The following is a 46517-nucleotide window of genomic DNA, read 5'->3' as shown; positions in this document are numbered from 1 at the left end:
TTAAGATTCATTATGGTTGACCATAATATGGCGCGAGACGGAATCGAACCGCCGACACATGGAGCTTCAATCCATTGCTCTACCAACTGAGCTACCGAGCCAAAGTATTTATTAACAATTAAGATACCCTATGAATATCCTAAACGGTCCCGACGGGAATTGAACCCGCGATCTTCGCCGTGACAGGGCGACGTGATAACCGCTACACTACGGGACCTACTGATTTGATGATTGCGGGAGCAGGATTTGAACCTACGACCTTCGGGTTATGAGCCCGACGAGCTACCGAGCTGCTCCATCCCGCGATAATGTTATTTTAGGAACTCGTCGTTTCCTAAAGGAGGATTAGGGATTCGAACCCTAGCACGCTTTTACACGCCTGACGGTTTTCAAGACCGTTCCCTTCAGCCAGACTTGGGTAATCCTCCATAAAAAATAGTCCGTACGGGATTCGAACCCGTGATACCGCCGTGAAAAGGCGGTGTCTTAACCCCTTGACCAACGGACCAGGGTTTGAACTGTTTGAGATGTCTCAATCAGCAACAAAAATAATTATATCTTATTAATTCTATTCCGTCAAGCATTTTTTCAAAAAAAGTTGAAAAATTTTATTATTGCTTTTTTAAATTGACGTCAAACTCTTTTATTATAGGGCCCAATGTGTCATGCCACCATGATTGAAAAGATAAACTGCACCTTCAATTTGTGATTGTACATCACCATCATAACCAGGATAGCTTGGTGCTAATTGGAAAAGACCGTAATACCCAAGTGAATTTTTGATAGTAGGAATCCAACCGCTCTCCCGTGAAATGATATAATCCCATTGACTAGCATCCACTCCTGTACGCGTTTGAAGTTGTGTCAAAACATAGGTACGATCTTCATCTGATAAGCCTCCTGCAGCGACTTTATTCCCGTTGTTGATTGAAACATCTTGTGTTTTGAGGACTTCATCAGTGTCTAAAGACACATTTGTTTCTTCTTTGACAACATAAGATTTCGTAAACGCTAACACTTGACCGACATAAATCGCTTCAGATGACGTCAACTCATTTTGTTGCATAATAGATGTCATACTAATCTGAAATTGATTAGCAATCGTACTGAGCGAATCTCCTTCTTGAACGGTGTAGTTAACCTGGTCACTTACTTCCTTGGACTTAACTGGTTCTACTTGTACAGCATGATCTAAGTTGGAAGTTGCTGGTTTAGAGCTAACATTCGAAGTCACAGCAATCATCTTATTCTGTGACAGATTCTCTGTTTTGGAACTCGTCGTATCTGCTTGGGTAATGCGTTCATTCCCTAGGACGAGAAAAACTGAAATACCGAATGTTAGACCTAACATTCCGATAAGACTTAAAATTGTGAAAATTATTTTATGTGTTTTTTTGAAATTGTTTTTTTTATATTTTCGCATACTAATTAATTCTAACATTAATTCATAGCAAAAAAAGCCTTGTTACAGACTTTTCATATTTTTGTTATCTTTTCGTAACTTTACGGTTTGCCTTTTGATTTGGCAACTTGATTCAAACTTTGAGATAGGAGATTGAGATAGTCTACTGCAACATCTTGTTTACCTGCGAAGTGAATCTTATCGGCCCATAGACGATTACCCTGCGGTTCAATGTAGTTCGCCCAATCTGCTACTGATATCCATTTATAATTATCGGAAAGTGATTTTAGATATGTGTTGAAGTCGTTTAGAGCAACTTTATTTTTTCCATCATATGGGGTGACAAATACTAATCGAGTTCCTTTAGGAGCACTATCAATAATTTTTTGAACATCTGCTGTCATATCATTGGTCATATTCGCACCAGCAGAAATAACAACATATTTGCCAATCGTTCCAGCTTTAACACGTTTTTCAAATGAACGATAGATACTATCCAAATTCAAGCCAACCTGAGCCTCAACATCTGCATCGGGTAAAATTGTTGATAGGTAAGGCACGACACCCACCATCACAGAATCACCCAAAACAGTCTGTGAACTGTTTAAAATCTTATCTGATAATGATGTACTTTGCTTCAGTCGCATATCTGCACTCGTATTAAAACCAGCTGCCGGATTATACCAGCTTGTGTTGGCATTAATATTATTACCGACATCATAGAGATTCTGACTCAATTGACCTTTGTGTTCAAGAGACACCAAGGCTTCACTAATCGCTGCCTCATGAAGACTTTGCTCTGTCTTGGAAAGCGCAGGCGCAGTTAAAACGACACCAAGTCCTACCAAACCTAACACACACAATCCCGCAAAAAACGGCTTACTCATCAACCATGACGCAGGTTGCTTACCATGGAGATAGGGTTCAACACCATAATAGACCGCAATTGATGCTGCAAATGAAATAATAAAACTCAAGAGACCCGCCAACAAAACTTGAGGTACAAAATGAGAAACGATTAACCAAACCGGCCAGTGAAACAGATAAATACTATAAGAAGTGTCCGCAAGTACTGTCAAAATTTTCGGTTCAGGATGGTCTGTCCGTTCATGCAAAATTCTAAATTGAACAATTAAAATAGCTGTTAAAATACTCGTTAGGATCAGATTAGTTCTAATGGTCCAACTGCTCTCAAATTTACCAAATAAACTGAGGGTCAACAAAATGCAGATTGGAATACCTGTCCAGAGTAACATTTTTTTAATCGGGTATACTGCAAAATGCGCTTTTTGTTTCTCACTAATCCGAACGCCAACAATAGTTGCAACTACTACGCCGATAAAAAATGGATAAGCGTGACTGGCAAAAGCAAAATAGCTATAACTTAAATATTTGGGATCAAAAGTCACTTGGAGATAGATAATAGAAGCAACACTTGAAAGTATAGCAAATACAAACACAACAAAACGCGTTTGACTCAACAATTTTTTACCCGTAAAGCCTCGTTTTTTTAACAAAAAAACTAAAACAAACAACAGGGCACCCCAAATCAGATAAAAAAGAAATTCTAAAGAGAGGGTCCATGTATGGATATATAACTGTGGTGTTTGTTGTGCTTCATATGATAAGCCAGACTGAATTTCAAAACGATTGGTCACAAAGCCAATAGCGGCTGCGACTTGCTTAGCTAGATTAGCTCGAAAATCAGACGGCAAAAGTAAGGTGAAAGGCAATGTCGTCAGGATCATGATAACCAACGGGGGGGAAATCCTGATAAACCGGCGTTTATAATAGGTCAATAGTGTAAAGCTATTTGATTTTTCAAGCTCGATGAAAAAGAGAGCGGTAATCAAATATCCTGAAAACACAAAGAAAATATCAACGCCGATAAAGCCACCTGGGAAAGATTTAACAAAAAAGTGATAGCCCAAAACCGTCACAAGACCCAATACTCGAATCAAGGAGAACCATTTAATTTTCATTTTTCAAGTTCCCCCATCTTAAAGATACCAGTGATTGGTTCCCCCACAATTGGTGTGTAGGTCCCCTGACCATCTGGCAAACCATTCTTCCAAGACCCCTCATAGCTCGCACCATTGGCAAAATGCATCTTGCCTTGCCAAATTCCCGCAAACCGCCAAGACCCATCATAGGTAAACACGGTACCATTATACACATATTGGCCTGCTGCTTGACGAACGACTGACTTGTCAGCTAAGGTGATCGTTACTGCGTTATCTTTTTCTGTAACAACATAGCCATTATTTTTGGTATAGGTCATAGGTCCAACCATTTTACCTGACTTGAATTGAGCTTTTAACATGTTTCCAGAACTGTCAGTAATCGTTGCATCGCCTGAAAAACGTCCATTATTCATACCACCTTGGTAAGTAAACTTTTGATCCAAGGATTTTTGAGTCACTTGTCGTGTTAGACTGAAATCACCTAAAGCATAAATTTGAGCAACAATAATGACAAAAAGGCTGACCAAAATTGTCAACGTCATTTTTTTTATTTTAATTTTGGGCGTTTTTCGAGCTGACAACGATGCCTCAACATCATTTTGAGACAAAGGATTCTCTGGAAATTCAGAAGTCTCCAAAATCTCTATCGCATCAGTAACTTCCGAACCACTCGTCATTATTGCTTCTTGCTCAAAACGACGTTTGGCTTCAAGTTCTGCCAATTTTTCTTTGAATGTTTGAGCCAATTTATGCTACTTCCCTCAGTTTATTATCTAATATTATATCATAAATCATAAAAAATCAGGCGATCAGGCCTGATTTTTCATCAATTATCTTGGTTCTCAATTTTGTTTAAATCATCATCTAAATTGTCAACTTTTGGTTCGTTGACTGCTTTTAATGTTTGTTCAAAATCTGCTGGTTCAGTCGCCTCAAATTCAAATACTGTATCAGAAGGCATTTGACCTGTTTCAAATAAAGATTTGATTTGACGTGCATCCAAAGTCTCATGTTCAAGCAAAGCAAGTGCAATCGCCTTATGTTGCTCACGATGGCTTTCAATGATTTGACGTGCAGTTTCATGGGCTTCATTAATGATGCTACGTACTTCTTCATCAATGGCTTGTGCTGTATACTCACTGTAGCCTTTGGTTTGACCGTAGTCACGTCCAATAAAGACAGCTTGTGAATTACCTTCAAGTGTTACTGTACCGAGTCGTTCAGACATACCATACTGTGTCACCATGCCACGCGCCAATTGTGTCGCTTGCTCAAAGTCATTCGAAGCACCTGTTGTAATCGCGTTAAAAATGATTTCTTCAGCAGTTCGACCACCCATAAGACCAGCCAGACGTTCTTGCATATCTTCTTTAGAAAGTAAGAATTGGTCTTCTTTTGGCAAGGAAATCATGTACCCACCAGCACGACCACGTGGTACGATTGTTACCTTGTGGACAAAGCTGGCGTTTGAGAGAACAAGACCAACGATTGTATGTCCCGCTTCGTGGTAAGCCACCATTTCACGTTCACGCTCAGAAATCCGTTTGTCTTTCTTAGCTGGACCTGCAATCACGCGATCTTCTGCCTCATCAATATCAGAGGCATCAATCACAGACTTGTTACGTCTTGCAGCAACGAGCGCTGCTTCATTAAGGACATTTTCCAAATCCGCACCAACGAAACCAGGTGTTTGTTGGGCAACAACTTTCAAATCAACGTCAGCAGCCAAAGGTTTATTTTTAGCATGGACTTTCAGTACCGCTTCACGACCTTTAACATCCGGTGCCCCAACGAGCACTTTACGGTCAAAACGACCTGGACGTAACAAGGCTGGATCGAGCACATCAGAACGGTTAGTCGCCGCAATGACAATCACAGCATCGTTACTTTCGTTAAACCCATCCATCTCGACTAGGAGTTGGTTAAGAGTTTGTTCCCGTTCATCATTACCACCACCCATGCCGGCGCCACGTTGGCGACCGACAGCATCAATCTCATCGATAAAGACGATAGCTGGGGCGTTCTTTTTAGCATTTTCAAAGAGGTCACGAACACGTGAGGCACCGACACCGACAAACATTTCCACAAAATCTGAACCAGAAATTGAGAAAAATGGTACCGCAGCTTCACCAGCAACAGCTTTGGCAAGCAAGGTTTTACCAGTTCCTGGAGGGCCTTCAAGAAGGACACCAGCCGGAATACGTGCGCCTAAATCATGATACTTCTTAGGGTTTTTCAGGAAATCAACAACTTCAACAAGTTCTTGTTTCTCTTCATCAGCACCTGCAACATCAGCAAAGCGCACTTTTACAGTTTTCTTATCCTGCTCTTTGGCACGTGATTTACCGAAACTCATCGGATTTCCGCCACCATTAGCACCGCCACCTCGCATGCCGCCCATCATCATGTAAAGGAAACCAATCATGAGTAGAAGAGGTAGCCAAGATCCTAAAAGTGTCAACCAGACGCCATTTGAAGCTTCCGGTTTAACAGATACTTTGACTTTTTCTTTGTCTGCAATTTTTTGCAGCTCGCTAATCGTAGTATCTGTTGGTAAAATCAAGCTTGTGAATCTTTTGACTTCAGCCGGTTTATTGGCAATTAAAGAAAAATTTGTTTTCGCTTTAACTTTTTCAGCTTTTTTATACTCCCCACTGACCGAAATCAGCGATGAAGACGGTTGATAAGAGAACTCTTTTATGTCACCAGCTTCTAGTTTCTTAACTAGTGTTGTATAGCTGATTTTATCTACTGTTTCATTGCCAACACCCTTGAAAAAATATTGGAATCCGACAACCGCAATGATTACCATGATTACCCATAAGAAGGAGTTTTTTATGAAACCACTGTTTTTATTTTTATTATTCATAGAATCCTTGTCTAAATTTTGTTTTATATCAGATATTATGACAAATTTTTCCAAAAATGTCTATTATAAACGTCAGGTTTGGTCAATATCAGCCTTAAGGCTGATATAAAATCTTTTATTTCAAATAACTATCCAAACCAAATACTCTTTAAGCTTCAGTTTGATAAATTTCTTCTTTAAGAATACCGATATATGGCAGATTACGATAATGTTCATCATAATCCAGACCAAAACCAACTAGAAACTCATTAGGTAAGGTAAACCCAACATAATCAGCTTCAATATCAACTACACGGCCTTCAGGTTTATCAACTAATGTGACAATCTTAACTGATTTTGCTTTACGATGTAAAAGCAACTCTTTCAAATACAAGAGCGTCCGTCCTGTGTCGATAATATCTTCAACAATCACAATATCACGACCTTCAACGGACGTATCCAAATCCTTGATCATTTTGACTTCACCAGATGAAGATGTCCCACCATGATAACTTGATACAACCATGAAATCCATCTCAATATGCGCATCAATCCGTTTTGTCAATTCCGCGAAAAAGGGAACTGAACCTTTCAAGATAGCTACCATTAATGGATTTTTATCTGCATATACCGCTGTTAAAATTTGGCCTAATTCTTTTGATTTAGCACAAATCTCTTCTTCGCTTACTAAAATTCTCTCAATCGTTTTCTCTAACATTCTGTCTTCTTATCTCTTTTCCCTATAATAAAGTGTTCTTTTCATTTTATCATGTTTCAATGATTTACTCAAATCCGCAGTCACAACATCTAATACCCCATAAACCACGTTCTCCACAACAACTAAAGGATTACCGCGTTTTTTAAGCGCAACTTTATTGTCAATAAAATAACGCCTAAGTTTTTTATCGATTCCATTAACTTGAATCCGATCTCCAGGCTGACGTTTTCTGATGACAATTTGTCCAGTAGCAGGCAAATCAATCTCTTGAAAATCTCCCCTAGGATAGGGTGTTAACGCTGTCTCAAACTCTGTTGCTTTAGATCTTTCTTCAATATAAAAATGGTAGCGGTCTTTGATAAAGCTGTAATCATTTGATACGGCATGGAAATATTGCCCCTCACGCCTAATAATATGTAATAATTCATTAAATTGAGCTTTTGAAACTTCTAGAGCTGGAAATTTAGCGATATAGTTCTGTAAAATAAAATACTGTAAATTATCAATCTCTCGCGAAAATTCAATCAAGTCTATTTTTTCAGCAGTTGCGTACGCACGAGCACTATACATTACAATTGACATCGCCTTTTGAATCTCATCCGTCAAACTAGCCAGATTTTCTGAAAATCGTGGATTTTCTTTTTCAAATGCCGGTAAATAGAGGTTACGTACCCGATTCCTCAAATAATCATTCTCTGCATTAGAAGCATCTTCAAAATACTCAGTGGCATCAAATTCGGACTTTTCGAAAGTTAAAAGCGGCCGTATCAAAGATTTACTCTGAGACCCCTCGCCAAAAGCTTGAACTGCCTGCATCCCAATCAAGTGACGCAATCGTGAACCACGAATTTGACGAATCAAGAAATTTTCCGTCAAATCATCCTTATGATGCGCGGTCACTAAAGCTGTCAAATGATGTTCTGTCATAATCCTTTCGAAAAAACCATAACGAAAATGGCGTGCTTTTTCTTCTGAAAATGAACCGACATAATGGGTAGAATAAAAAGAGATCCCTAAGTCAGCCATCTTTTCTTGCAAGACTTTTTCTTCATGATCAGACACTGCGCGCTGCTTGTGGTTAATATGCGCAACTGACAAGGAAATATTAAGCAACTCCTTGGCTTGGTAAAGCCAATTAAAAAGTGTCATGGAATCTAGGCCACCTGATAAAGCAACTAAAACTTCTTGGTGTTGATCAAAATAATGCTCCTTATCAACTATATTTATAAATTTCTCGTAAGGCGTCATTTCATTACCTCATAGACAGCTTGGGAAATATTGGCCAATTCTTCATTATCAGCATCGTTGTTTGTTTCAATCACTAGGATATAAGGCTCTGACGTAAAAATGAGAGCAGCATCATGGTTAAACTCATCTGCTGTACCGATTTTGTGAGCCACTTGAACCGATTTTGGGAGTTTAGCAGGAATCCGTTCTGTATCATAATCCGTACCAATCAAGGCATTATAACCAGCCCCTCCTTCATGGTAGAGTGCTTCTAGTATGCGACCAACCATTTCAGATGATGCTTCCCGTTCAATTGGGTTCCAAGGTTGTCCTGCAATTTTGGTAATTTCGGACTGATAGTTTTCAGAAAATCTATCAGTTTCATAGTAAGCTAGCATATTGCTTGCCACATTATCCGAGTCCTTTGCTGTCCGATTAATCAAATCTAATAAACTATATGATTGATAATCTGCTGTTTTAGGCAGGAAACCTGTGCCTTCTGTTTTAAAGGCACCATTCCACCCATTAACTAATTCATTGTAGTCTAGGCTATCCCCCAAACTAGCGTTACCTAGATTGATCTGTTTTTGTGTCCAATAGAGAATTGGTAATTTACTTAAACTTGCTGAATACATTTTTTGTGTTTGATTGACACCAGCCGTAAATTCGCTGTCAAGTTGTTTGACAAATATTGAATAGCCAGTTTGTTGATACTTTTGAGTTAACAAAGTTTGAACTTGATCCAACTTAGGATTTTTCAAAGTCGCAGACTCGCTATTTATCCAACCTGTTTTACCACCATCAAAAACTATTTGATAATAACTCCCCCAATTTGTTGTTGCCTTTTTTGTGGCGTAGACTTTATTATTACTCTTTGTCAATCTACTATAAACTTGATTGTCGAAAGTTGTCAACGGTGTGTAAAGTATGTCCGCATCTTGTGTTATGTATAGCGTTTGATTTATCTCTTCTGTTGTCAAAACAACATCAGATCCAATCTCATTTTTATTATTCGACACAAAAGTCCCATCCGATAATTTCAGTGCCTGTGCGCTTAAACCACTCAACGTTAACTGAGTTTTTCCAGAAATTTTTTTAGCTTTAGTTTTCAGATCAGCATCTGTATAACTCTGAACCTCTTTTAATGTAACTGCTCGTTTAGGTAATTCCGACCATCTAGGCAACTTGGCATTGTCTGATAGTAACTTCGGTGTGTAGGTTTGCGAACTAACAATATCTGTTTTCTCAGGAAACGTGAAAAAGGCCGGTACGACCATCGTCGCAAAAACCAGCCATTGTAACACAAGATAAATTTTCTTATTTCTTACCATGTCTTGCATTATCTAAAACCTTATCAATCATCTCATTTGCTTGTGTTAAATCAGTGTGTTTGAGATGTTGTAAATGAATAAACATCGGATTACCACCATGTAAAAACTCATACACACGTTGACGCTGTCCAAAAGACTCACTCGTAATATCCCATGCAAGATTTAATAACAGCATCCGCTCCTCTGCGGATATCAAATCACTGGTCAATGCAGATTCTAGCATCTCAGCAATGTTTGGATTGCTAAACTCACGAAAATCTGGGACACCAACTGCTGAACCTGCTGAGAATTCAGCAATGACCCGTAAAGCTTCATCATAGTAAGTCGTCAATTTGGCGCGTACAGCAAGTAAGGTTTGCATATTGGGTGTGAATACACCCTTTTGCATCTTACCTGTAACTTCACTAGCAACGATACAAGACCGAATTAACTCCAAATTAACTGACAATTCTCCTAACTTTTCTTGAACACGCTGAAAGCCAAACAAGCCTAGTTGTTTAGCAAGTCGAACAGCAATCCCTGTCACAAACTCTAACTTAACAAAACCACGAACTTCATCTTGATGTGCCGTATGATTAAATAAACCACTTGCTTCAAAAAAAGCATTGGATTGTGCAACGTTGCCACAAACAAACAAGGCTTCATTGGGTACAAAAACATCATCAAAAAGAAGAAAGGCATCCATCTCATCAAAGGCCTGAGACAACGGATAGTCTGCAAGAGAATAGTCTGACTTCATCGTCGGTTTGCGACAGATGACTTTAACACCTGGTGTAGCAATAGGTAGAGCAAAAGCCAAGGCGAATTTCTGATCCACTGATTTTAAGTCAGGAAGGTTAAAAATAAGTAGCTCATCAGCAAGTGGCGCAAGGGTATTAACTTGTTTTGCTCCCCTAACTATCACACCATCTTCTCGCGTTTCTTTGATCCAAACACCAGCAAATTCCTGTCCTTCATCCAGTAATTGGGATAACGTTTTTTGACGATCTAATTGTGGATTTTGGATGGCATGACTCACAAAAACATCATCAAATTTAACACGATTAACCCAATTTTTGGCATTGAAAGCAAAATCAATTTTACCTTGAGTTCCTAAATCATCTGCATAATTTCCTAAAACAGCGACACCGGCATTAATAAAATCCGGAGTCCGTCCCAACATACCATAAGATTCGCGTGCAACTTCTTCGTAAATCTGACGCTTCTTAGCTAAATCTTTAACAGTTTTAGGCGCTAAAAACATCACAGAAGCTTCAATCCCATTACTAAAAAAAGTATGATTTTTATTTTCGGTTTGCAAGTCGTAATAGCGTTGAATGACAGCTAACGTTTTAGAAAAGACGTACTCGCTTGCCATGTCAACGACACGATGACCATTAAGATAAACCTCTCGTCCGTCATTAAGTTGTCCGTTTTTTGTCGTCATTACTTGCTCCCTTTTTGATTTTGATCGCGCAATACTTGCAAAATCTCCCCAGTTCTAGCAAGTATTTTGTCATATTTTTCACGAAAGTCTTCCGGTGTTAAGATTAAATCAATTTTACCATCAGCATGAATCTCTTTCACTGTAACCATCAAGGAATCATTCCTCTGAATTTTTTCTTCTCTAGGAACATCCGACCACCGTAACAAACCAGTTACAAGAAGTTCATCCTGTAAATTTTCATAATAGGTCTGATCTGCTTGTGATAACTCGGAAGCTAAAAATGTGACAAATAACCCAAATCGAGAAATAGATTTAACGCGACCTATCATTTCATTTTTGTGACGCCACCGTCTGACAATTCTGGAATCAAAAATACTTTTTCACCATCTTTTGAATAGTATCTCAGGCGTGCATACTTTTCTATAAAAATAGGATCTTTAAGTTTAACAATATCAGCTTTCTCAATAGCTAATTGTTTGTCTAAAGCATCTGATTTTTTTTCGTATTCTGCTTTCAATTCCAAACGACTTTGCAATGTTTGATACGATTTAACAAGGTTAATTGTCGGTAAAATCATAACCAAAATGACAGCTACCAAAATTAAACCTAAATAACGTCGTTTCGGTACCTGTTTATTATTTGTTTGAATCCGGTTCAATTGTTGTGCTGTAAACTCATTATTTAATCGGACAATTTTCTTTTGATTTGCCATGATATACCCTCTATCCTACAGATAACCTTTCACATCTTCGGTTAGTCTGTAGTAACATAATTTGATTATCTTAGATTTTATAACGACTGACATTAATCTAAAACAGTTTAAGAATTCACACGTGTTTCTGACAAGATTTCATACATCTTGTCCGCATCTTCTTTTTTAGTAGAATCTTTTATATCAAGAACTCGGACTTCTAAAATTTTATTACCAAAAGTAATCGTTAAGATATCCTGATATTTAACATCTGAAGAACTTTTTGCCAGAATACCATTCAGTTTAATACGTCCTTTATCCGCAACTTCTTTAGCTACTGTTCGACGCTTAATAATTCGTGAAACTTTTAAATATTTGTCTAATCTCATGCCCTCTATTATACCATAAAACCGGCTAGCTTGTACACCTATTGAAATTCAGAAAGAACAATTCATTTCAATTAAGTGACAAGGACTATTTTTAATTAAATAATAATGTCTCATTTTTTTGCATAAGATTTCTTAAACGTCTTCAAATGTGATATAATTAAAGTTAAGATGTAATTTTAATAACGATTGAAACTGTTTCTTTTTCCCTAGAATGTTAAGTAAACCAGCTTTTTATATCTATTTAAAATAACTTATCATCTAAATATTACTCCTAAAAAAAAGGGAAATATGAAAAAATACTAACATCTATAATCGTAATGGTAAGTTTATTTGCCACCAAAACTGCTGCTGATACCATTGATTTCACTGTCACTCCCATTCTAGAAGGGGAGCAGACAATGACAAATCAAACTATTTCTGCCAAATATCATGCACAGCAAGCACTGCACTTTAATTTAAAAAACAATTCTGAAAATAGTATTGACATTGACATTAAAACAGCTATTCCTGATCTTGATAATAATGGCAATCAAATCTTTTCCGATTGTAATACTTTTTTAAAGGCACCATCAACGGTGACAATACCTCCAAACGGTAACCAGGATATCACGATTAATTATAAAACAGAAGCTTTTAAAAAAGACTTTGATGGTGAAATTGCCAATGCCATTCTTTTTTGTCAGGGTGAACAAGAGCTTAATTACATCGTTAATGTCCGAAAAAATGATAATATAGATACTGAAAATATTATCATTGAAAAATCTGAAGCCACAACGCTAAACAAAAAATGCTTCATTCGAATTCTGATAAAAAATGACAGCAATGCCTGGCTAAATAATGTTGTAATTGAGAGTCGTCTAGTAGACCAAGCAACTACAAAACCTGACTCACATCAATTTAGCCGCATTGCACCCAATAGTAAAATTGAAATTTTGATTCCTGTTCCTGAAAAATTCAAAGCTGGTACATACCTCACCATGACTTCCGTTCAAACGGTTCGTCGAACATGGCACCTAGAAAGTCAATTTAAACTCACAGCCTCAAAAATCGATTTGCTAAACGGTATAGAACAGCCCATTCACAAAGGTCAGCACTCAAAAACTTTTTTCTATGTCAGTATTCTTTTTATCTTACTTGTCTTGACAATTATCTTCCAATTTCGTTTCATTCAAAAACACAATCGGATATAGCATCCGACGTATTATCACCACAACCATTGGCAACAGATGGTTGTTTTTTTGCGGTTATTTTGTTAGAATGTAGTGAAAATGTTTCATTGTGATGGAGGTGTCAATGTACGAGTTAGGTGATTTTGTCGAAATGAAGAAACCGCACGCTTGTGTCGTTAAGTCAACAGGGAAAAAAGCCAATCACTGGGAAATTGTAAGGTTGGGCGCTGACATCAAGATCCGTTGCACCAATTGTGACCATATCGTCTTAATGACACGAAATGATTTTAATCAAAAATTAAAAAAAATACTGGACTAAGAAAGGAAATTGAACTGTTTATTTATCAATAACAGTTCAACATCTAAATTATGGCTTTAACAGCAGGCATCGTTGGTTTACCAAACGTTGGGAAATCAACTCTTTTTAATGCAATCACACAGGCAGGAGCAGAAGCAGCCAACTATCCTTTTGCAACTATCGACCCCAATGTTGGGACGGTCGAAGTCCCAGATGAGCGTCTCACTAAAATTACTGAACTAATCAAACCTAAAAAAACAATACCAACAACATTTGAATTTACCGATATCGCTGGAATCGTTAAAGGTGCCTCTAAAGGTGAGGGATTGGGTAATAAGTTTTTAGCAAACATTCGCGAAGTAGATGCCATCGTTCACGTCGTTCGTGCCTTTGACGATGAAAATGTCATGCGTGAGCAAGGACGTGAAAGTGACTTTGTTGATCCAATAGCTGACATTGATACCATCAACTTAGAATTGATTTTAGCAGATTTAGAATCCGTCAACAAACGTTATGCACGCGTTGAAAAAATTGCACGTACGCAAAAAGACAAAGATGCAATATTAGAATTCAAGGTTTTAGAAAAAATCAAACCCGTCCTTGAAGCAGGCAAGTCAGCGCGAACAGTTGACTTCGAAGAGGATGAATTAAAAGTTGTCAAATCACTCTTTTTATTAACAACTAAGCCTGTTTTATATGTGGCAAATGTTTCAGAAGATGAAGTTGGCGAACCTGACAATATCGATTATGTTAAACAAATCCGTGATTTTGCAGCAACGGAAAACGCTGATACAGTCGTCATCTCAGCACGTGTTGAGGAAGAAATCGCTGAACTTGAAGATGATGAAAAAGCAGAATTTTTGGAAGCTATCGGCCTAACGGAATCAGGTGTCGACAAGTTGACACAAGTTGCCTATCATTTACTCGGACTTGGCACTTACTTTACAGCTGGTGAAAAAGAAGTTCGTGCTTGGACCTTCAAACGTGGCATTAAAGCACCTGGAGCTGCAGGGATTATTCATTCTGATTTTGAAAAAGGTTTCATTCGTGCTGTCACTATGTCCTATGATGATTTGATTAAGTATGGCTCTGAAAAAGCAGTAAAAGAAGCAGGACGTCTACGTGAAGAAGGAAAAGAATACGTTGTCCAAGATGGAGACATCTTAGAATTTCGTTTTAATGTATAATTTAAATAATCAAGAAGCTGAAATATTAATTTCAGTCTTTTTTGACGTTTACACACTGATCAACCGTCAGTAAATATTTTGTAAACATAGTGTAAAAGGAGTGTCAATATGACAAAAATGATAGTAGGGCTGGGAAACCCTGGTGACAAATATGCCCACACCAAACATAATATAGGATTTGATGTTTTAGACCTTTTAGCCGAACGTTTAAACCTCACATTTAAACGTGATAAAACGTTCATTGCAGATACAGCAGCTGGTTTTGTGAATAACGAAAAGATAATCCTAGTTAAGCCTGTGACTTTCATGAATGAATCAGGCAAGGCAGTTAAACCACTTATAGCCTACAACGGTTTAACAGTAGAAGACTTGGTGGTCATTTATGACGATCTCGATATGGCAACAGGGAAATTACGACTACGCCAAAAAGGCTCAGCAGGTGGTCATAATGGTATCAAATCACTCATCGCCCATCTAGGTAATCAAGAATTTAAACGCATCAAAGTTGGCATTGGTCGACCTAAACATGGGATGTCTGTGGTCAATCATGTCTTAGGACGATTTGATCAAGAAGATAAGGCTGATGCTGAACTGGGCATTGTGCGTGCTGCTGATGCTGTCCAAACTTTCATTGAAAATAATGATTTTAATCAGACTGGAAACCAATTTAACGGATGAAACTTACAGATTTACTTGCCAATAACCGTGCGTTAACACAATGGCAACGTGGACTCAACCAAAATTCACGTACTCTATTCACAGGCATCCAGGGCACCATCAAAACACTATTGATGGCAACAGCTTTCGATAATCAACCTGATAAATATGTCATCATCACAGATAATCAATATCATGCCAGTGAGTTATATAGTGATTTATCAGAATTTGTTGGTGAAGCTAAAGTCTTTCAATATTTTTCTGATGATAATATTTTTGCTGAATATGCGATTGCTAGTAAAGAACGACTCGCTTATCGCTTAGATGCTCTTTCTTTCTTACAAGACAAAGAAGCGGATGGTTTTCTAATCATCCCGATTTTTGCTTTACGCAATTTTCTTCCAGATCCAGCTGTTTTTAAAACATTTAACCTCTTATTTACAGTAGGTCAAGAATTTGATACTGAAGAACTTGTCAATCAGTTGTCAACAATCGGCTTTGACAAGACACAACGTGTTATGAGCCCAGGCGAATTCTCTAAGCGAGGGGATATTCTTGATATCTATCCTTTAGATGCTGAAAATCCAGTCAGGGTTGAGTTTTTTGGTGACGAAATTGATGGTATCAGATATTTCGATGTTGAAAGCCAACGTTCTTTACAAGAACTTGACACGATAGTCATTAAACCATCCTCAGATTTCGTATTAAGCCCTGCTGATTTTGAACGTGGTGTTAACTACTTGTCAAGTCTAACTGATTTAGAGGATAAACAAAGTTCTTATTTGGCTGAAATTATTGGTGCAGCAAAACACCAAAATTACCACGCTGAACTTAGAAAGTTTAGTGAGTTTTTCTACGAAAAACAATGGACCTTACTGGATTATTTACCTAAACATACACCAATTTTCATTGATGATTTTCAGAAAATCAACGAAATGGACCATAAAATTACGCAAGAAACTGCAGAGTTCATTTTGTCAGAAAAATTACTCAGTCGTTCTATTGACGGTATGCACTATTTAGCGGATAACAGTCACCACTTGCGTACCTATAAACCTGCAACTTATTTCTCAAACTTTCAAAAAGGGTTAGGTAATCTCAAATTTGATCTTTTACATAATTTTAATCAGCATAGTATGCAGGCATTTTTTGGTCAAATGCCTATGCTTGAAGTTGAATTAGCGCACTTTATCAAAACAGATTACACTGTTGTCCTTGCCGTGTCAAAAGAAAAAGAAGCTAAGTTGACACAAGGATTACAAGAAATCAACATATCGTTTACACTGACACAAGCTGATCAACTTCAATCTAAAGTTGTCAACATTGTCAACCTTAACCTAACTAATGGCTTTAATTTGCTTGATGAAAAGATAGCCGTCATTACTGAAACTGAGATCTTTGGAAAAACAAAAAAACGTCGAACTAAGCGCTTAAATATTACCAATGCGGAACGACTTCAAGATTACAATGAATTAGAAGTAGGTGATTATGTTGTCCATCAAACACATGGGATTGGTAAGTATCTTGGCCTTGAAACGATTGAAATTTCTGGTATTCATCGTGATTATTTAACCATTCAATATCAAAATAATGACACGATTTCAATTCCTGTGGATCAGGTTGAGTTACTCACTAAGTACACAGCAGGTGAAGGCAAACCACCCAAAATCAATAAACTGAATGATGGCCGTTGGAAACGAACTGTCAACTCTGTTAGCAAGCAAATTGAAGATATTTCAGAAGACTTGATTAAACTTTATGCGATTCGTGAGAGTCAACGCGGCTTTGCTTTTTCAGCTGATGATGACAATCAACATGAATTTGATGATGCCTTTGCCTATACTGAAACCGATGACCAACTTCGTTCAGTCATTGAAATTAAAAAAGACATGGAACGTGAGCGTCCAATGGATCGTTTATTAGTCGGTGACGTTGGTTTTGGTAAGACAGAAGTTGCCATGCGGGCAGCATTTAAAGCCATTAACGATCATAAACAAGTTGCTATTTTAGTACCAACAACTGTCTTAGCAGAACAACACTATAATAACTTTCGTGAACGATTTAATGATTTTGGTGTCAACATCGCAGTCATGTCACGTTTTCAAACTAAAAAAGAGCAAGCTGAAATTATAGAGAAGTTAAAAAAAGATCGGATCGATTTAGTCATTGGCACCCATCGTCTGCTTTCAAAAGATGTCACATTTTTCGATCTCGGTTTGATGATTATTGATGAAGAACAGCGTTTTGGTGTCAAGCATAAAGAACGCTTGAAAGAGCTGAAAACACAAGTGGATGTTTTGACATTGACAGCAACACCCATTCCTCGAACACTCCATATGTCGATGATGGGCATCCGTGATTTGTCGGTCATTGAAACACCACCGACTAACCGTTATCCCGTTCAGACCTATGTCATGGAAACTAACTATAGTGTGCTTCGAGATGCTGTCTTGCGTGAAATGTCACGTGGTGGACAAGTCTTTTACGTTTACAATCGTGTTGACACCATTGAACAAAAGGTATCACAAATTTCTGAACTGATTCCTGAAGCTCGCGTTGGTTACATTCATGGGCAGCTAAGTGAAGTGCAACTTGAAAATACCTTGCTTGACTTTATCAATGGTGAATACGATGTACTTGTCGCAACGACAATTATTGAAACGGGTGTGGATATTCCAAACGCCAATACCTTATTTGTCGAAAACGCAGACCATATGGGATTATCACAACTCTATCAGCTTCGGGGACGAGTAGGACGATCAAATCGAGTCGCCTATGCTTATTTTACTTATCAACCAGACAAATCACTTTCTGATGTCTCTGAAAAACGCCTTGATGCCATTAAAGGTTTTACTGAATTAGGCTCCGGTTTTAAAATTGCAATGCGAGATTTGTCAATTCGAGGTGCTGGTAATCTCTTAGGCGCAGAACAATCTGGTTTTATTGATTCAATTGGATTTGACTTGTATTCACAATTGTTAGAAGAAGCAGTCAATAAACGTTTAGGCAAATCAAGAAAAACACGAAAAGCTAATACTGAAATTAATCTTGAAATCGATGCTTTTCTGCCATCAGATTACATTTCGGATCAACGGCAAAAAATTGAAATCTATAAACGGATCCGTGAAATTGAAAGTCGCACATATTATCAAGATTTACAGGATGAGTTGATTGACAGATTTGGAGAATATCCAGATACTGTGGCTTACCTACTTGAAATCGGCCTATTAAAATATTTTGCTGATCATGCATTCGTTGACAAGATTGACAAGCAAATGGCAACTATTGTTTACACAATGAGTAAAGCTGCCACTCATACATTTATGTCACAAGATTATTTTGATGCCTTATCCAAAACACAGATTAAGGCCAAAATTGGCGAAACAGCTGGCCAAATGGTGATTCGTTTTGATATTAGAAACTTATCAGCGTCCGCCTACCTTTCAGAAATAATGTCCTTTACTGAACGTTTGAGTGAGATTAGAGATGAGAAAAACAATGAAAAAACTGGCCTTTAAAGGGGCAGGTGTTCTAGCGCTTGCTGGATTTTTATCTAAAATCCTTGCTGCACTTTATCGCTTTCCTTATCAAAATTTAGTAGGAGATCAAGGCTTTTATGCTTTCCAACAAGTCTATCCTTTTTATTCCATCATTACCACACTCTCATTAATAGCCTTGCCAAATTTTTTGTCTAGCTTAATTCATGCTTCTGATCAACCAGAAGAAGAAACACATCAATTTTTTCAGCTTTCCCTTATTCTTTCTGTCTTAAGTTTCCTAGTTTTGTCACTATTGTGTCAACCTATTGCAAGTTTAATGGGACAAGAAAAACTAGCTGGTCCATTACTGATGGCAATTTTGCCACTTCTATTAGTGCCATTTCTATCTTTATATCGAGGTAGAGCTCAAGCAAAACAAGATATGGTGACAACTGCTACCTCTCAAGTCATTGAACAATCTGTACGTGTTGTCTTAATTATCTGCGCTGCCCTGTTGTTTACACGACTATCAACAAATGTCTACACGATTTCTTTCTTAGCTATGCTCGGCTCATTTATTGGTGGCCTAGTTGCACTTGTCTACCTCATGTTTTCAAGTCCCTTTAAGTTTCAAGGCTTGTTTACAAACTTTACAGCATTAAAACCTAAGGGTCAAATCATTCAAAAATTTGGCATGTCCTCTCTTGTTTTTACCTTTTTTATGATTTATATGCTGATTTTACAAATGATTGATGTTTTCTTTGTAAAAAATGCTTTGATGCATCTGCCACAAATCAAGACATCTAATCAGGCTGAAATTTTGAAAGGCATTTATGATCGAGGTCAACCTTTCTTACAATTAGGCTTAGTTTTTACAACCTCTATTTTGACAGATAGTCTCCCTAAGCTGACTAAAGCAGGACGCATTTCCAAGAAAATTTGGAACAATGTGACTTACTTAGCCATCGCTTTGACTGTTGGCCTTGTCATTTTACTTCCAGAAATGAATGATGTTCTCTTTAAAAGTCATGACCATGTCCTAAGTTTACAAATTTTTGTATGTCAAATCCCTCTCATTTCAATGATCCAACTTTATCACCATGATCTATTCTTGGCTGGTAAAAATAAAATATCGGGATTGATTCTATTAAGTGGATTAGGTATTAAAATACTGAGTGTCTATCCATTAACGGTTTCCTACGGTTTGAACGGTGCTGCTTTATCTAATCTCATCAGTTTATGCCTTGTCCTCATTTTGTATAGTCTTTACAGCAAAAAATTTCCGAGTCAATTATGCAATCTTCGTTTTTGGCTGGCAATTTTGATGATGGTAGCTGTCGTTCTGATAGCTCGTCAATTTTTTATGGTGAGTGGCCGAGGCCTCGAACTTTTGAAGCTAATTATTTTAAGTGGCGTAGGTGCTGCTACCTTTTTCAAAGTCTTTCAGATGAAACCGAGAGATTTCTTAGACTAAAAAGCACAAGATTACCTCAATGTTAAATTGAAATGATCTTGTGCATTTTATAGTTGTTCAATATAAACCTTGTCTGGTCCACCTAGTAAAATCAAGTACTGCTCAATTTTCTCCTGCTTAAAGGCAGTTGTTAGACTTTCTGCATAGAGCGACATTTGCATCTGATAACGTGCTTTAATCTCAGGAATGGCTTCTAAATTTGTAAAGTGGTCTGTCTTATAATCAAACAGGATGATTTTATCAGCTAACTTGATGAAACCATCAATAATTCCTCGAATCACATATTGCTCACCTGATGCCTGATCCGTTTTTAGCATCGAAAAAGGGGCTTCACGTGTCATCGACTTGTGATGGGTCACCATCATTTGACCAAAATCTGTATCAAATAAACTTAAAATTTGATCAACTTTGATTTTTTGTTTGACCTCATCTCGAACAGTAAGACTTTCAATAGTCTGGCTTAATGTTTCACGTGTAACATTTGAAAAATCAAGTGACTGCATTAATTCATGTACAGCAGATCCCAATTCAGTCGGTGATACTTTTTTATCTGTTTTTAAAAATTCAAATTGAGAATACTTTTGATGATTGCTGACAACGACATCCTGCTCTGAAATCAAGTGTTCATAACGTTTCTTGATCTGACTCGGTGTTTGAATCGTTGGTAAATTGATGCCTGCCGCATATTTATCGTTTAATTTATCAGCAGAATCCAGAATTTGCTTGGCTAATTTAACCTCTTCAATTGTTGCCATGGCATCATCATACTGCTTGGATTCGGCTATTAAGGTTTCAAAAGATAGTTGATTTTTTTGATCGACAGGCACCATATCTTTTAAATCATCATCCTCAACCACGCGAACCTTGAGTCCAGATGATTTTTTAACAGTCGTCGCCTGATAAACACCTAACACCCAGTTAAGATAGCCTTGACTGGATTGTCTAAGAGTGTCATCTAAGATACCATTTACATTAAAAGCAGCCGTTTGATAAGCGATGAATTGATTGTCTTCATCTAGTTTTGAGGCATCAACCTTCCCCACCATGTAAATCTTCTTGACAGCACGTGTAAAGGCAACATAAAGCATCCGCATCTCCTCAGCTAATGCTTGATACTCTTTTTCTAGAGCGTTTGCCATCTGCGGTAAGGTGGTCATCTTGACTATGGCATAAGGAAATTCCGTATCGATTTCTTTTTTGAAATCAGCTAGGAAACTAATCCCTGCACCATTTTTTCTGGATAGAATTAAATCGCTCGATAAATCTTTTGTATTGAATTTTTTATTGACATTCAAAATGAAGACGTAGGGAAATTCAAGGCCTTTTGATTTATGAATAGTCATGACACGAACAGCATCGCTTGGTAAAGCAATGTTGACAGCAGCTAAATCATTTTTACTATCCATAAAATTGTCGATCATTTTGATAAATTGAAATAAACCTTTATAACCGGATGACTCATAAGTAGCAGCACGATCTGCTAAAGCTGCCAGATTAGCTTGACGGAGTTGGCCATTTTTCATGCCACCAACATAGTCATAATAATGGGTATCCCGATAGATTTCCCAGATCAAACTGTGTAAACTTTCTTGATGAGCAAGTTGACACCACTTGCTAAATGTATTTTCAAAATGCTGAATTTTGACAGATAAAGTAGTATCAATCAAGTCTGCTTTCAAACCATTTTGACATCGGGCTTTTTGATACTTGTCATAGAAATTGACATCATTTGAAGCTTGTAAACTGATAATCGCTAAATCATTTTCACTAAAATCAAATAATGGTGATTTGAGAAGGGCGACAAATGATACATCAAACAAGGGATTGTCAATCGCTCTTAACACGTCCAACATAACCAAAACTTCCATTGCCTGCAAGTAGTTGATTTTACCTTCGTCCAACACTACTGGGATATCAAAGGATTGCAAAACGCGTTCGATTTCTGCATTATTTGTTTTACTTCTGACTAAAATGACAATATCTTTTGGCTGCGTACCTTTACTCAGCAGTTGACGAATGGCTTGTGCCGTCACAACTAGCTCATCAGTAGACACAGCATCGTCTGTTTCAGAGCTAACACTTTTTTCATCCTTATAAATCAAAAGCTCAGCTGTCAAATCAGGGGAAGTCTCTTGCGCTAACTTTGGATTACCGACAACTAACTTTTCTTCTGGACCATAGACCATCTCACCAATCTTTTTATCCATCAAATGCTCAAAAATCTGATTGGTAAAATTAATGACTTCTGGATATGAACGGAAATTTTCCTTCAGTCTAATTAGTTTGCCATCGGCGTCAGGTTGCTGGTAAGCCTCATATTTACTCATAAAAAGAGAAGGATCCGCTAATCGAAAACCATAGATAGATTGCTTGACATCTCCGACCATAAAAGAGTTTTTACCATTTGATAAGAGCCGCAACATCGCCTCTTGCAGATGGTTGGTATCCTGGTACTCATCAACCATCACTTCAAAATATTGCGTCTGGTAAACTTTACGCAGAACCTCATTTTCCTGCAAAATCTCAATCGTTAAATGGGTCACATCAGCATATTCTAGACAGGCATTTTTGAGCTTATAGTCATGATAACGCTGATAAAATGCTAAGGCAATCACCTGTAAATCATGTGTCAATGCACTAGCTGGTTGATGATACTTTTCAATTATGTCTTGATGCTTAATGGCCTCTATAAATTGATCAAGACGTGCCTTATTCGTCGTGATTAGTGTTTTTAAACTCAGCTTTTGGGCTTCAAGTACTTCATCACGGTTATCTTTATTATTGGCATTCGGTACAAACTGAAATTTCATCTGACGATAAAATTCAGCAAACTTTTGAAATTGTTTTTGACCTAAGCAATCATATAAATACTCAAAATTAGCTAAAAATTCTTCAGTATTATTTATTTTAGCTGGGCCTGTAATCACACCAGAAGACAAATTTTCAAGAAGTGCTCGATATATTTCTTGTAAACTTTCCTGTAAACCATTTGTAAATGTATCCGGTAAGTCAGTAAAGCTTTGATAGGTTGAAAAACCATTCAAAAAATCATTTTCTAACCAATCAATCGGATTTTCTAAACTATCTGCAAAAGTATTAATTTTATTCAATACCGAATAGAAGGCATCAATTTTACGGTCGCTTGAAAAATTATTCATCACTTGAATAAATCTTTCTTGACTGATAATCCCTTGATCAGCTAAATGCTCTTCTACCAGCTGATCAAAAATATCTCGTTTGATGACTTCTTGCTCTGTGCTATCTACTAATAATCTAAAAGTTGGATCTAGATTTTTGAGATAAAAATTTTCTTTCAGAAATTTGAGTGTAAAACTATCCATTGTCCCGATATCAGCAGTTGACAAGTCCTGTAAAGCAGTTGTCAAAAGATGAATTTCTTCAAAGGATCTTTCATGAGCACGTGTTTCTCTAATTTTTTTATCCAATCGCAGTTTTAATTCAGCCGCCGCTTTATTGGTAAAGGTTGAAATGAACAAATTTTTGAGTGATACACCATTCAATATGAGGTTAATAATCCGTTCAGTCATCACAAATGTTTTTCCAGAACCAGCAGATGCGGATACTAAAATATTAGTACCAGTGCGATAAATGGCCTCTATTTGCTCAGGTGTTTTCGGTATTTCTTTGCCAATTTCAGCTTGCTGTAACAAGTCGATTTCTTGATCACTGAGTTGCTGCATTTTCTTTTCCTCCTGTCAGCAAAGATGCCCTTATTTCTTCTTTTGATTTCAGGTTAACTTTCCGACCTGATGATAAATGACTGTCTGACTCAAAACCACAAATTGACTTAAATTGACAAAATTGACAGCCTTTGGCGTGATGTTTCACAACAATCGGATTGATCTCAATCTTCCCAGACAATATCTTCTGACCCGCTTCTTGGTAAAGTGTTTCATTATGGGTCATCAAAGCAGACATTTCTGTTTCATTATAGAAGTTTGCATTATTTTTAAAAGGTAAGCCGTCTTTAGTAAATTGACCTAGATTAAAAAGATGGTCAAAATTATCTTTTAAATGACTGGCTAAATCTGCATTAAAGAAACCGGTATAGCGCATTTTCTTTTTGAGTTCTTCAGAAATATCGGTAACTTGATTAACTGACTTCAGCGCAATCGTTGGATTTTGTAGGTGCAAATAAAGCGCACCCCAAATCGTTTGAGAGGTACCATACTGCTTAGCATTTTGACGAAGAATATCTAAGTAGGTTAAAAATTGTAAACTTGTCCCATCATAGGCCGATTGCAACTCAAACTTCTTATCCCCAGACTTATAATCAACAGCGCCTAAGGTATCAAATATACGATCAACACGGTCGATGATACCACGCAAATTTAATTTTTTCTGGTCCTGTAACGCAACCTGATAGGTTTGAAGACCTGATTGATCAAATCCGAAGGCCTGTTCAAATGCCAGTGGTTTAATGCCTGTATTTTCTAACGTTTGCTTGAGCATTATTGAAGTTTGTTTGATAATCTCTTGCAGTCTAGTCCAGGTATAACGACTTGTCGCATCACGTGTAAAGAAGTCGAGGTATTTACTGTTAACCTCTTGTAAAGAACTTGTCAATGTATCATCAAAAGATGTCGCCTCTACTTGATCTGAACGCATGACGTGTTCAAAGACTTCATGGAAATATGAACCAGAAATTCGAGAATCTAAATCAATCTTTTCAAATGCTTTGACATGAAGGGTATTATTTATAAAGTATTGATATTCACAATTATAAAAGTTTTCAAAACTTGACACAGAGGCATTTAAATCTGATGGGTACAAGGCAGCTATTACCGAAGTATCAAGTTGTCTTGCTTGTAAATGATCGCTCGTTACTGCTGATAAAATATGTTGATAGTCAGGATTTTTAGCCATGATTCTAAATAAACTCAGCCAAAATGACGTATTTAGAGACAGCTCTTTCGGGTTAGTCCTTGACATAAGTAAACGCTCAATTTGACCTAAATTAGCCAATAAGCCATCATAATTGCCAATTTGTTCAATCGTATCAACTAGATTGACACCCTCCTTGTAAATAGGTGTGACACCTCTGTCAACGATAAATTGTAGAAACTGTGATAAATCGCTTTGTTCATTACTATATATTTCAGGGGTTGACAGAACTAGTTTCTTATTAGCCGCATTAAATAATTGTAAAGCTGTAAAGCTATTTTTTTTGTAGTTGATGAAATTTGGTTCATCAATAAATTTTAGATGATCTAATTCAGTATCACGTAATTTTTGATTGATCTTAGCACGTTCTTCATTAGAAATAAGACTTGCATTCTGCTTACTTTTAGGGAAATTGGATTGGGTCAAGCCAATCGCAAAAACATAGTCAGCGGTATGTGGCTCAACTAGCTCATATGATTTAACTTGAACAACATCAACATTAGCTGGTACAAGTCGATAAGCAGCATTTTTAATCCCTGCTTCAATAATCTCTAAAAATTCCTGAATCGATAATTTTTCCAGACCAAAAACAGCTGTAAATTCCTCTAAAACAGCCATCAATAATTTCCATACTTCTAAATGTTCAGAAGCTTTCTCGAAGTTTCCAGCTGCTTCAGCATCGAAATAAAGCTGCTCAATCTTTTCTTTTACCTGTCCGGTTTCCAAAAAAGTTTGAAATTTTTTAACCCAATTTTGACCTTTTTGTGGTTGACTTCCCAATAGAATTTGTAAAGGAGATGCAGGACCAATTAGACTTGATCTTACTTTTTCTGCCCTAAAATCTTCAAATTCTTGGGCAAATTTAGTCCTTCCTTTAATATTACGCTGTAAACTATAGTATTCAAATTTGTAAACATCTTGTAAATTTAATTGACTATCTGTGTAAAGCTCTGTTTTCAGTAAATTCAACACATCATTGAGTTGGTAATGATTAGTCTTTATTTTTAATAAAGCTTCAACTAAGACGATTAAAGGGTGATCTTTCATTGACTTTTCTTGCGCATAGAAAAATGGAATATCATAAGTCTTGAATATTTCAGGTAGTAAGATACGATCTGATGCGACATCTCCTAATAAAACTAAAATATCCTGATATTGAACTCCTTCAAAGAGTAGTTGACGAATTTGTTTAGCAACATGTTCTATCTCTTCTTTATGATTAACAACCTGCCAAATCTCTAAACCATCATGTTTTGCTAACTTATCTGATTCTGTCAATGTGAAATCGGATGACTTTTCCATCAGTCTTGATAAATCTGTAAAGGTATTGTCAACATCGTTGTTTTTTTTGTAAACAACTGTCAACTCATATTTTTGAGCCAACATCTGCATTAATTCGACTGATTGCTGATAAACATTACCATCTATAAAAGTAGCAGAAATTGCTTTTTTAGAAGCATAGATACCTAATACAATGTCTGATACGCGACTAGATAGTGCATCAATCAAGGTCATTTCTTCTGCAGAAAAGCGTGAGTAACCCTCAATGATTAGGATATAGTCTTGTAAGGCTTCTGTCAATTCATCATTGACAATGCTGTCAATAAATACTTGGAGTTTATTATCATTTGAAAACTGGCCTAATTGATACTCAAAAGCATCAAATATGTGTATCAATTCTTGATTTTTTTGACTATCCGCTGCTAACAGTAAATCCTCAGACATCAGATTAGCCGCAGTTAACTCATGATAAAGTGACACTAACTGCGTGATGAAGCCTTGTTTATCCCGCATAAAGCGATAGATTGGGATTTGATCATCAGAAAGTTGCTTCAAGGTTTGGCGCATAAGCATGGCCAGACCAATGGTCGATAACGTTTTTCGGCCATTGTCTTGATTTTTATCGAAATACCAGGGTAATTGTTTTAATCTGGTCACGGTTAAATCAAATAAAGCACCATCCTGGACAGCATTAAAACGTGTCAAAATCTCTTTTTCTTTTTCAAAAGAAAGAGATGATGGCACGATATAAAATATTTTTTTGCCAGCAGCGATGTGATCACGCGCTTCATCAACTAAAAAATCAGTTAAGTGACCATAAATATCAGTGTGGATAACTTTCATAAAAAAATAGACCTCTCGGTCTATTATATCATGTTTGGGATAGCTCTCATGAGTTAAAACTATTGATTAGTTGGTCCGAACAGGAGTCACCAATTGAACGAAATCAAGTGTATCACTCTTAGGAACCAAAGTAAATGGTCGAACAGGTGAGATAAAACGAATACGAACTTCTGGTTCTTTAATAACTTTTAAAGCATCAATCAAATATTGGGGATTGAAAGAAATTGTTAAATCATCACCAGATTTAGCTAAAGGCGTAATCTCTTCATGTACTGATCCGACTTCTGGTGAATTAACGGTTGCAATGATTTGATCACCAGTAATGCTTAATTTAACAGTACCGTTTGTCGTCGCATTAGAGAGCAATTTAGCCCGGTCCATGGTGTGGCGAAGGTTAGCAACGTCAAAGGTCAAATCAAGCGTATAATCGGCGTCTGAAGGGATCAGACGGTTAGTATCTGGATAGTTACCTTCAACTAGTCGTGTATAAAATGAAATCGTCTCATTACGAATCAAGATCTGATTGCTTGAAAAGAAAATATCCAATTCAGTATCATCATCAGAAAAGACAGATTTAAAGCTATTCACTGATTTATTAGGTAGCACCAAGTCAAAATCTTCACTTAATTTATCAAGTGTAATCACACGTTGACTCATCCGATGCGAGTCAGTCGCAACAGATTTGAGGATTTTATTATCCGTTAAAGTCAAATGAAGACCTGTCAAAATAGGACGTGACTCTTGTGTTGAAACTGCAAAAGCTGTTTCTGTAAAAATTTCTTTTAACACGCCAGCTCTAATTTTAAGCGGGTTTTCAGTTGGCATTTCTTGGATGCGTGGATACATTTCAACATCCAAACCTTTAAGGGTAATTTCTGATTGACCTGATGTTAAAACTACTTGATTTTGTTCGATTTCTTTAAAATCAAAAGTCACTTCTGGTAAGTTATTCACAACGCTTTCAAAAAAGCTAGCTTCTAATAAAATGCTACCAGGTTCAGTTATTAACATACCTGCATTTTCATCATCTTTAGATAGAAAATTTTCGATTGAAATTTGACCATTTGAGCCAGTTAAGGTAATGCCTTCAGTTGAAACATCAATTTTAATTTTAGATAATGTTGGAATTGCAACTTTAGTTGAAATAGCTTGTTTGGTAATTCTCAAATTATTGAGAAAAGCAGTTTTGTTGATAGAAAAATTAATCATCGAGCGAACTCTTTCTTTTATTAGTTAATAAATATAGTTAGTAATAGTAATAGGGGCTGTGAATCATGTGGATAAGTTCAAGAAAAGCTGTGACACCAACTTTAAAGGGTTGTGGATAAAAAATAATAAGGTGTGGATAAGTGTGGATATTTTCCACAAATCAATAAGTAACTACTTTAGCTGAGACTTAATCGTATCCATCTCTTTTTGAAGGCTAGTGTCTGTCTTCATCTTATCAGAAATTTGCTTATGAGCATAAATAACGGTTGTGTGATCACGCCCACCAAACTCTTTACCAATGGCAGGTAGGCTTTTGCCAGTAATCTCACGAATCAAATACATAGCGATTTGTCGCGGATAGGCGATTTCTTTTGGTCGTTTTTTACTAATCATGTCAGCGACTGAAATCTTATAGAAATTGGCCACTTCTTCCTGAATTCTTTGAGAAGAAATATCTTTGTCTTGCGTGATTTTAGTGGATTCCAAATTACTTAGAGCTTTGGCGGCAGTATCAATGTCAATCGTATCAATATGATAAGTATTGGCATAAAACTTGAGATTTTTCAGGGCGCCTTCTAAATCCCTGACATTGGAATCAATGCGACCTGCAATATAAGATAGAGTTTCTGAGGGAACTTGGAGATTCATCTCATCGACTTTGTTAAGGAGAATGGCCATCCGATCTTCATAGTTTGGTGCTGTGATATCAGTCGTTAAGCCCCAGCTGAAACGAGATTTGAGTCGTTCTTCAAACTCATTAAGCTCATTTGGTGGTCGGTCACTGGAAATGACAATTTGGGCACCTTTATCATGTAAGGTATTGAAGGTTTGGAAAAATTCGTTGATCGTTCCTTCTTTTTTAGCAAAGAACTGAATATCATCTAGCAAGAGTAAATCTAGCGTACGATATTGATCTGTAAATTCTTGCATTTGATTTTTACGAGAACTTTGAACATAATCATTGACGAAATTCTCTGATGAGACATACTTGATGCGAGCATCTGGCTTATCGTTTAGAATTTCATTACCGATCGCATTCATCAAATGGGTTTTACCTAGTCCAGGACCACCATAGATAAAGAGCGGGTTATACATCCCCCCAGGATCGTTTGCTACAGCAATGGCAGCGCCTAGAGTCATGCGGTTACCTTCACCTTGGACAAAATTTTGAAAAGTATATTTATGATTCAGGCCATTTTTTATTTCTGAGGTAACAAATTTGTTCGTTTCCTGAAGTTCAGATGTTTCTGCAACCTTATCCGCATTTTCATAATCAGCAAGGTTGATGTCGTCTGCTGAATAGAGGGAAAAGCTAATTTCGGCGCCAAATATTTCAAAACCGGCTGTTTTGATGAGATCTTCTTGCTTTTTCCAAAAATCTCGGTGCATGTTGTTATCAAGATAAATCTTGGCGTTATGATCTGTGATTTCAAGTAGTTTAGCTGGTTCAATGAAAAAATCGTAGGAGGCTTGTCCTAAATTATTTTGGGCAAGTGCTTTGACACGTGCCCAGAATGTTTGCTCATCTTTCGTTAGAGACATTTAGCTCCTTTCTATCTATTATCAGATGGTTCATATCTGACTTAATCGGTACAAAATCAATGTGAATAAAATTTGTAGCTAAAAAAATTATATCATGTTGGTAGAAAGTTTTCCACAATTAATCAAAATTTAAAAGAAAATTCCACACGTGAGTTAAAAATTATACACAGGATTGTGGATAATGTGGATAAAAATGGTAATTTTGATCTTAATCACAGGTATTTTTTCCTGAAAAGTAAGAAATAGCTTGATTTTTAGAAAGTTAATCACAGTTGTGCAAAACTTATGCACAAGCTGTGATTTACTTTTTTATGTGTATAACTTTGTTCAAAAAGAAAAATCCATAGACAAGGCTGTGGATTATTTTTGGGTCAAAATGAGGAGAAGTCTGTTAAGATCTTCTAGTGTATTGTAGGCAATTTCTATTTTCTTTGGCTTAATCGTTACTGCTTGACCCAAAGCTTTCGCAATATCTGTTTCAGCTGATTTGATAAAGACATCTTTAGAAGATTGTATATTAGGCTCGTTCGTTTGTTTGGTCAAGCGTTTTTCGAGTGCGCGAACAGAAAGTTGTTCTTGATCAATCCGTTGTGCCCAATCCAATTGCTCTTGTGGTGTTTTTAGACCGAGTAAAAGTCGCGCGTGACCTTGGGAGATCTTTTGCACCTCAATCATCTCTAAAATTGGGTCAGGGAGATTTAAAATTCGAATGGCATTGGTCACATAAGGTCTAGATTTGCCAAGTTTTTCAGCGATTTGAGTATGGGTCAAACCTTGTTTCGTCACGAGATTTTGAAGACTCCGCGCTTCATCTAGAAGGGTCAAATCATCCCGTTGTAAATTTTCCAAAATCGCTAGTGTCATCATCTCGTCATCTGTTAATTGGCGGATAATAGCCGGAATTTCAGTGAGGCCAGCTAATTGAGAAGCTCTAAAACGGCGTTCCCCAGCTAAAATTTCGTACCCAATAATTGGTGATTTTCTGACGATGATTGGTTGTAAGACACCATTTTCTTTAATTGAATCGCTAAGTTCTTGTAACTTTTTGTCGTCAAAGACGATCCGAGGTTGATAGGGATTTTTGACGATATCTGATATTGGTAGCAATTGAATAGTTTCCATATTGCTATTTTACCATGTCTGACTTGTCTTGTGCATGATTTTTGCTATACTAAAACTATGAAAATTCTAGCAGCCATTGATTCATTTAAAGGTAGTGCCACTTCTGAGCAGCTGAATGATGCAGCTCTATCAGGGATTTTAGCAGCATATCCTGACCTACAAGTGCAGAGTATCCCCATTGCTGATGGTGGTGAGGGTGTTTTAGACGTCCTTGCTTACCAAGAAAATGCCATCACGAAGACAAGTTTAACGACTGATTTATTGGGCCGTAAACTTGAGGTGCCCTATTTATTACTTGGGGATACAGCAGTGATTGAGTCGGCTAAAGTCATTGGGATTGATTTAGTCGACGTCAGCCCTGAAACTATTTCACGCGCGACAACCTACGGCTTAGGCGCAGTTGTCCAATCTGCTATCCAAGCTGGTGCTAAAACGATTATCGTGAGTCTAGGAGGCACAGGGACTTCTGATGGCGGTCAAGGATTTTTGAAAAGTCTAGGGACAACTGATTTATCAGACGTGACCTTAATTGGGGCGAGTGATGTGACTAATCCTTATTACGGGGAAAATGGTGCAGCCACTATTTTTGCAGCCCAAAAAGGAGCAACAGCAGACCAGATAAAGCAGTTAAATCAGAGAGATGAGCATTTTGCAAAAGCGTTATTGAAAGATCGTGGCATTGACTTACAAAAAATACCAGGGGCAGGCGCAGCAGGCGGGCTTGGTGGTGCCGTTGCTCTACTAGGTGGTCGATTGACCTCAGGTTTTGACTTCATTGCTGATCTCGTCCATTTGGAGCAGGCCATTGCAAATTCAGATCTTGTTTTAACAGGTGAAGGTCATCTGGATCATCAAAGTTGTCAAGGTAAAGTCGTTTCAGGCGTCGCTAAACTAGCGATAAAACATAAGAAACCCTGTGTGGCTTTAGTTGGCAGTCGTTCCGATGATCTGGTAGGGCTTGAGTCAGACTTGACTGCTGCTTTTAGTATTCAGACAGGCCCCATTGCTTTAGCAGATGCTTTGGTGACGCAAAGAACTTTAAAAAATATGGCCCTGACGGCACAAAATGTTGTGCGTGTCTTTAAGGTGCGTAATTGATGATAACAAAAAAAACAGCCGAGACTGTTTTTTCTTTGGCTTAAGCAACAACTTCTTGAATAGCATGGAGGCGTTCAGCAACTTCTACTTCTGATAGATTGTGGCTGACGACGTAGCGATTACGTGGATGGACACGACATTCGTGACTGCAACCACCGAGATAAGTTGCTTCATTGGCTTCAGAGGCTAAGATTTGACGATTACATTCTGGATTGCCACAGTTGATGTAGCGCTCACAAGGTGTGCCGTCAAACCAGTCTTTACCAACAATGACATGTTCATTTTGGTTGATTGGCACGGCAATTCTGCTGTCAAAGACATACATTTGACCATCCCATAAATCGCCTCTCACTTCTGGATCTTTCCCGTAAGTTGCAATGCCCCCATGAAGTTGACCAACATCTTTGAAACCTTCTCTGACCAACCAGCCTGAGAATTTTTCACAGCGAATCCCACCAGTACAGTAAGTGAGGACACGTTTCTCCATAAATTCTTCTTTGTGATCGCGCATCCATTGTGGTAATTCTCTAAAACTACGGATATCAGGGCGAACTGCACCTCTAAAGTGACCCAAATCAAATTCATAGTCATTACGCGCATCAATGACGACGGTATTGTCGTCTAACATAGCTTCTTTAAATTCTTTTGGTGATAAGTAGGCACCTGTTAAAGCTAAAGGATCGATGTCATCTTCTAAATTAAGGCTGACCAATTCTTTACGGTAACGAACGTGCATTTTTTTAAAAGCATGGTCTTCAGATGCATCAATTTTAAAAATCGTTTCAGTAAAACGAGGATCAGCATGCATCATGTTGATATAAGCTTCAGTTTGTTCAAAAGAACCAGAAACAGTCCCATTAATCCCTTCATCAGCAACTAAAATTCTGCCTTTGATGCCTAAATTTTTGCAGGCTGCGAGATGTTCTTTAGCGAATTGTTCACCATTTTCAATTGTTACGTATTGATAGTATAAAAGCACACGATAATCTTGTGTCATTTTATTCCCCCTTGTTTTGTATATAAAATCTACCACCTACCATTTACCCATCTTTAGATAGGTAAAGCAACCATTTTGCTTGTGTTTTTTTACACAAAATCTATGGTACAATTTAAGGATAAAGACAAAAGAAAATGGAGAAATCAGATGACAAGATGTGATTGGGCAAAAACAGTGTTAGAGATCGATTACCATGATCAAGAATGGGGGAAGCCAAAATATGATGATGCCATACTTTTTGAGATGTTGATTCTTGAGGGTATGCAAGCTGGTCTAAGTTGGTCTACGATTTTAGTAAAGCGAGAGAATTATCGCAAGGCCCTGGATGGTTTTGATCCCCAAAAGATTAAGGACTATGATCAAGATAAACTAGATAGCTTGTTACAAGATGCAGGACTCATTCGCAACCGACTTAAAATGCGAGCAATTGTTAAAAATGCTAAGGCTTTTATCCAGGTTCAAGCAGAATTTGGGAGTTTTTCAAATTATCTCTGGCAATATGTTTCAGGTCATCCAATACAACATGACTATCAAACCTTATCAGATGTCCCAGCTAGTAATGACATTTCTGAACAGATGAGCCAAGACATGAAGAAAAGAGGCTTTTCATTTGTCGGGCCAACGATTTGCTATGCTTATATGCAGTCTGTTGGTCTGGTTAATGATCATCTCGTTTCGTGCGACTACCGGTAAAAAGATGACAAAAAAAAGCAACCTCGGCTGCTTTTTTTGATTATAAACGATCTTGAATTCGTGCTTCGTAGAAAGCAACCATAGACATTTCTGTATAAGGCATGGTCCAGATTTGAGGGATACCGAAAAAGAAAACGCTTAGAATGTACCATCCGATAAAGGTTAAGTTAAAGAGGAAGTATTTGGCTTTATAACCTTTCATCATCTCTTTGGAGGTATTGAGGACATCCCAAATACCTTGGTACTGATTATTTTTGAGTTTATCATACAAAACATAAGTTGCTTGTGACCAAGAAAAGCCAAGATAAATCGCGATAGCCCAACCAACAACGGGAATAAGAACAAGTAGAAACATAATCAGCTGTGTGACAAGTGTTAAAGCAGCAATTTTCCAGAAAGAATTATCGTTAAAAGTTCGAAGAATGTCTTTGGATAAATCAATATCTTCTTTTTCACCACGAAAAATTTCTATATAATTGAACATACTGGCTGTTTGAAAAACAGTCACGATGACAGTTGTAAAGAAACTGATGACAATTGAAACGATAATAATTGGTATGACAATCGCAAGGACTAATCCCCAATCAATATTTGAAAGTGCTTCTGGAGTACCAGAAAAATCAATATTTGATTCATCCAGCCTATGTTGTATGGTCATTGAGGATGAATTGGATAAACGGCCTGTAAGGATAGATATTAATAAAGGTACGATGAATAAGAGCATTTTGGCAATAAAATTATCTTTAAGTGCAAATTTTGCGGCCTGCTTTAGTTCTGAACTAGTCATGTTTACTCCTCTTTGTAATTTTTATAACATATAGATTATTTAATCATGATAACATTTCTATCAAAAATAAGCAAAAATAAACAAAAATAAACCTAAATCTGTTATCAGGTCTAAAATTGATATCATTAAGTGTCGTGCTTTTTTTATTGGTTATAATCTGCTATAATAGAGACTATCAAAAATAAATGAGGTAAAGACATGAGTTTTGTAATTTTGATCATTCTGTTCGGTGGGATGATGTGGTTTATGCAACGTAACCAAAAGAAAGCAGCTGCCCAACGTCAAGAACAGCTTGATAATATGCAACCTGGTTCTGAAATCGTGACTATTGGCGGATTGCATGGTATTTTGGCGAACGTTGATAAAACAAAAGGGACAATTGAACTGGACGCTGAAGGGGTCATTTTAACTTTTGATCGTGCAGCAGTTAAAACAGTTAAACCAGTTGTAACTACAGAAGCTACAGAAGCGCTTGATGGAGTGATTGCTGAAGCCAAAGCAGAGAATGTTGACGCTAGCGAAACAGCTGACAAACAAGACTCACCTTTTGAATAACCTGTCAAAAATAGGCCAGTTGGCTTATTTTTTTAAGAATTTTTATTGAAAATGTGTTAAAATTAAGGGAAGCTCATAAACAAAATGGTAAGGATTAGCAAGTCATTTTTAAAATTTTAAATGTCATAAATCACGTCAAATCAGATGACTTTAACTTCTTGCAATATGTTAGTGAGCAATCAGGATCGATGAATTAGAGGTAGATAGATAAGATGACAGAAACAGCTGATAAAGCAGTCATGCAAAAAATTCCCAACCATTTGGCAGTTATCATGGATGGTAATGGTCGTTGGGCACAGAGTCAAGGCAAAGCACGTATCTTTGGACATAAGGCTGGGATGGATGCCCTACAGACGATTGCGATTCACGCGCAAAATAGAGGCGTAAAAGTTATGACTGTCTATGCTTTCTCAACAGAAAACTGGACGAGACCAGCTGCTGAAGTTAAATTCATCATGAGTTTACCGATTGATTTCTATGAAAGATTTGTGCCAACTTTGAATCGTGAAAATATTCGAATTGCCATGATTGGCACACGAGAAGGTGTGCCAAAAGCAACGCTGAAATCAATTGATCGAGCGATGGTTGATACAGCACAAAATACAGGGATGATTTTAACAATCGCGTTGAATTATGGTGGCCAAGCTGAGATTTTAGATGCGGTTAAGGCATTGGCTATGGAAGTTAAGCAAGGGGTGTTGTCGGTAGATGAGATTACACAAGACAGTTTTGAGCAACGCTTAACGACGGCGATTTTACCAGAAGCTTATCGAAATCCTGACTTTGTCATTCGGACATCAGGCGAAAATCGTTTGAGTAATTTTTTACCATGGCAAACAGCTTATAGTGAGTTATATTTTACAGAGACATTGTGGCCAGATTTTGATGAAGCTGCGTTAGATTTAGCATTTGACGTTTTTTCACAACGGGATCGCAGATATGGAGGAATCAAAAAATGACGCAAAGAATTATCACAGGTGTGGTCGCAGGAGCTGTCTTTTTAGGCTTAGCGATTCTAGGTGGCACACCTTTTCATATTTTAGTGGCCCTACTTGTTATTATTGCCATGGGTGAATTGTTCAGAATGCGCAAATTGGAAATTCTATCTTTTGAAGGAATTTTAGCAACACTTGCTGCCCTCTCTTTGTCTTTGCCTACAACGCAGTATTTCCCACAACTTGGCACAGATAGCAATTTTACCTTATTTACTTTATTTTTATTGATCATGATGGGGATTATGGTCTTTACCAAGGGCAAATACTCTTTTGAAGATTTAGGATTTCCATTTTTATCAGCCTTTTATATCGGGATTGGTTTTCAGAATTTATTAGCGGCGCGTGAAAATAGCTTGTTTATCTTGTTTTTAGCCCTCTTTATCGTCTGGGCAACGGATTCAGGGGCTTATTTTGTCGGTCGAAAATTGGGTAAAACAAAATTGATTCCCAGTGTGTCGCCAAATAAAACCGTGGAAGGATCATTAGGTGGGATTGTTTCAGCTATTATTGTAGCTTTGTTAATGGTCTTTCTTTATCCTAAACAAGCGCCAGATATTAGTCTGCTACATTTAGTCATCTTGGTGGCTATCTTCTCCGTTGTGGGGCAACTCGGTGACTTGGTGGAATCTAGTTTGAAACGTCATTTTGGCGTGAAGGACTCAGGTAAAATTTTACCAGGTCATGGTGGGATTCTAGATCGTTTTGATAGTCTGATTTTTGTTTTTCCTGTGATGCATTTACTTGGTTTATTTTAATCTGATTTAGTTAAAACATAACATCTGTTGATTGTGTGCTGCTGACATGGTGCGAGCAAGGGATGGACATATAAAAAAATTAAACGAAGGAGGCAGTTAAGCGCATGACAAAGAAAAAAATTATTTTATTAGGGGCGACGGGAAGTGTCGGCGTTCAGGCTTTAGATGTGATTGCGGCACATCCGGATCAATTTGAACTGGTCGGGTTTGCTTTTGGCAAGAATATCGAAAAGGCGCGTGAGATTATTCAGGCTTTTTCGCCCAAAATCGTCGTGGCATCCCAAGAATCGTCACAAATCGAACTGGCGCAAGAATTTCCAAGTGTTGAGATTCATGTCGGAGCAGAAGGTTTGATCACCTTAGCGCAACTAGAGGCTTATGATATTTTGCTCAATGCCATCGTGGGTTCGGTTGGTCTTCCGCCTACGATTGAAGCGGTTAAACTTGGCCGTGATATCGCTTTAGCTAACAAGGAAACCTTAGTCGTTGCTGGCTATACGATTATGGCTGAAGCAGCTCGGACAGGTAGTAAAATTTTACCTGTTGACAGTGAGCATGCGGCGATTTTCCAAGTGCTTCAAGGTGTTCAAAAAAGTGATGTCCGCAGTTTGACGATTACTGCATCGGGTGGCTCATTTCGTGATCAAACCCGTGAGGAGTTGCTTGATGTAACACTTGATGATGCCTTGGCTCATCCCAATTGGACGATGGGAGCGAAGATTACCTTAGATTCTGCGACCATGGTCAATAAAGGGCTAGAAGTCATCGAGGCGCATCATTTGTTTGGGATTCCTTATGATGATATTCATGTTGTGTTACATCGGGAATCTGTCGTACATTCAATGGTGACCCTTAAAGATGGTGCTGTTCTGGCGCAACTCGGGGCAACGGATATGCGCGAGCCAATTCAGTATGCTTTATCCTATCCGAGACATTTGACCATGCACAATGAAACACCCTTTGATTTGACCGAAATTGGCGCCCTTCATTTTGAGAAAATGGATTTGGTCCGTTTCCCAATGTTAGATTTGGCTTATCGGGTGGGCAAACTAGGCGGTGGATATCCAGCAGTCTATAATGCGGCCAATGAGATTGCTAACCAAGCCTTCCAAGATGGCAAAATCACCTTCTTAGAGATCGAACAATTGATTACACGTGCTGTCTTCGAACACATGGAATTTGATGGGCAAACTTTACATCAAATTTTAGCTTCTGATGAAAGAACACGTCAAAAAGTAACACAATGGGTCGAAGATTTGACCCAAGAAAAAGGACTTTGAGCGGACGAAGTTCGCGAATGTCCCCGCTTGGCAGAAGCAACAGCGGATGTCAAGTTTCAAGATTTCATGAAGTGAAATAGCAGAAAAGGAATTAAAAAAATATGGTGCAAAGTTTAGTCACATTTATCATCATTTTCGGTATTATTGTTTGTGTCCATGAGTATGGTCACCTGTTTTTTGCTAAAAAATCAGGGATTTTGGTGCGAGAATTTTCGATTGGTATGGGACCGAAAATCTATGCACATCAAGCTAAAGATGGCACCCTTTATACCATTAGAATGTTACCTCTGGGTGGTTATGTTCGCATGGCTGGCTGGGGTGAAGATGAAACTGAGATTAAAACTGGTGCACCTGTGAGCTTGACATTAGATGTCCAAAATCAGACGGTGACACGCATCAATCTCAGTGATAAAGTGCAGTTTGGTCAAGCGCTTCCGATGCTTGTCACAGCTTACGACTTCGAAAAGGCTTTAATCATTACCGGGGAGGTCAATGGGGAAGTCGTGACGTATGCGGTGGCTCATGATGCGACGGTTGTTGAGGAAGATGGTACAGAGCTGCGCATTGCGCCTTTAGATGTGCAATATCAGAGTGCGAGTCTGCCTGGTCGAATGATGACGAACTTTGCAGGACCGCTCAATAACTTTATTTTGGGCGTGGTGGCTTTTGTTCTGGTTGCCTTTATGCAAGGTGGCGTGCAAGATTTGAATACCAATCAAATCACGGTGTCTGATCACAATTTACCGGCTTATCAGGCTGGTTTACGGACGGGTGATAAAGTTGAGACGATTAATGATGTGCCAGTTTCTGATTGGTCTAGCTTATCAAAACAAATCGGTGAATCAGATGGTAAGGCCATTCAAGTTAAGACGGACCTCAAAACACTGACGATTACGCCTAAGAAACAAGAGAAAAGTTATATTATCGGGATTACGCCGTTTTTAAAAACAGGATTTGTAGATAAGTTAACAGGTGGTCTTAAAGAGGCGTGGACGTCTGCTTTTGCGATTATTAATGCTTTGAAAGATTTAATTTTACATCCAGATATTAATAAATTAGGTGGACCAGTTGCCATGTATCGGATGTCTGGTGATGTGGCGCGTGAGGGTATCACGACGGTTATCAGATTTATGGCACTTTTATCCATTAACTTAGGAATTTTCAATCTGATTCCGATTCCTGCCCTGGATGGTGGTAAGATTGTCATGAATATCATTGAAGCGATTCGTCGTAAACCGATGAAACAAGAATATGAAAGTATCATTACTCTTGTAGGTGTGGGCATCATGGTTGTCTTGATGATTGCGGTGACTTGGAATGATATTTGGCGGTTGTTTCGGTAATTAATAAAAATTAAAAAATAGGTGTGTAACTCGATTGTGAGCTACACACCTATTTTTTATTATTTTTTCGATAATCCAGTGGTGTTTGAGAAGTCTTACTTCTGAAAAATCTGATAAACGAACTGGTATTCATAAAGCCAATACTGTCTGAAATATCTTGAATGGATTTTTCGGTATTTTGGAGTAGATGGCATGCATGTTCTAATTTTAATTTAGAAACTAAATTTGAAAAAGTATGATTGGTTTGATTGAAAATTTCATTTTTGATTTTCCTTTGGCTCATTTGTAAACAGTTTGAAATTTCTTCTAGCGTTGGATTCGTAGCAAGACGGTTAAAAATTTCATTTTTGATAGAAATGTAAGGTGTTTGAGTGTGTAGATGTCTAGATAAGTAATGGTAAAATTCAGAGCATTTTTTTTGGATAATTTGGTCATCTAAGATAGGGAAAGTATGGAGATTACGTATTTTATCAAGACTAGTTTTTGAACGAAATCCCCCAAAAACGAAAGCACCTGAGAGGACATTAGAGTTAGCATGTTGTATTGGAAAAGTGGAGTAAATCAAATTATAATATCCTCTAAATAAAATAATATCGTTTTCTGTAAAGAAAAAATTCTGTTGTAAGTTTTTATAGTGCTGATACCAATTTTTTGATAAGTTCGAATCTAGTAATATGGGATGGGCATTTTTAAGCTCAAAAAAATTATCTTTGGCATAATCATGATAGATAATAAAAGGAATATCATCAAATTTTTTTAAAGTTTCATATAAGGTTGTGTTAGTAAAAAGTTCTCTCATTTTTCTTACTTCCCTCTTTTTGTTTTTTATATTATCATAAAAAACAAAAAATATCAATCATTTATTATTTTTAAAAAGGTAGTTGTGAAAATAGATAATGAAATGAGTGGAATTGTCTATTTATTATTATTAGAGTAGATGATAAAATCATAGTGTAAATTAACTTAAAGCGTTTACATGTAGTATATATAATACCTAATAATTAATTAGAAAAATGGAAGAAGGGATACAAAGTGAGGTTAAATTGGAGAAAATATCTACTAGGTAGAATTGTTATAGTTTTAGGATTGAGTATATTATTTGTACTTTTCATAAATAACAATAATCACAAAGAGATAAATAGGAAAACTAAAACTTCAGTAGTTGATTCAAAAAGTAAAAGTGTTGAAAATTCACAATCTGAAAAACGATCAAGTAGTTCAGAGGGAGATAGAAAATCACACCAAGTTACTACTGCTGCTGAAGAAAAAAATATCATTGAACTAAAAAAAGGCATTATCGAGCAAGGTATGTATATACGTTTAAACGGTAAGTTAGAATTAGCAACTGAGTCTAATTTGAAGGACATAGAAAAGAAAATTAAAAACCCTGTTATTTATGATATGGATAAAGATGGGGAAATGATAATGGTAATTGCTGATTCAGAAGAAAGATAGGGAGAGTGAAATGAAATTGAAAAAGTTACTGATACAGTTAGTGATGTTGATTGGTGTGGGGGTTGTTTTACTCCCATATTCAGCACAAACTGCACTTGCGCTCACAAGTGATAATACAACGACGACGATTGATGATGTTAAAGTAGACCTTAAGCAAATCAAGGAAATAGCTAGACCTACTTGGCAAATTATCAATTCAAATGATGGAAGAGATGGTAGAATTTCTCAATCTCTTGCTGCTTCAGTTGTTTCTGTAGTGAATGCTGATACTCAAAATGACGGTTGGGTATCAGCATCGGATATGTTAAGTTGGTTATATCCAAATGATACAATTGAAGCGTTAAAAAGCGAGAATATTAGTGCTGAACAAGCTGTGGCGTGGTTAAATTCTAAAGGTTATTCTGCTAGTATTGTTAATAGATCATTGACAACAGATGAAATTAAGAAGAGTTTAGATAATACGAGTCCAATTATTACAATTTTTGAGAGTCAAGATTCAGCCAATTGGTTAGAAAAACAAACAACTGGTGTACTTTATGCGCATACGGATGTTGAAGCAGGTACTGAGAAACTTCATCAGTCATTTGTTAAAACAGCCTATCATGGAGAATTATCAATTCAAGATGGAACAGAACAAAGTCCATTTAAGTTTGAAGATCAGGATGAAAATCCAAACTCAAGTATTGCTGCTTCTGAATATAAGTGGGTCAAGTCTATAACAGATATAAAAAAAAGATCCAACTTGGGAAAGTAGTTCAAAGATTTTAAGTAATCGTGCTTCGGGAGTTTTTAATGTTAATTTGACAAAGTCAGGGAATGATATTACTGGTGCTGAGTTCACTGATTCAGATGTTCAAGCATTACGCCGAAAACATCCAGCAACAATAAAAGATAGCGAGACTAAATTAGCAGCAGTCTCTTTGATCAACCTTTATTTTGATGATGAAAACCAAAAAACTGTTGCAGATCTAGAAACATTTGCTAAAATAGAGACAAGTCAAGAAGTGACTGGAGAACAAATTGTCAATTGGTATAAGTCTTTAGGCTTTTCTTGTGATACTTCACAAGGAAGATTAACCAAAGATTTAACTAAATCTCTTTCGAGTTCAGGTAAGTTATATTTAACGACATATAAAGCCTTGGATAAAAAGGATAAAATTCAGCAACTTGCCTCAATTGGTAAAGGTTTCACAGAGAATAATTTTGGTTATAATCCAGATATATCACCAGTGATACAAGATGAAAGTATTTCGACAGTTTACAATATAAATTGGAGCGGTCAAAATGCTTACCAAGAATATTTAGCAAGAAATAAATCGTTTAACTACGATTATTTTACGAGAATTGATATTTCTAAGGGAGCATCTCAGGGAGACTATCAGTCAGATTTGACAATCTATAACATCCGTCAAAAATCTGCACCTGAAGTTGAAAATACGCAATTTAAACCAACTATTCCTAATGTTACTGTACCTGAAAAGACTGCTACTTTTAATTCTAGTAATAATTTTCAAATTCGTGAAACACAAGGTTCAGAGCCATGGTGCGCATCTTATGTTGAGGCTGCTGCGATAAATGCTTTTAGAAAAGCAACAGATACACCTATCACATCAGCCAAAGCATTGATGCAACTAAAACAACCAGGCGTTTCAGACGAGGAATTACTAAAACTTAATGGTGGTTCTATAGGGGATTCTGTAAGAGTAATTAAAGAGAAATACAATGTTGGTGTGACAGTTGAGGAAAGGGCATTGAATTTCTCAGAAGTAAAAAAAGAAATTGATGCGGGGCGAATTATTGAAATGGATGCCTACAACATCAATGCTGAAACGTATGAGGAAAAAATTGAAACTGGGCATGCTTTAGCGATTGTTGGCTATGTTACCTCAAATGATGGGGATAGTAGCAAGGTACCGTATTATGAGATATGGAATCCGTGGTGGTCAAGTACTTTCTATATACCAGCAGATAACAGTATTTTTAGATTAGCTGGAATAGATTATAGATGGACACGTAGTTGGTATAATTGGCGGCAAGATGGTTTAGTATCAGTAAATGAATCTACAGCTAAACAGAAAGTTGCAAGTATAGGGAATCCAATTTCTGTGGTTGAGAAAAATTTTATTGAACCAAATCCGATTTTAAGGGGGAAAACTTTCTATTCAAATATTAACTTAAAAAATTCACAAGATGTTATGCAGCAATATGTGAGTGAATTTGGAGCAGAGGAGACTGCGGAGGGTATTGGTGCTACATATGGTTTTGCTAGCAGTACAGGAAAGCTAAAAGGAAAGATACTCCGTATCAGAAAAAATGAATCGACTAAAAATATTTATAGCCCTGCGCTTCCAGCTGCGTTGAGTTTTGTTGAGGCAGTTAAGGGACTGAAGTCTAATAGGGAACTCTTTATATACTATGGCGTTAGTACAGCATTCATTTTGACAGCAGTAGCTATATCATTAGCTGTCCCAGGTTTTGCATTAGCAGCAATTTTAGCAGATATTGTGGGAGGAATTACCGGAGGAGGCATGGGTGTTGGTGCTGCGGCTGGTCTTGCTACCCTAGTGATAGAATACTGTAAAAATTCGAATAGTGCAAATTCAAATTATAAAAAATTAGAAGATGGAGTTTAAATATGAAAAAGGGTATGTTATCAAGTTTAATATTTATCTTAACATGTCTATTTTGTGTTTGCCTATATATTTATTTCAGCCCACCATTGATAAATCAAGACACCTCTATTCAATCATTCAATGAGTTGATAAAGCTTTCGAGAAAAAGGCTTATGATTTCTGAACTCATTTCTTTAGGTGCTATATTAATTGCAAAGTTAATTATTTTTATAATCAATTATTGTGTTCGCTTTTTTCCCATGTATGAACAGCATATTGACTATTATTTGAAATTGGGAAAATCTTTGCGATACTTGCAATGGATAATGAATGGTTTTGTGTTAGTAAAGCTTATGTCTTTGCTATTTAATTGATCTAGTTTGGTTGTAATATGAGTATAATCATTGGTGAAGATATGGAGAAAAATGCGAATCAAAATTACAATTTTATTCATCTTTACTTTTCTGTTTAGTTTACTATCAATGTTTATAAAGGGTAAGTACGCTCCTCTAAATATATTATGGTTGAGAATCGTGTATGATATCTGTTCATTGATATTAGCTTTTTCCTTAATTTTAAAATATAAGAAACTTTTAATATGTTGGAAACCTAAAAATAAGCAACAAGAAATGCGATTTCTATCATTTTTAAGTTTCTGTGTTACTCCTTTGCTTATATTTGGTGTCTTTTTATGGTAGTTATCAGGTAAATAAAAAAAGCAATTTAGATTTTCATATTCCATTTAATGCTGTTGGATTGAACAAAGTGCTGATTTTCAGCGCTTTTTTTGATATAATGAAAACATTACATGAAAGGAAAGGATAATCTCCAAGCGCAGGGCTTGATAGGGTTATCCAACTATCACACACATGAAACAATCCAAAATGCTTATTCCTACCTTACGAGAAATGCCGTCTGACGCGCAAGTCATCAGCCATGCCCTTCTCGTGCGTGCAGGTTACGTCCGCCAAGTCTCAGCAGGTATCTATGCTTATCTGCCATTGGCTAACCGCGTGCTTGAAAAATTCAAGAACATCATGCGTGAAGAGTTTGAAGCCATTGGTGCGGTGGAATTGCTAGCACCTGCCCTTTTAACTGCAGACTTGTGGAAAGAAAGTGGTCGTTATGAGACATACGGCGCTGACCTCTATAAGCTTAAAAACCGTGATGCATCAGATTTTATCCTCGGCCCAACGCATGAGGAAACCATGACAGCACTTGTCAGAAATGAAATCACATCTTATAAGAAACTCCCATTGAACATCTACCAAATCCAGCCGAAATATCGCGATGAAAAACGTCCGCGTTACGGCCTGCTTCGCGGTCGTGAGTTCATCATGAAAGACGGCTATAGCTTCCATGCTAACTACGATTCACTAGATGAAACTTATCAAGACTATAAACATGCCTATGAAAAAATCTTCACACGTGCTGGTCTTGATTTTAAAGGCATCATCGGTGATGGTGGCGCCATGGGTGGCAAAGATTCGCAAGAGTTTATGGCCATTACACCCGACCGCACGGACTTATCACAATGGTTGATTTTAGATAAATCAATTGCTGATATTTCAGAAATCCCAGACTTTGTGATCAAAGATATCAAGCAAGAACTTTCTAACTGGTTGATTGCAGGTGAAGATACCATCGCTTATTCTGACGGCTCAGATTACGCGGCCAACTTGGAAATGGCATCGACTGAATTTGTCAAACCAACTGCTTATACAGAGCAGCTTGAACTGACAAAAGTCGCAACACCAGATGTGAAAACAATCGAAGAAGTTTCAGCTTTTCTTGACGTGCCAACTGAGCAAACCATCAAAACACTTGTCTACAATGCAGATGGCGAAATCGTTGTTGTCTTGCTCCGTGGCGATGATGAGTTAAACGAAGTTAAATTAACGAACCACTTAGGTGCTGATTTTGTAGAACCTGCGACAGAAGACGAAACGATCAAAGTATTTGGGGCAACATTTGGCTCATTAGGTCCTGTCGGTTTACCAGAAAACGTTAAAATCATCGCTGACCGTGTGGTTGAAACCATTGTCAACGTTACCGTTGGTGCCAATGAAGATGGCTTCCATTATCAAAATGCCAACCTAGAACGTGACTTTAAAGTGGCTGAATTTGTTGATTTGCGGACAGCCAAAGAAGGCGAACTAGCACCAGATGGTGGCGGTCACCTGAAATTTGCACGAGGGATCGAAATCGGTCACATCTTTAAACTTGGCACACGCTATTCTGAAAGCATGGGCGCTAATGTCTTGGATGAAAATGGTAAAGCGAAGCCTATCATCATGGGTAGCTATGGCATCGGTGTGAGCCGGATGTTATCAGCGATTTTAGAGCAGTTTGCGCGCATCAATGTTGAGAAAACATTTAAAGGCGACTACAAATTCTCATGGTCAATGAACTTCCCTAAAGATTTGGCACCTTATGATGTGCACGTGATTCCAGTCAATGTTAAAGATGAAACAGCTGTCGCTTTGTCAGCTGAAATCGTTGAGACTTTAACAAAATCAGGCTTGCAAGTCCTTGAAGATGATCGCGCAGAACGTGTCGGCGTTAAGTTTGCAGATAGCGACTTGATTGGTCTGCCAGTGCGCGTGACAGTTGGTAAGAAAGCCGCTGATCGCATCGTTGAAGTTAAAATTCGTGCGACAGGCGATACGCTTGAGGTCAATGTCGATGACTTGGCTGAAACGCTTGCGATTTTGAATCAATAAGCAGATATAAAACCAGAAATCTGATAGCCGGATTTCTGGTTTTTTGTGGCAATAAAATAGGG

General features: G+C 37.4%; 36 protein-coding genes and 5 tRNA genes. 17 read left to right on the top strand and 24 right to left on the bottom strand.

All coding sequences use genetic code 11. The annotated features are described in order from the left end of the window. Positions 1-28: 28 nt before the first annotated feature. From LRA01S_RS05280 to LRA01S_RS05205, 16 genes are all read right to left on the bottom strand, one after another. Positions 29-101: transfer RNA gene (locus LRA01S_RS05280), tRNA-Phe, on the bottom strand. Between the two features lie 43 nt (positions 102-144). Next, positions 145-217, bottom strand: a tRNA-Asp gene (locus tag LRA01S_RS05275). A gap of 14 nt (positions 218-231) precedes the next feature. Continuing rightward, a tRNA-Met gene (locus tag LRA01S_RS05270) sits at positions 232-305 on the bottom strand. A gap of 33 nt (positions 306-338) precedes the next feature. Beyond that, positions 339-428, bottom strand: a tRNA-Ser gene (locus LRA01S_RS05265). Positions 429-436: 8 nt separating this feature from the next. After that, positions 437-508, bottom strand: a tRNA-Glu gene (locus tag LRA01S_RS05260). Positions 509-646: 138 nt separating this feature from the next. After that, positions 647-1351: a LysM peptidoglycan-binding domain-containing protein gene (locus LRA01S_RS05255; RefSeq protein ID WP_157738500.1), complete on the bottom strand. Its 705-nt coding sequence runs from the start codon at positions 1349-1351 to the stop codon at positions 647-649. Positions 1352-1503: 152 nt separating this feature from the next. Next, positions 1504-3384 carry an acyltransferase family protein gene (locus LRA01S_RS05250; RefSeq protein WP_061774570.1) on the bottom strand — a complete coding sequence of 627 codons (1881 nt, stop codon included), beginning with the start codon at positions 3382-3384 and terminating at the stop codon, positions 1504-1506. After that, positions 3381-4112, bottom strand: coding sequence for an MORN repeat-containing protein (locus tag LRA01S_RS05245; RefSeq protein WP_061774569.1), 732 nt, complete (start codon positions 4110-4112; stop codon positions 3381-3383). Before LRA01S_RS05245 ends, LRA01S_RS05250 begins: the two co-directional genes overlap by 4 nt. Before the next feature lie 80 nt (positions 4113-4192). Beyond that, entirely contained in the window at positions 4193-6235 is a 2043-nt protein-coding gene (gene ftsH / locus LRA01S_RS05240; protein WP_061774568.1) for an ATP-dependent zinc metalloprotease FtsH, read from the bottom strand. Between the two features lie 148 nt (positions 6236-6383). Further along, a complete protein-coding gene (hpt, locus tag LRA01S_RS05235; protein WP_061774567.1) occupies positions 6384-6932 on the bottom strand; it encodes a hypoxanthine phosphoribosyltransferase in 549 nt (182 codons plus the stop codon). A gap of 9 nt (positions 6933-6941) precedes the next feature. Then, positions 6942-8180 carry a tRNA lysidine(34) synthetase TilS gene (tilS, locus tag LRA01S_RS05230; RefSeq protein WP_061774566.1) on the bottom strand — a complete coding sequence of 413 codons (1239 nt, stop codon included), beginning with the start codon at positions 8178-8180 and terminating at the stop codon, positions 6942-6944. Continuing rightward, positions 8177-9499, bottom strand: a complete 1323-nt coding sequence (locus tag LRA01S_RS05225; RefSeq protein WP_061774565.1) for a serine hydrolase — start codon at positions 9497-9499, stop codon at positions 8177-8179. The genes tilS and LRA01S_RS05225 overlap by 4 nt, the downstream gene beginning before the upstream one ends. Continuing rightward, the gene (locus tag LRA01S_RS05220) at positions 9477-10916 is read right to left on the bottom strand and encodes a 4-hydroxyphenylacetate 3-hydroxylase N-terminal domain-containing protein (RefSeq protein WP_061774564.1); all 1440 of its coding nucleotides are present in this window, start codon (positions 10914-10916) and stop codon (positions 9477-9479) included. The genes LRA01S_RS05225 and LRA01S_RS05220 overlap by 23 nt, the downstream gene beginning before the upstream one ends. Continuing rightward, entirely contained in the window at positions 10916-11245 is a 330-nt protein-coding gene (locus LRA01S_RS05215; protein WP_061774563.1) for a S1 domain-containing protein, read from the bottom strand. Before LRA01S_RS05215 ends, LRA01S_RS05220 begins: the two co-directional genes overlap by 1 nt. Next, positions 11242-11628 carry an FtsB family cell division protein gene (locus tag LRA01S_RS05210; protein ID WP_061774562.1) on the bottom strand — a complete coding sequence of 129 codons (387 nt, stop codon included), beginning with the start codon at positions 11626-11628 and terminating at the stop codon, positions 11242-11244. Before LRA01S_RS05210 ends, LRA01S_RS05215 begins: the two co-directional genes overlap by 4 nt. Positions 11629-11735: 107 nt before the next feature. Then, positions 11736-11996: an RNA-binding S4 domain-containing protein gene (locus LRA01S_RS05205; RefSeq protein WP_061774561.1), complete on the bottom strand. Its 261-nt coding sequence runs from the start codon at positions 11994-11996 to the stop codon at positions 11736-11738. 317 nt (positions 11997-12313) lie between these two features. Between LRA01S_RS05205 and LRA01S_RS05200 the strand changes: the two genes are divergently transcribed. From LRA01S_RS05200 to LRA01S_RS05175, 6 genes are all read left to right on the top strand, one after another. Next, positions 12314-13186: a WxL protein host-binding domain-containing protein gene (locus tag LRA01S_RS05200; protein WP_061774560.1), complete on the top strand. Its 873-nt coding sequence runs from the start codon at positions 12314-12316 to the stop codon at positions 13184-13186. 103 nt (positions 13187-13289) lie between these two features. Next, entirely contained in the window at positions 13290-13484 is a 195-nt protein-coding gene (locus LRA01S_RS05195) for a DUF951 domain-containing protein (RefSeq protein WP_061774559.1), read from the top strand. A 50-nt stretch (positions 13485-13534) separates the two neighbouring features. Further along, a complete protein-coding gene (ychF, locus tag LRA01S_RS05190; RefSeq protein WP_061774558.1) occupies positions 13535-14650 on the top strand; it encodes a redox-regulated ATPase YchF in 1116 nt (371 codons plus the stop codon). 108 nt (positions 14651-14758) lie between these two features. Then, positions 14759-15328 (top strand): aminoacyl-tRNA hydrolase, encoded by a 570-nt coding sequence (gene pth / locus LRA01S_RS05185; RefSeq protein WP_061774557.1) that lies wholly within the window; start codon positions 14759-14761, stop codon positions 15326-15328. Then, complete coding sequence (gene mfd, locus LRA01S_RS05180) at positions 15325-18825, top strand: transcription-repair coupling factor (protein ID WP_061774556.1); 3501 nt, start codon at positions 15325-15327, stop codon at positions 18823-18825. Before pth ends, mfd begins: the two co-directional genes overlap by 4 nt. Next, on the top strand, positions 18794-20260 hold the full coding sequence (locus LRA01S_RS05175) for an oligosaccharide flippase family protein (protein ID WP_082785396.1): 1467 nt from the start codon (positions 18794-18796) through the stop codon (positions 20258-20260). The genes mfd and LRA01S_RS05175 overlap by 32 nt, the downstream gene beginning before the upstream one ends. Before the next feature lie 47 nt (positions 20261-20307). On the opposite strand, the gene addA is transcribed toward LRA01S_RS05175, so the two are convergent. The 5 genes from addA to LRA01S_RS05150 form a co-directional block, all read right to left on the bottom strand. Further along, positions 20308-23961 carry a helicase-exonuclease AddAB subunit AddA gene (gene addA / locus LRA01S_RS05170; protein WP_061774554.1) on the bottom strand — a complete coding sequence of 1218 codons (3654 nt, stop codon included), beginning with the start codon at positions 23959-23961 and terminating at the stop codon, positions 20308-20310. Continuing rightward, complete coding sequence (gene rexB / locus LRA01S_RS05165) at positions 23945-27289, bottom strand: ATP-dependent nuclease subunit B (RefSeq protein WP_061774553.1); 3345 nt, start codon at positions 27287-27289, stop codon at positions 23945-23947. Before rexB ends, addA begins: the two co-directional genes overlap by 17 nt. Before the next feature lie 66 nt (positions 27290-27355). Continuing rightward, entirely contained in the window at positions 27356-28498 is a 1143-nt protein-coding gene (dnaN, locus tag LRA01S_RS05160; protein ID WP_061774552.1) for a DNA polymerase III subunit beta, read from the bottom strand. 171 nt (positions 28499-28669) lie between these two features. Further along, positions 28670-30040: a chromosomal replication initiator protein DnaA gene (dnaA, locus tag LRA01S_RS05155; protein ID WP_061774551.1), complete on the bottom strand. Its 1371-nt coding sequence runs from the start codon at positions 30038-30040 to the stop codon at positions 28670-28672. A 360-nt stretch (positions 30041-30400) separates the two neighbouring features. Further along, positions 30401-31162, bottom strand: coding sequence for a ParB/RepB/Spo0J family partition protein (locus LRA01S_RS05150; protein WP_061774550.1), 762 nt, complete (start codon positions 31160-31162; stop codon positions 30401-30403). Positions 31163-31219: 57 nt separating this feature from the next. On the opposite strand from LRA01S_RS05150, the gene LRA01S_RS05145 reads away from it, so the two are divergent. Further along, positions 31220-32260 (top strand): glycerate kinase family protein, encoded by a 1041-nt coding sequence (locus LRA01S_RS05145; RefSeq protein WP_061774549.1) that lies wholly within the window; start codon positions 31220-31222, stop codon positions 32258-32260. Between the two features lie 40 nt (positions 32261-32300). Here LRA01S_RS05145 and trhO read toward each other — a convergent pair whose 3' ends face one another. Next, positions 32301-33257, bottom strand: a complete 957-nt coding sequence (trhO, locus tag LRA01S_RS05140) for an oxygen-dependent tRNA uridine(34) hydroxylase TrhO (protein WP_061774548.1) — start codon at positions 33255-33257, stop codon at positions 32301-32303. Between the two features lie 147 nt (positions 33258-33404). Here trhO and LRA01S_RS05135 point away from each other — a divergent pair, with 147 nt between their 5' ends. Beyond that, positions 33405-33950 carry a DNA-3-methyladenine glycosylase I gene (locus LRA01S_RS05135; RefSeq protein ID WP_061774547.1) on the top strand — a complete coding sequence of 182 codons (546 nt, stop codon included), beginning with the start codon at positions 33405-33407 and terminating at the stop codon, positions 33948-33950. A gap of 40 nt (positions 33951-33990) precedes the next feature. Here the strand turns inward: LRA01S_RS05135 and LRA01S_RS05130 are convergent, their stop codons facing one another. Beyond that, positions 33991-34737, bottom strand: coding sequence for a DUF975 family protein (locus LRA01S_RS05130; protein ID WP_061774546.1), 747 nt, complete (start codon positions 34735-34737; stop codon positions 33991-33993). A 198-nt stretch (positions 34738-34935) separates the two neighbouring features. Here LRA01S_RS05130 and yajC point away from each other — a divergent pair, with 198 nt between their 5' ends. The 5 genes from yajC to rseP all read left to right on the top strand — a co-directional run bounded on the left by yajC (position 34936) and on the right by rseP (position 39665). After that, complete coding sequence (gene yajC / locus LRA01S_RS05125) at positions 34936-35292, top strand: preprotein translocase subunit YajC (protein WP_061774545.1); 357 nt, start codon at positions 34936-34938, stop codon at positions 35290-35292. Positions 35293-35504: 212 nt separating this feature from the next. After that, positions 35505-36251, top strand: coding sequence for an undecaprenyl pyrophosphate synthase (gene uppS / locus LRA01S_RS05120; protein WP_061774544.1), 747 nt, complete (start codon positions 35505-35507; stop codon positions 36249-36251). Then, positions 36248-37042 (top strand): phosphatidate cytidylyltransferase, encoded by a 795-nt coding sequence (locus LRA01S_RS05115; RefSeq protein ID WP_061774543.1) that lies wholly within the window; start codon positions 36248-36250, stop codon positions 37040-37042. The genes uppS and LRA01S_RS05115 overlap by 4 nt, the downstream gene beginning before the upstream one ends. A 104-nt stretch (positions 37043-37146) precedes the next feature. Next, complete coding sequence (locus tag LRA01S_RS05110; protein WP_061774542.1) at positions 37147-38322, top strand: 1-deoxy-D-xylulose-5-phosphate reductoisomerase; 1176 nt, start codon at positions 37147-37149, stop codon at positions 38320-38322. A 104-nt stretch (positions 38323-38426) separates the two neighbouring features. After that, positions 38427-39665 (top strand): RIP metalloprotease RseP, encoded by a 1239-nt coding sequence (rseP, locus tag LRA01S_RS05105; protein ID WP_163604845.1) that lies wholly within the window; start codon positions 38427-38429, stop codon positions 39663-39665. 49 nt (positions 39666-39714) lie between these two features. On the opposite strand, the gene LRA01S_RS05100 is transcribed toward rseP, so the two are convergent. After that, complete coding sequence (locus LRA01S_RS05100) at positions 39715-40464, bottom strand: helix-turn-helix transcriptional regulator (protein WP_061774540.1); 750 nt, start codon at positions 40462-40464, stop codon at positions 39715-39717. Positions 40465-40697: 233 nt separating this feature from the next. Between LRA01S_RS05100 and LRA01S_RS05095 the strand changes: the two genes are divergently transcribed. The 4 genes from LRA01S_RS05095 (at position 40698) to LRA01S_RS05075 (ending at position 46455) form a co-directional block, all read left to right on the top strand. Next, entirely contained in the window at positions 40698-41120 is a 423-nt protein-coding gene (locus LRA01S_RS05095) for a hypothetical protein (protein ID WP_061774539.1), read from the top strand. Between the two features lie 10 nt (positions 41121-41130). Next, positions 41131-41874 (top strand): hypothetical protein, encoded by a 744-nt coding sequence (locus LRA01S_RS05090; protein ID WP_061774538.1) that lies wholly within the window; start codon positions 41131-41133, stop codon positions 41872-41874. A 46-nt stretch (positions 41875-41920) separates the two neighbouring features. Continuing rightward, positions 41921-43753: a C47 family peptidase gene (locus tag LRA01S_RS05085; protein WP_061774537.1), complete on the top strand. Its 1833-nt coding sequence runs from the start codon at positions 41921-41923 to the stop codon at positions 43751-43753. 848 nt (positions 43754-44601) lie between these two features. Next, on the top strand, positions 44602-46455 hold the full coding sequence (locus LRA01S_RS05075; RefSeq protein ID WP_082785394.1) for a proline--tRNA ligase: 1854 nt from the start codon (positions 44602-44604) through the stop codon (positions 46453-46455). Positions 46456-46517 lie beyond the last annotated feature (62 nt).

The organism is Pseudolactococcus raffinolactis NBRC 100932 (genome assembly GCF_001591765.1).
GTDB lineage: Bacteria > Bacillota > Bacilli > Lactobacillales > Streptococcaceae > Pseudolactococcus > Pseudolactococcus raffinolactis.
Note: the sequence above shows the minus strand (reverse complement) of the source record. Positions and strands in the feature narration are given on the sequence as shown.

Coding starts and splice junctions, on each gene's coding strand:
- dnaA (WP_061774551.1), bottom strand. CDS start 30,040: ATGTCTCTAACGAAAGATGAGCAAACATTCTGGGCACGTGTCAAAGCA.
- LRA01S_RS05145 (WP_061774549.1), top strand. CDS start 31,220: ATGAAAATTCTAGCAGCCATTGATTCATTTAAAGGTAGTGCCACTTCT.
- LRA01S_RS05205 (WP_061774561.1), bottom strand. CDS start 11,996: ATGAGATTAGACAAATATTTAAAAGTTTCACGAATTATTAAGCGTCGA.
- LRA01S_RS05150 (WP_061774550.1), bottom strand. CDS start 31,162: ATGGAAACTATTCAATTGCTACCAATATCAGATATCGTCAAAAATCCC.
- LRA01S_RS05175 (WP_082785396.1), top strand. CDS start 18,794: ATGAGAAAAACAATGAAAAAACTGGCCTTTAAAGGGGCAGGTGTTCTA.
- LRA01S_RS05225 (WP_061774565.1), bottom strand. CDS start 9,499: ATGCAAGACATGGTAAGAAATAAGAAAATTTATCTTGTGTTACAATGG.
- LRA01S_RS05195 (WP_061774559.1), top strand. CDS start 13,290: ATGTACGAGTTAGGTGATTTTGTCGAAATGAAGAAACCGCACGCTTGT.
- trhO (WP_061774548.1), bottom strand. CDS start 33,257: ATGACACAAGATTATCGTGTGCTTTTATACTATCAATACGTAACAATT.
- LRA01S_RS05215 (WP_061774563.1), bottom strand. CDS start 11,245: ATGATAGGTCGCGTTAAATCTATTTCTCGATTTGGGTTATTTGTCACA.
- rexB (WP_061774553.1), bottom strand. CDS start 27,289: ATGAAAGTTATCCACACTGATATTTATGGTCACTTAACTGATTTTTTA.
- yajC (WP_061774545.1), top strand. CDS start 34,936: ATGAGTTTTGTAATTTTGATCATTCTGTTCGGTGGGATGATGTGGTTT.
- uppS (WP_061774544.1), top strand. CDS start 35,505: ATGACAGAAACAGCTGATAAAGCAGTCATGCAAAAAATTCCCAACCAT.
- dnaN (WP_061774552.1), bottom strand. CDS start 28,498: ATGATTAATTTTTCTATCAACAAAACTGCTTTTCTCAATAATTTGAGA.
- ychF (WP_061774558.1), top strand. CDS start 13,535: ATGGCTTTAACAGCAGGCATCGTTGGTTTACCAAACGTTGGGAAATCA.
- LRA01S_RS05220 (WP_061774564.1), bottom strand. CDS start 10,916: ATGACGACAAAAAACGGACAACTTAATGACGGACGAGAGGTTTATCTT.
- hpt (WP_061774567.1), bottom strand. CDS start 6,932: ATGTTAGAGAAAACGATTGAGAGAATTTTAGTAAGCGAAGAAGAGATT.
- pth (WP_061774557.1), top strand. CDS start 14,759: ATGACAAAAATGATAGTAGGGCTGGGAAACCCTGGTGACAAATATGCC.
- LRA01S_RS05135 (WP_061774547.1), top strand. CDS start 33,405: ATGACAAGATGTGATTGGGCAAAAACAGTGTTAGAGATCGATTACCAT.
- mfd (WP_061774556.1), top strand. CDS start 15,325: ATGAAACTTACAGATTTACTTGCCAATAACCGTGCGTTAACACAATGG.
- LRA01S_RS05255 (WP_157738500.1), bottom strand. CDS start 1,351: ATGTTAGGTCTAACATTCGGTATTTCAGTTTTTCTCGTCCTAGGGAAT.
- LRA01S_RS05250 (WP_061774570.1), bottom strand. CDS start 3,384: ATGAAAATTAAATGGTTCTCCTTGATTCGAGTATTGGGTCTTGTGACG.
- LRA01S_RS05090 (WP_061774538.1), top strand. CDS start 41,131: ATGAAATTGAAAAAGTTACTGATACAGTTAGTGATGTTGATTGGTGTG.
- LRA01S_RS05200 (WP_061774560.1), top strand. CDS start 12,314: ATGGTAAGTTTATTTGCCACCAAAACTGCTGCTGATACCATTGATTTC.
- LRA01S_RS05115 (WP_061774543.1), top strand. CDS start 36,248: ATGACGCAAAGAATTATCACAGGTGTGGTCGCAGGAGCTGTCTTTTTA.
- LRA01S_RS05100 (WP_061774540.1), bottom strand. CDS start 40,464: ATGAGAGAACTTTTTACTAACACAACCTTATATGAAACTTTAAAAAAA.
- ftsH (WP_061774568.1), bottom strand. CDS start 6,235: ATGAATAATAAAAATAAAAACAGTGGTTTCATAAAAAACTCCTTCTTA.
- LRA01S_RS05075 (WP_082785394.1), top strand. CDS start 44,602: ATGAAACAATCCAAAATGCTTATTCCTACCTTACGAGAAATGCCGTCT.
- LRA01S_RS05210 (WP_061774562.1), bottom strand. CDS start 11,628: ATGGCAAATCAAAAGAAAATTGTCCGATTAAATAATGAGTTTACAGCA.
- LRA01S_RS05110 (WP_061774542.1), top strand. CDS start 37,147: ATGACAAAGAAAAAAATTATTTTATTAGGGGCGACGGGAAGTGTCGGC.
- tilS (WP_061774566.1), bottom strand. CDS start 8,180: ATGACGCCTTACGAGAAATTTATAAATATAGTTGATAAGGAGCATTAT.
- addA (WP_061774554.1), bottom strand. CDS start 23,961: ATGCAGCAACTCAGTGATCAAGAAATCGACTTGTTACAGCAAGCTGAA.
- LRA01S_RS05130 (WP_061774546.1), bottom strand. CDS start 34,737: ATGACTAGTTCAGAACTAAAGCAGGCCGCAAAATTTGCACTTAAAGAT.